At 35.0% G+C, this 57,671-nt stretch carries 58 protein-coding genes and 1 tRNA gene (2 of these 59 only partly in view); 33 read left to right on the top strand and 26 right to left on the bottom strand.

Annotation, left to right across the window (positions count from 1 at the left end; genetic code table 11):
- From accC to pdxA, 5 genes are all read right to left on the bottom strand, one after another.
- Positions 1 to 481: the beginning of an acetyl-CoA carboxylase biotin carboxylase subunit gene (accC, locus tag AC57AW_RS23645; protein WP_496353809.1), read on the bottom strand. It extends 875 nt beyond the left edge of the window; 481 of the gene's 1,356 nt are visible here — the first part of the coding sequence; its start codon is at positions 479 to 481; its stop codon lies beyond the left edge, outside the window.
- A gap of 93 nt (positions 482 to 574) precedes the next feature.
- The gene (gene accB, locus AC57AW_RS23640; protein WP_318846318.1) at positions 575 to 1,057 is read right to left on the bottom strand and encodes an acetyl-CoA carboxylase biotin carboxyl carrier protein; all 483 of its coding nucleotides are present in this window, start codon (positions 1,055 to 1,057) and stop codon (positions 575 to 577) included.
- 127 nt (positions 1,058 to 1,184) lie between these two features.
- Complete coding sequence (gene rpmF / locus AC57AW_RS23635) at positions 1,185 to 1,388, bottom strand: 50S ribosomal protein L32 (protein ID WP_002976251.1); 204 nt, start codon at positions 1,386 to 1,388, stop codon at positions 1,185 to 1,187.
- A 67-nt stretch (positions 1,389 to 1,455) separates the two neighbouring features.
- The gene (locus tag AC57AW_RS23630) at positions 1,456 to 1,989 is read right to left on the bottom strand and encodes a YceD family protein (RefSeq protein WP_318846319.1); all 534 of its coding nucleotides are present in this window, start codon (positions 1,987 to 1,989) and stop codon (positions 1,456 to 1,458) included.
- 84 nt (positions 1,990 to 2,073) lie between these two features.
- Entirely contained in the window at positions 2,074 to 3,165 is a 1,092-nt protein-coding gene (gene pdxA / locus AC57AW_RS23625) for a 4-hydroxythreonine-4-phosphate dehydrogenase PdxA (protein WP_318846320.1), read from the bottom strand.
- Between the two features lie 48 nt (positions 3,166 to 3,213).
- Here pdxA and AC57AW_RS23620 point away from each other — a divergent pair, with 48 nt between their 5' ends.
- Genes AC57AW_RS23620 through AC57AW_RS23610 form a run of 3 tightly spaced genes read left to right on the top strand, consistent with a single transcriptional unit; the run spans position 3,214 to position 5,946 of the window.
- On the top strand, positions 3,214 to 3,798 hold the full coding sequence (locus tag AC57AW_RS23620; RefSeq protein ID WP_496353808.1) for a riboflavin synthase: 585 nt from the start codon (positions 3,214 to 3,216) through the stop codon (positions 3,796 to 3,798).
- A gap of 1 nt (position 3,799) precedes the next feature.
- The gene (locus AC57AW_RS23615; RefSeq protein ID WP_496353807.1) at positions 3,800 to 5,254 is read left to right on the top strand and encodes a sensor histidine kinase; all 1,455 of its coding nucleotides are present in this window, start codon (positions 3,800 to 3,802) and stop codon (positions 5,252 to 5,254) included.
- A complete protein-coding gene (locus AC57AW_RS23610) occupies positions 5,254 to 5,946 on the top strand; it encodes a tRNA1(Val) (adenine(37)-N6)-methyltransferase (RefSeq protein WP_496353806.1) in 693 nt (230 codons plus the stop codon). The genes AC57AW_RS23615 and AC57AW_RS23610 overlap by 1 nt, the downstream gene beginning before the upstream one ends.
- Before the next feature lie 54 nt (positions 5,947 to 6,000).
- Here the strand turns inward: AC57AW_RS23610 and AC57AW_RS23605 are convergent, their stop codons facing one another.
- On the bottom strand, positions 6,001 to 6,711 hold the full coding sequence (locus AC57AW_RS23605; RefSeq protein ID WP_077418814.1) for a cell division ATP-binding protein FtsE: 711 nt from the start codon (positions 6,709 to 6,711) through the stop codon (positions 6,001 to 6,003).
- 152 nt (positions 6,712 to 6,863) lie between these two features.
- Positions 6,864 to 7,022 (bottom strand): 50S ribosomal protein L34, encoded by a 159-nt coding sequence (gene rpmH, locus AC57AW_RS23600; RefSeq protein WP_034701860.1) that lies wholly within the window; start codon positions 7,020 to 7,022, stop codon positions 6,864 to 6,866.
- A gap of 235 nt (positions 7,023 to 7,257) precedes the next feature.
- Between rpmH and AC57AW_RS23595 the strand changes: the two genes are divergently transcribed.
- The gene (locus AC57AW_RS23595) at positions 7,258 to 8,262 is read left to right on the top strand and encodes a DHH family phosphoesterase (protein WP_496353805.1); all 1,005 of its coding nucleotides are present in this window, start codon (positions 7,258 to 7,260) and stop codon (positions 8,260 to 8,262) included.
- Positions 8,263 to 8,298: 36 nt separating this feature from the next.
- Here AC57AW_RS23595 and AC57AW_RS23590 read toward each other — a convergent pair whose 3' ends face one another.
- The 8 genes from AC57AW_RS23590 to tilS all read right to left on the bottom strand — a co-directional run bounded on the left by AC57AW_RS23590 (position 8,299) and on the right by tilS (position 17,736).
- On the bottom strand, positions 8,299 to 9,108 hold the full coding sequence (locus AC57AW_RS23590) for a patatin-like phospholipase family protein (protein WP_496353804.1): 810 nt from the start codon (positions 9,106 to 9,108) through the stop codon (positions 8,299 to 8,301).
- 73 nt (positions 9,109 to 9,181) lie between these two features.
- On the bottom strand, positions 9,182 to 9,964 hold the full coding sequence (locus AC57AW_RS23585; protein ID WP_496353803.1) for an alpha/beta fold hydrolase: 783 nt from the start codon (positions 9,962 to 9,964) through the stop codon (positions 9,182 to 9,184).
- A 110-nt stretch (positions 9,965 to 10,074) separates the two neighbouring features.
- Positions 10,075 to 10,599: a biopolymer transporter ExbD gene (locus AC57AW_RS23580; protein ID WP_318846326.1), complete on the bottom strand. Its 525-nt coding sequence runs from the start codon at positions 10,597 to 10,599 to the stop codon at positions 10,075 to 10,077.
- A 138-nt stretch (positions 10,600 to 10,737) separates the two neighbouring features.
- On the bottom strand, positions 10,738 to 12,273 hold the full coding sequence (locus AC57AW_RS23575) for a T9SS type A sorting domain-containing protein (RefSeq protein WP_496353802.1): 1,536 nt from the start codon (positions 12,271 to 12,273) through the stop codon (positions 10,738 to 10,740).
- A gap of 135 nt (positions 12,274 to 12,408) precedes the next feature.
- A complete protein-coding gene (locus AC57AW_RS23570; RefSeq protein WP_496353801.1) occupies positions 12,409 to 14,478 on the bottom strand; it encodes a protein-disulfide reductase DsbD family protein in 2,070 nt (689 codons plus the stop codon).
- A 332-nt stretch (positions 14,479 to 14,810) separates the two neighbouring features.
- The gene (locus tag AC57AW_RS23565) at positions 14,811 to 15,770 is read right to left on the bottom strand and encodes a redoxin domain-containing protein (protein WP_496353800.1); all 960 of its coding nucleotides are present in this window, start codon (positions 15,768 to 15,770) and stop codon (positions 14,811 to 14,813) included.
- A gap of 80 nt (positions 15,771 to 15,850) precedes the next feature.
- Positions 15,851 to 16,411 (bottom strand): RNA polymerase sigma factor, encoded by a 561-nt coding sequence (locus tag AC57AW_RS23560; protein ID WP_496353799.1) that lies wholly within the window; start codon positions 16,409 to 16,411, stop codon positions 15,851 to 15,853.
- On the bottom strand, positions 16,384 to 17,736 hold the full coding sequence (tilS, locus tag AC57AW_RS23555; RefSeq protein WP_496353798.1) for a tRNA lysidine(34) synthetase TilS: 1,353 nt from the start codon (positions 17,734 to 17,736) through the stop codon (positions 16,384 to 16,386). The genes AC57AW_RS23560 and tilS overlap by 28 nt, the downstream gene beginning before the upstream one ends.
- An 87-nt stretch (positions 17,737 to 17,823) precedes the next feature.
- On the opposite strand from tilS, the gene AC57AW_RS23550 reads away from it, so the two are divergent.
- Positions 17,824 to 18,657 (top strand): OmpA family protein, encoded by an 834-nt coding sequence (locus AC57AW_RS23550; RefSeq protein WP_496353797.1) that lies wholly within the window; start codon positions 17,824 to 17,826, stop codon positions 18,655 to 18,657.
- A gap of 49 nt (positions 18,658 to 18,706) precedes the next feature.
- Here AC57AW_RS23550 and AC57AW_RS23545 read toward each other — a convergent pair whose 3' ends face one another.
- From AC57AW_RS23545 to AC57AW_RS23535, 3 genes are read right to left on the bottom strand one after another with little or no spacing between them, the layout of a single operon-like run.
- Positions 18,707 to 19,669, bottom strand: coding sequence for an HTTM domain-containing protein (locus tag AC57AW_RS23545; protein WP_496353796.1), 963 nt, complete (start codon positions 19,667 to 19,669; stop codon positions 18,707 to 18,709).
- Positions 19,670 to 19,673: 4 nt separating this feature from the next.
- On the bottom strand, positions 19,674 to 20,246 hold the full coding sequence (locus AC57AW_RS23540; RefSeq protein WP_496353795.1) for a hypothetical protein: 573 nt from the start codon (positions 20,244 to 20,246) through the stop codon (positions 19,674 to 19,676).
- A 52-nt stretch (positions 20,247 to 20,298) separates the two neighbouring features.
- Entirely contained in the window at positions 20,299 to 20,892 is a 594-nt protein-coding gene (locus tag AC57AW_RS23535) for a hypothetical protein (protein ID WP_496353794.1), read from the bottom strand.
- An 823-nt stretch (positions 20,893 to 21,715) separates the two neighbouring features.
- On the opposite strand from AC57AW_RS23535, the gene AC57AW_RS23530 reads away from it, so the two are divergent.
- The 6 genes from AC57AW_RS23530 to AC57AW_RS23505 all read left to right on the top strand — a co-directional run bounded on the left by AC57AW_RS23530 (position 21,716) and on the right by AC57AW_RS23505 (position 25,525).
- On the top strand, positions 21,716 to 21,871 hold the full coding sequence (locus AC57AW_RS23530) for a CCPGW family putative bacteriocin (RefSeq protein WP_410492623.1): 156 nt from the start codon (positions 21,716 to 21,718) through the stop codon (positions 21,869 to 21,871).
- A 129-nt stretch (positions 21,872 to 22,000) separates the two neighbouring features.
- Complete coding sequence (locus AC57AW_RS23525; protein ID WP_496353793.1) at positions 22,001 to 22,648, top strand: O-methyltransferase; 648 nt, start codon at positions 22,001 to 22,003, stop codon at positions 22,646 to 22,648.
- A gap of 85 nt (positions 22,649 to 22,733) precedes the next feature.
- Positions 22,734 to 23,450, top strand: coding sequence for a C40 family peptidase (locus tag AC57AW_RS23520; RefSeq protein ID WP_496353792.1), 717 nt, complete (start codon positions 22,734 to 22,736; stop codon positions 23,448 to 23,450).
- A 22-nt stretch (positions 23,451 to 23,472) separates the two neighbouring features.
- A complete protein-coding gene (locus tag AC57AW_RS23515; protein WP_496353791.1) occupies positions 23,473 to 23,940 on the top strand; it encodes a DUF1648 domain-containing protein in 468 nt (155 codons plus the stop codon).
- Complete coding sequence (locus tag AC57AW_RS23510; RefSeq protein ID WP_496353790.1) at positions 23,937 to 24,281, top strand: cupin domain-containing protein; 345 nt, start codon at positions 23,937 to 23,939, stop codon at positions 24,279 to 24,281. Before AC57AW_RS23515 ends, AC57AW_RS23510 begins: the two co-directional genes overlap by 4 nt.
- 5 nt (positions 24,282 to 24,286) lie before the next feature.
- A complete protein-coding gene (locus AC57AW_RS23505; RefSeq protein ID WP_496353789.1) occupies positions 24,287 to 25,525 on the top strand; it encodes a 3-deoxy-D-manno-octulosonic acid transferase in 1,239 nt (412 codons plus the stop codon).
- Here AC57AW_RS23505 and AC57AW_RS23500 read toward each other — a convergent pair.
- Genes AC57AW_RS23500 through AC57AW_RS23490 form a run of 3 tightly spaced genes read right to left on the bottom strand, consistent with a single transcriptional unit; the run spans position 25,517 to position 27,958 of the window.
- Entirely contained in the window at positions 25,517 to 26,143 is a 627-nt protein-coding gene (locus AC57AW_RS23500; RefSeq protein ID WP_496353788.1) for a deoxyuridine 5'-triphosphate nucleotidohydrolase, read from the bottom strand. The genes AC57AW_RS23505 and AC57AW_RS23500 overlap by 9 nt on opposite strands.
- On the bottom strand, positions 26,143 to 26,898 hold the full coding sequence (locus AC57AW_RS23495) for a glycosyltransferase family 2 protein (RefSeq protein WP_318846341.1): 756 nt from the start codon (positions 26,896 to 26,898) through the stop codon (positions 26,143 to 26,145). The genes AC57AW_RS23500 and AC57AW_RS23495 overlap by 1 nt, the downstream gene beginning before the upstream one ends.
- Positions 26,899 to 26,920: 22 nt before the next feature.
- Entirely contained in the window at positions 26,921 to 27,958 is a 1,038-nt protein-coding gene (locus tag AC57AW_RS23490; protein WP_496353787.1) for an acyltransferase family protein, read from the bottom strand.
- 137 nt (positions 27,959 to 28,095) lie between these two features.
- On the opposite strand from AC57AW_RS23490, the gene AC57AW_RS23485 reads away from it, so the two are divergent.
- From AC57AW_RS23485 to AC57AW_RS23420, 14 genes are all read left to right on the top strand, one after another.
- A complete protein-coding gene (locus AC57AW_RS23485) occupies positions 28,096 to 28,569 on the top strand; it encodes a lipocalin-like domain-containing protein (RefSeq protein WP_318846343.1) in 474 nt (157 codons plus the stop codon).
- A gap of 182 nt (positions 28,570 to 28,751) precedes the next feature.
- Entirely contained in the window at positions 28,752 to 31,565 is a 2,814-nt protein-coding gene (leuS, locus tag AC57AW_RS23480) for a leucine--tRNA ligase (protein ID WP_496353786.1), read from the top strand.
- A gap of 240 nt (positions 31,566 to 31,805) precedes the next feature.
- The gene (locus tag AC57AW_RS23475; protein ID WP_318846345.1) at positions 31,806 to 32,669 is read left to right on the top strand and encodes a MotA/TolQ/ExbB proton channel family protein; all 864 of its coding nucleotides are present in this window, start codon (positions 31,806 to 31,808) and stop codon (positions 32,667 to 32,669) included.
- 61 nt (positions 32,670 to 32,730) lie between these two features.
- Positions 32,731 to 33,333: an ExbD/TolR family protein gene (locus AC57AW_RS23470; protein ID WP_318846346.1), complete on the top strand. Its 603-nt coding sequence runs from the start codon at positions 32,731 to 32,733 to the stop codon at positions 33,331 to 33,333.
- Positions 33,334 to 33,346: 13 nt separating this feature from the next.
- Positions 33,347 to 33,916 (top strand): ExbD/TolR family protein, encoded by a 570-nt coding sequence (locus AC57AW_RS23465; protein WP_496353785.1) that lies wholly within the window; start codon positions 33,347 to 33,349, stop codon positions 33,914 to 33,916.
- A gap of 28 nt (positions 33,917 to 33,944) precedes the next feature.
- Positions 33,945 to 34,784 carry an energy transducer TonB gene (locus AC57AW_RS23460; RefSeq protein WP_318846348.1) on the top strand — a complete coding sequence of 280 codons (840 nt, stop codon included), beginning with the start codon at positions 33,945 to 33,947 and terminating at the stop codon, positions 34,782 to 34,784.
- Positions 34,785 to 34,862: 78 nt separating this feature from the next.
- Positions 34,863 to 35,057 carry a DUF308 domain-containing protein gene (locus AC57AW_RS23455; protein WP_047388477.1) on the top strand — a complete coding sequence of 65 codons (195 nt, stop codon included), beginning with the start codon at positions 34,863 to 34,865 and terminating at the stop codon, positions 35,055 to 35,057.
- A complete protein-coding gene (locus AC57AW_RS23450) occupies positions 35,047 to 35,919 on the top strand; it encodes a PstS family phosphate ABC transporter substrate-binding protein (protein ID WP_318846349.1) in 873 nt (290 codons plus the stop codon). Before AC57AW_RS23455 ends, AC57AW_RS23450 begins: the two co-directional genes overlap by 11 nt.
- 91 nt (positions 35,920 to 36,010) lie before the next feature.
- Complete coding sequence (locus AC57AW_RS23445; protein ID WP_318846350.1) at positions 36,011 to 37,663, top strand: tetratricopeptide repeat protein; 1,653 nt, start codon at positions 36,011 to 36,013, stop codon at positions 37,661 to 37,663.
- Positions 37,664 to 37,744: 81 nt separating this feature from the next.
- A complete protein-coding gene (gene bshB1 / locus AC57AW_RS23440) occupies positions 37,745 to 38,464 on the top strand; it encodes a bacillithiol biosynthesis deacetylase BshB1 (RefSeq protein ID WP_496353784.1) in 720 nt (239 codons plus the stop codon).
- Positions 38,465 to 38,499: 35 nt separating this feature from the next.
- Positions 38,500 to 38,575, top strand: a tRNA-His gene (locus AC57AW_RS23435).
- A gap of 149 nt (positions 38,576 to 38,724) precedes the next feature.
- The gene (locus AC57AW_RS23430) at positions 38,725 to 40,395 is read left to right on the top strand and encodes a right-handed parallel beta-helix repeat-containing protein (protein WP_496353783.1); all 1,671 of its coding nucleotides are present in this window, start codon (positions 38,725 to 38,727) and stop codon (positions 40,393 to 40,395) included.
- Positions 40,396 to 40,624: 229 nt separating this feature from the next.
- Positions 40,625 to 42,943: a hypothetical protein gene (locus AC57AW_RS23425; RefSeq protein ID WP_496353782.1), complete on the top strand. Its 2,319-nt coding sequence runs from the start codon at positions 40,625 to 40,627 to the stop codon at positions 42,941 to 42,943.
- A 42-nt stretch (positions 42,944 to 42,985) separates the two neighbouring features.
- Entirely contained in the window at positions 42,986 to 45,325 is a 2,340-nt protein-coding gene (locus tag AC57AW_RS23420) for an FG-GAP repeat domain-containing protein (RefSeq protein WP_496353781.1), read from the top strand.
- Between the two features lie 159 nt (positions 45,326 to 45,484).
- On the opposite strand, the gene AC57AW_RS23415 is transcribed toward AC57AW_RS23420, so the two are convergent.
- Complete coding sequence (locus AC57AW_RS23415; RefSeq protein ID WP_034701927.1) at positions 45,485 to 45,820, bottom strand: DUF3276 family protein; 336 nt, start codon at positions 45,818 to 45,820, stop codon at positions 45,485 to 45,487.
- 99 nt (positions 45,821 to 45,919) lie between these two features.
- A complete protein-coding gene (locus AC57AW_RS23410; protein WP_496353780.1) occupies positions 45,920 to 47,581 on the bottom strand; it encodes an ABC transporter ATP-binding protein in 1,662 nt (553 codons plus the stop codon).
- A gap of 90 nt (positions 47,582 to 47,671) precedes the next feature.
- On the opposite strand from AC57AW_RS23410, the gene AC57AW_RS23405 reads away from it, so the two are divergent.
- The 6 genes from AC57AW_RS23405 to AC57AW_RS23380 all read left to right on the top strand — a co-directional run bounded on the left by AC57AW_RS23405 (position 47,672) and on the right by AC57AW_RS23380 (position 53,199).
- Positions 47,672 to 48,577 carry a transcription antitermination protein NusB gene (locus tag AC57AW_RS23405; protein ID WP_318846355.1) on the top strand — a complete coding sequence of 302 codons (906 nt, stop codon included), beginning with the start codon at positions 47,672 to 47,674 and terminating at the stop codon, positions 48,575 to 48,577.
- Position 48,578: 1 nt separating this feature from the next.
- Positions 48,579 to 49,085: a DUF1573 domain-containing protein gene (locus tag AC57AW_RS23400; protein ID WP_496353779.1), complete on the top strand. Its 507-nt coding sequence runs from the start codon at positions 48,579 to 48,581 to the stop codon at positions 49,083 to 49,085.
- A 10-nt stretch (positions 49,086 to 49,095) separates the two neighbouring features.
- Positions 49,096 to 49,458: a preprotein translocase subunit YajC gene (gene yajC / locus AC57AW_RS23395; RefSeq protein WP_077418845.1), complete on the top strand. Its 363-nt coding sequence runs from the start codon at positions 49,096 to 49,098 to the stop codon at positions 49,456 to 49,458.
- A 154-nt stretch (positions 49,459 to 49,612) separates the two neighbouring features.
- Positions 49,613 to 50,347, top strand: coding sequence for an SDR family NAD(P)-dependent oxidoreductase (locus AC57AW_RS23390; RefSeq protein WP_496353778.1), 735 nt, complete (start codon positions 49,613 to 49,615; stop codon positions 50,345 to 50,347).
- Between the two features lie 325 nt (positions 50,348 to 50,672).
- Positions 50,673 to 51,518: a mechanosensitive ion channel family protein gene (locus tag AC57AW_RS23385; RefSeq protein WP_496353777.1), complete on the top strand. Its 846-nt coding sequence runs from the start codon at positions 50,673 to 50,675 to the stop codon at positions 51,516 to 51,518.
- Between the two features lie 145 nt (positions 51,519 to 51,663).
- Positions 51,664 to 53,199 carry a T9SS type A sorting domain-containing protein gene (locus AC57AW_RS23380; protein WP_496353776.1) on the top strand — a complete coding sequence of 512 codons (1,536 nt, stop codon included), beginning with the start codon at positions 51,664 to 51,666 and terminating at the stop codon, positions 53,197 to 53,199.
- 28 nt (positions 53,200 to 53,227) lie between these two features.
- Here AC57AW_RS23380 and ligD read toward each other — a convergent pair whose 3' ends face one another.
- From ligD to ku, 3 genes are all read right to left on the bottom strand, one after another.
- Entirely contained in the window at positions 53,228 to 55,096 is a 1,869-nt protein-coding gene (gene ligD / locus AC57AW_RS23375; protein ID WP_496353775.1) for a DNA ligase D, read from the bottom strand.
- 71 nt (positions 55,097 to 55,167) lie between these two features.
- Complete coding sequence (locus tag AC57AW_RS23370) at positions 55,168 to 55,773, bottom strand: DNA polymerase ligase N-terminal domain-containing protein (protein ID WP_318846362.1); 606 nt, start codon at positions 55,771 to 55,773, stop codon at positions 55,168 to 55,170.
- Positions 55,773 to 56,558, bottom strand: a complete 786-nt coding sequence (ku, locus tag AC57AW_RS23365) for a non-homologous end joining protein Ku (RefSeq protein WP_496353774.1) — start codon at positions 56,556 to 56,558, stop codon at positions 55,773 to 55,775. Before ku ends, AC57AW_RS23370 begins: the two co-directional genes overlap by 1 nt.
- Positions 56,559 to 56,704: 146 nt before the next feature.
- Here ku and AC57AW_RS23360 point away from each other — a divergent pair, with 146 nt between their 5' ends.
- Entirely contained in the window at positions 56,705 to 57,274 is a 570-nt protein-coding gene (locus AC57AW_RS23360; RefSeq protein WP_318846364.1) for a Crp/Fnr family transcriptional regulator, read from the top strand.
- Between the two features lie 172 nt (positions 57,275 to 57,446).
- Positions 57,447 to 57,671 carry the 5' end (the start) of an adenylosuccinate synthase gene (locus tag AC57AW_RS23355; protein ID WP_496353773.1) on the top strand. Its footprint extends 1,044 nt past the window's final position, so 225 of the gene's 1,269 nt are visible here — the first part of the coding sequence; its start codon is at positions 57,447 to 57,449; its stop codon lies off the right edge, out of view.

Below are 57,671 nucleotides of genomic sequence, written 5' to 3'. Positions count from 1 at the left end.
CAGTTGCCTTGATCATTACCGGGTATCCAGTTTCTTCAGCTGTTTTCACTGCGTGCTCGTAAGATTCAATTAAACCGTCAGAACCTGGTACACATGGTACACCTGCTGCTTTCATGGTAGCCTTAGCGTTAGCTTTATCTCCCATTTTTTCAATCTGCTCAGGAGAAGCGCCAATAAACTTGATACCGTTCTTTTGGCAGATTCTTGAGAAATTAGCATTTTCAGATAAGAATCCGTAACCTGGGTGAATGGCGTCTGCATTGGTAATTTCCGCAGCAGCAATAATGTTAGGAATTTTAAGATATGAGTCTTTGCTCATTGCAGGGCCAATACATACCGCTTCATCAGCAAATCTTACGTGAAGACTGTCTTTGTCTGCAGTAGAATATACTGCAACGGTTTTGATCCCCATTTCTTTACAAGTACGTAAAATACGCATTGCAATTTCGCCACGATTGGCTATTAATATTTTTTTGAACATCTCTCCGAAATTTTAAATTATAAATTTTGAATTTTAAATTATTTTAAATGAAAAGGATTCATCTAAAATTTATAATCTTTAATCTAAAATTCCTTAAGATGGATCTACTAAGAATAAAGGTTGGTCATACTCTACAGGAGTAGCATCGTCAACTAAAATTTTAACGATTTTTCCGCTGATTTCAGATTCAATCTGGTTGAATAACTTCATTGCTTCAATAACGCAAACTACTTTACCTACAGAAACATCATCACCTACATTTACAAATACATCTTTATCAGGAGATGGTTTTCTATAGAAAGTACCAATCATTGGAGACTTGATCGTTACATATTTGCTGTCATCAGATGCAGCTTCAGTTTTTTCTACAGCAAGAGCAGCAGGAGTTGCAACAGGTGCCGGAGCAGCTACAGCTTGTGGAGCTGTGTGGTATACTGCAGGCTGTGCATATACAGCATCGCTTCCAGCTAATGGAGTTTTAATAGTGATTTCGAAATCTTTAGTCTTGTATTTTACTTCTGAAACTTCAGCTTTAGATACAAACTTAATAAGATTTTGTATGTCTTTAATGTCCATAAATTTGATATTTGATTTTGGGTCAAAGATACCAAAAAAACGTAAAAAACAACAAAAAACCGCCAAATTTTATCAAAATTGGGCGGTTTTTGTATTAAAATGAGGCTTTTTCAATGAAAAGCGACTCTTAGTTTTCTTCAGTAGCAGCTACTTCTTTTTCCAATACTACTTTACCTCTGTAGTAAAGTTTTCCTTCATGCCAGTGAGCTCTGTGGTATAGGTGAAGCTCTCCTGTTGTTGCATCTTTAGCTAATTGAGGAACTACAGCTTTATAGTGAGTTCTTCTCTTATCTCTTCTTGTGGACGACTGTCTTCTCTTTGGATGTGCCATTTTCTAATAACTTTTTTAATTGATGAGCGATGAGATTTATCATCTCATCATATTTAAATTATTCTATTTAATTATTGTCTTTTAATTTTCTTAAAGCATCCCATCTAGGGTCACTTTTATGTTCTTCTTCTTCCTCTGTTTCCTCAATTTCTTTTGGACTGAACTGGTTAAGAATTTCAAGATCTTCATCATTTACATTGGGTGAAATCTTTTTCATAGGGATAGAAAGCATTACATTTTCATAAATCAAATGTGCTACATTGAAAGCATGCTCTGCAGTAGGAATAGTAATGACTTCTTCATTGCTGTCATCATATTCTTCCCCGAAATTCACCAAGATTTTGATTTCATTCTCAATAGGATAGTCAAAATCTTCGTTTGTGATATCACAAACCAGCTCAACTAATCCATTAATTTTAATTTCAAATTCTAAAAAAGTAGTGTGTTTATCAAGCGATACATTCACTTCTATTCTAGGATTTGTAAATTCCTGCTCAGTATCAAATAATTGAAAGAACGTTTTATCTATCTCAAAATTGAACTTATGTTTTCCGTTTTTAAGTCCGGAAAAGCTTACGTCATAGTTTCTTAACTTGTCCATAAAATGAGTGTGCAAAAATATGCATTTTTTTTATAATAACAAATAAAATCTGAAACAAATTAATTTAAAATTTGTTTTAAAGATTTATCCTTCAGTTTCCTCCGGTAGATCCTCATCTACTCCGTTGTCTACAACCATTTTTCTAGGCTGCATGCGGTCGTTCATTAGCTCGCTGTATTCGCTTCTGTTCTTGAAAATTTGAATCGCGGTGAAGATAGCTTCTGTAAAACTCTGCTCATCAGCAATATTTTTTCCTGCAATATCATAAGCAACACCGTGATCCGGAGAAGTTCTGATAAAAGGAAGTCCTGCCGTATAGTTCACACCTTCTTCATATGCCAATGTTTTGAAAGGGGCTAATCCCTGGTCATGATACATGGCTAAAACCGCATCGAAATTTTTGTATTTGCTTGGCTGGAAGAAGCTGTCTGCCGGGAAAGGCCCAAATGCCAATGTTCCGTTATCAGATAGTTCCCTGATTGCCGGGCTGATGATTTCAATTTCTTCATTTCCAATAACACCGCCATCTCCAGCATGAGGATTTAATCCCAATACAGCAATTTTAGGTTTTTGAATACAGAAATCTTCTATAAGCGTTTGGTTCAAAACTCTGATCTGTTTCTTTATTTTTTCCTTGGAAATATTTTCAGCTACCTGTGCAATTGGAATATGATGCGTGGATACGGCTACTTTAAGATCTTCAGTTACCAGGAACATTAATCCTTTTTTGCTGAATTTTTCTTCAAAATATCCTGTGTGTCCAGCATGTTTAAAGCCCATTTTCACCATTTCATCCTTGTTGATGGGAGCGGTTACTAAAACATCAATTTCTCCTTTCATTAAAGCTTCAGTAGCTGCTTCCAAAGAATCAATAGCCATTTTTGTAGACTCTTCCGTGGGAACACCTAGTTCTACATTCACGTTTTCCTTAGTCAGGTTGATCATATTGAGTTTTCCTGCCTGAGCCTGCGAAGCTTCATTAATATAGTTGAAATTAAGATTCAGCTTAAAAATGTTTTTCTGATAAGTGAATAATTTCCCCGAACCAAAAATTACAGGAGTGAAAAAGTCTGTAATGGTTTTGTCTTTCAGAGACTTCATAATGATCTCCGGACCGATGCCGTTGAAATCACCGATTGAAATTCCTACTCGTACTTTATGGTTTTTTGGGCTCATTTTGATTATCTTTGAAGATTATAATTTACAAATTTAGCAAAAAATAATATGTTCACAGGAATTATTGAAGCAGTTGGTGTTATTGAGAAGATTGAAGAAAAAGGAAGCAATATAGATTTTACCTTGACATGCCCCTTTACAAACGAGTTGAAAATAGACCAGAGCCTTGCTCACAACGGCTGCTGCCTTACGGTTGTTGAAATAAAAGATAATCAATATGTGGTAACAGCCATCAACGAAACGCTGGAAAAAACCAATCTCGGAAAATGGGGATTGGGAACCGTTGTCAATCTGGAACGCTGTATGAAGATGGATGGAAGACTGGATGGGCATATCGTTCAGGGACATGTTGATAAGACTGGTGAAGTTGTGGGGATTGAAAATAAAGACGGTAGTTATTTTATTACCATGAAATATGATAATGACGGAAGCTTTGTAACGGTGCCTCAGGGATCAATCACGGTAAACGGAATCAGTCTTACGGTTGCAAAAAGTGAAGATGCTCAATTTTCTGTAGCCATTATTCCTTATACATGGGAATTTACCAATATGAAAAATTTAAAAATTGGTGATAAAGTAAACCTGGAATTTGATATTATTGGTAAGTATATTGCTAGGTTAATTAAAAAGTAGAATGTCAATTAATAAGTATAAAGGATATAGCTTAAGGAACCGTGTGTTTTTCGGTTTCCTGCTGGTATGTTTTTTAAGTGTTGTAGCTACTTCACTTGTTCCCTACTTTGTTTTAAGGAATAATTCTTTGCAGCAAAGTAATATTGACATGCAGGAGAAGACTACTGCGGTAATGAGGTATCTTGATTATGCCGTAAGCCGTACGCTTGTAGAAACTAAAGATTTACCAACGGTTTTAGGAAATAAAATTTTCGAAATAGGGGATATCAACCAACACGATATTATTATTTATGATTTAAAAGGAGATTATCTGCTTTCCAATAAAGATGAAGCTTTAGTTGAGCAGAAGACTATTCCTATGGAAATCATTAACAGGATATTGGCAACGGATGCCAGGGTTGATTTGACAAGGTATGACGCAGCTAAAGATGCCAGGCTTACCTCTTCTTACCTTCTGTTGAAAAACAATGAACTGAAACCGATAGGAGTTGTCTATATTCCTTTATATCATAATGAATCTGCTTATCTGGAGGTTCTTCATCAATATGTAAAATACATTCTTTTAGTCGATATATTCCTGATTCTCTTCAGTATCTGGATCAGCTGGGTGACGTCTAACAGTCTTGCGAAAACAATCACGAAATTCTCTGATATGATTACCCGTATTACATTATTTGAAAATGAAATGCGTCCTATCAGATATTATAAAAACGATGAGCTTAATGCATTGGCAAGAGCTTATAACAGAATGATTCTGCAAATCCAGGATCAGAAAGAAAGACTTAGGTTTAAGGCATCTGAAGAAGCCTGGAGGGAGATGGCCAAGCAGGTTGCTCATGAGGTGAAAAACCCACTGACTCCGATGAAGCTGACTATTCAGAATTTTGAAAGAAAGTTTGATCCGGATGATCCGAATATCAGAGAGAGGGTAAAACAGATGAGTAAAACGATTGTGGATCAGATAGATCTGATTGCAACGGTAGCTTCAGCTTTCTCAGAATTTGCGAAACTTCCTGAAAAGAATAATGAAGTGATCAATCTGAATACCGAGGTTGAAGATATTCTCCGTGTCTTCAATGATGACAGCATCTTTATGCATGCCAATAAGACCAATATTATGATCAATATGGATAGGATTTATCTTTCCAGGATTATAACAAATCTTGTTACTAACGCAAAACAGGCAGAAAGCGATGAAAGAAAACTCATCATCAATGTAGATGTGGAGCAGCATCAGAGAAGGGTGATTATTTCTGTTCAGGATAACGGAATAGGAATTCCTGAAAATATGTACGAAAGAATTTTTGAACCGAATTTTACTTCTAAAAGCAGTGGAATGGGGCTTGGTCTGTCTATGGTGAGAAAAATGATTGAAGATTATAAAGGAGAGATCTCAGTGAAATCCGAAGTAGGAAAGGGGTCTACATTCATTATTACACTGCCTACCAATTTATAGTGAAACCTTTTACATTTAAGCAATTTAAAATTGAGCAGTCTAAAGACGTCTTCCGTGTAGGAACAGACGGTGTTCTGCTTGGTGCTTTGGCAGATGTTCATGGTGTTTCCAGTGTTCTGGAAGTAGGGACGGGAACAGGTCTGATCTCCTTAATGCTGGCGCAGAGAAATCTACAGGCTCATTTTTTAGGACTGGATATTAACGAAGAGGCAGCAGCGCTTACCAGGCTTAATTTTGAAACCGCACCTTTTCATGCAAGGCTGAAAAACAGGCATCAGGATTTTAAAACTTTTGAAACGGAAGAACGGTTTGATCTTATTGTTTCCAATCCTCCTTATTTTGAAGAATCCGGATCTGAAAAAGATAAGATTGCACGTCAGACTGTAGAATTAAACTTCAGTCAGTTAATTGCCAATGCGGCACGGTTATTATCTGAAAATGGTATTTTTTCTGTAATTATTCCCGTTGAAGCAGGAGAAATTTTCATTTCATTGGCTAAAGAAAATCATCTGTTTTTAAACAGAAAGGTCAATATCAAAGGGATTGAAAATTCAAATGTTAAAAGGCTGATTTTGGAGTTCTCATCACAGGAAAATGAGATCGTCGAATCTGATTTTATTATAGAAAAAAGTCCGAGACAATACTCGGACCAATATCTTGAACTCACCAAAGAGTTTCATGTTTTTAAATAGAAATCAGAAAGGGTTAAAAACCTTGTAAGTCTTAATTTCTGAATTTTTCAATTCTTACTCAAACAATTCTGCGGTATCCAATACAGATACTTTTCCATCTTCACATCTGATGGCTTCACCAGGGAAGTTTTGAATCATATGATAATCATGTGTTGCCATTACTACTGCAGCGCCATTTTCAAGGGCAACCTGCTTCAATAGCGTCATGATTTCGTTGGAAGTTTCAGGATCAAGGTTTCCGGTCGGCTCATCTGCTAAGATCAGATCCGGGTGGTTAAGAAGAGCTCTTGCGATAGCAATACGCTGCTGTTCTCCTCCGGAAAGTTCGTGTGGCATTTTGTGCTTTTTGCTTTTCATATTCACACTTCCTAAAACCTCATTGATGCGGTCTTCTATCTTTACTTTATCATTCCATCCCGTTGCTTCAAGAACGAATTTTAAGTTTTTTTCAACTGTTCTGTCAGAAAGTAACTGGAAATCCTGGAATACGATTCCTAATTTTCTTCTTAGGTTTGGGATGTCAGACGGTTTTAGCTTTGCCAGGTCAAATCCTACAACGGTTCCGTGTCCTGATGCTAATGGAATGTGTCCGTAAAGCGTTTTCAGAAGGGAACTTTTTCCGGAACCTGTTTTTCCGATAAGATAGCAGAATCTACCTTTTTTAATGTTAAGATTTACATCAGAAAGTACAGTGAAGTTTTTTTGCGCAATCTTTGCACTTTGTAAACTTATAATATTGTCTCCGGAGATATTTGTATGTGGCATAATTTAATTTTAAAGGCTGTTTCTAACAAAAATATTTCAACTTTTAAAAATAGAAAAAGATGTTGATGTAGCCTAAATTTTAGTAAATTTTAACAACAAAAAATGCCTGAAAAGTAACTTCTCAAGCATGTTTTGTATATGATAATAAAAGATTATCTCTTAGCGCGTGCAGCACTTACAGTTAAACTCTTTCTGCCTTTAGCTCTTCTAGCAGCCAAAACTCTTCTTCCATTTGGCGTAGACATTCTTTCTCTGAAACCGTGTTTGTTTCTCTTTTTTCTTTCTGATGGCTGGAATGTTCTTTTACTCATTACTATATGTTTAAATCGTAATTAATCTATTAATTTTCAGGTTGCAAAGATATATAAATTTTTATAAGTTACAAACTTTAATTATTTTTTTTTGAAATTAAATGCAATGTTTTTTATTGAACAATGATAAACCCCTTGATGAGTATACCATTTCTCTCTGCAAAAATAATATTTAAATGATTTATATAAAAGCTCTATCTTTGAAAACTTTAATTTTAACGAAAATAAACACCAGATGTTTACACCAGCAGAACTTTTAGATATCAATACATTACTTACTCAAGAGAGCAAAATAGTTATCCTTACCCACTATAATCCGGATGGAGATGCTATTGGTTCAAGTTTGGGGTTGAAACACTATCTGAAAGCAAAAGGAATTCATGCTGAGGTGATTGTACCTAATGATTTCCCGAAATTTCTGAAATGGATGCCGGAGTCTAAAAAAGTAATTATTGCTGAGTATAAAAGAAAGCTTGCCTCTGATATGATTGCAGGAGCAGATGTTATTTTCTGCCTGGATTTTAATTCTCCTTCACGAATCGGATTATTAGGAGATTGGCTGGTTAAAGCTCAAGGGAAGAAAATTCTTATTGACCACCACCAGCAGCCGGAAAAATTTGATTTTGTCTATTCTGATACCGTAATCCCGGCGACTTCACAAATGATCTATCATTTCATTGAAGCGATGGATGATGAAAAACTTGTGAACCAGGATATGGCAGAATGCCTTTATACTGGGATTATGACTGATACAGGGGGGTTCCGTTTTCGTTCTACCAGTGCTACTACACACAGAATTATTGCCCATTTGATCGAAAATGGTGCAGATCCTGCGATGATCACATCCAATACCTGGGATACCAATACGGTTTCTCGTCTGCATTTACTTGCTTTGGTTCTGGGAAGAATAGAAGTGGTGAATGATGGAACAGTAGCTGTTTTAAGCCTTACAAGAAACGAATTGAAAGAATTTGGTTTCCAGAAAGGAGATACTGAAGGTTTTGTAAACTATGGTTTAAGTATTGGCGGAGTAAAAATGTCTGCATTCTTTATGGAAGATTTGTATGAAGATTTTGTTAAAATTTCATTCAGAAGTAAAGATGATGTAGATGTAAACCAATTCTCAAGAAAATATTTCAGTGGTGGCGGACACATCAATGCAGCCGGAGGGAAATCTTTAGACTCTTTATCCGGAACTATAGCCAACTTTAAAGAGAAGGTAAAAGAGGAAGGATTATAGGAGAGGGAAGATCTGTAAACTCTCTGTTCTCAAATTCTAGATACTTTTACGAAATCCTTTCTCTTCAAGTTCCTGACAGGTATATTCATACACCTGCTGAAACATTTCATCCATATATCGTTTGTTGAAAAGACTGTATTTCGTCATCTTAGGCGGATCTAAAAAAATATTACAGTATTTCGCCTTAGAGTACACCGATTTTGCAATGGCTAAGTGAAGGATTCTGTCGAATTCTTTCATCAGACTCATTTTGTTTAATTGATCGTAGCTGATGGAGTTGACATGGGAGGCAATAAGGAAGTTGCATTTATCCACAATGGGTTCAATGGGGAGATTGTCCAGAACACCACCGTCAACATAAATTTTTTCCCCTATCCTTACCGGAGGAAGAATAAAAGGAACGCTGGAAGAAGCCAGTAACGGACCGAAAAGCTCTCCTTCAGAAAAGAAATCTACAATACCATGGGTCATTTCAGTGGTTGCTACATATATAGGGATTTTCAAAATACTGAAATTATCTTCCGGGAAATAATCTTTGAACAGTTTTAAAATAAAATTAGAACTGAAAATTCCGTTTTTTGATAATTTTAATGATGATCTGGAAAAAAAAGAAGTCTGTTTTACAATTTCCATCATTTCGTCCGGTGTTTTTCCAAAAGAATAAAAGGCACCAATGATAGAGCCTGCACTGGTTCCTGAGATAATTTGCGGCTTCAGGTTATATTCTTCCAGAGCTTTCAGTACGGCAATATGGGCAATCCCACGCATTCCTCCGCCTGAAAGTGTAAGTCCGATAACTGGTACCGGTACCGGTGGTTTCTTTTTTTTGAATGAGAATAAAGCCATTACGAATATTATCCTCTACTAATATACAGGATTTTTTTATTAAATATGACTTTAACCTATCGGGAAACGGATGTTATAAAACAAGTTTTTTTGGAAGGTTGTGAAGAAGTTCTGTATTGATGATTTCGGCACAGATACCAGGTTTTTCCCAATGTCCGTTGTGCCCGCAGTCCAGAATATATGATTTGATATTTGTCCTGTCCGGAAGGTGTTTGATCATCACATCTGTTTTTACAGCGTTGTCGTGTTTTCCAGCCAATACTAATATTTTAGCCTCCAGATTTTCCAGGATATGTTTTTTGTCAGTTCTTTCTACCATGCCTTTTACACAGGCAAGAGCTCCCAGATTGTTAGTAGATAGTGCGGTCTCAAGAGCAGTTTCTATTTTTCCTTCCAGAATATCCCTTTCATTTGGATTGAATAAATTGGGAACTCCGGCTCTTGCATAATGGGCGAATGCATCTTTTATAATTCTATAGCTTTTGATACGCTGTTGTTTCTTCTCTTCATCATCGGGAAAGTAAGTAGAGAAAAATAAAGTTAAGCTTTTTAAAGAGTTGGGATATTTTTCTGCAAAAGCAAGGGAAGTATATCCTCCCATAGAATGCCCCAGAAGGTGTACCTTTTCTAAATTTTGCTGATCTAAAACTTTTTTTACTTCCTCAGCCATCAGTTCCATGGTGTGAACTTCTGCGAGAATTTCAGATTGCCCGTGGCCGGGAAGGTCAATTTTGAGGAGTGAAAAATCTTTGGAAAGATAATGCTCCATATCGCTCCAGATGGATAGATTTTCCATAAATCCGTGAAGAAGTACCAAAGTTTCTTTTCCGTTTCCTTTTCTTTCAAAGTTCAGCATGATTCCAAAATTATAGAAGGTTAAAAATAATATAGCGGTTACGCACTGTAGCTCTATTTCTTCTTTCAAATGTAAACAAAAAAGAGCATTTTAAAAATGCTCTTCGTCTTTTATTGAGTTAATTCCTTGTAAATCTTTGTTTCCCAAGGCTTGATATCGGTCACACCATATCTTTCCTTTTTAGAAATAGCAAGGTTGTCCAGCATATCTACAAAATTCTTATAATTAGCCTCATCCGTTGGTTTTACAATTACTGTAAAATTGTTTGGTACCGGAGCATTTTTATAAGCTTCAGCAATGATTTTTGAAATTTTTATTCCACTGAAATCAGTTTCTTTAAGATTAGTGGAATTCAAATCTGTAGCATTGCTTTGATGATAAAATACACGGTCGTCCTTTCCGAGGATAAATGTAATCTGGTTTTTATCTCCAATTACAGGAATATCTATAGGATGAGGGTTTGGATCTTTTGCGGGTAGCCCTAAATCCATTACATTAGGTTTTGTAAAATTGGTGGTGAACATAAAGAAAGTGATCAATAAGAATCCCAGATCTACCATAGGAGTCATATCTACTCTGATCATTTTTTTCTTTTGCTTGCTGCCCTGTTTTTCTTGTGCAATTACTTCTGCCATGATTAAAAGTTTTTAAATGTTAGACTATGTTTGTTTGAAAAATTCATACAAAACATATGCCCTGATTATTAAAAACTTTATAGATTCATGAATCTATTGATTGTTTGTGAATAAATTTTATAATATTTTCAAGAAGTTTTATCGTTTGATTATTATTTTCTTTGAAAGAATAATTTCTTCTTTGTTTTTTATCTGTACAATATAAATTCCTTCGGTGAATGCTGATGTACTGATCTTAATTTTTTCTTCGTTATATTTTTGAGAGAAGAGTTTTCTTCCTGACATATCTGTAATGCTGATAACAGTTTCTTTTGGAAGATGATCTGCATAAAAGAAATCTTTTGCCGGATTAGGGTAGAGATTAGGTTTATTTATCGGTTGGTTTTCTGAGATTCCTAATTGTTCTGGACTTAGTTTTACGATCCAGGCATCAATATTTCCATGATTTCCGGTTACATCTCCACTTGTAGAAAGTGTACTTCCTGAAACAATATAACCATTATCACTGGTTGGTTCAATAGAGCTAAAGTATTCAAAATCTGGTCCACCCAAGGTCTTTTCCCATTTCAGGTTTCCATTACTGTTCAGTTTTACAATCCAGTAATCCAGATTTCCATGATTTCCGGTTACCTGTCCGTTGTTGGAATTGGTCCAGCCTCCAACGATATAATCCCATTCAGGAGTTTGCTGTATTGTGATAGCGTTATCGTGAGCACTTCCGCCAAGATATTTATCCCATTGGATGACTCCGCTATTATTTAATTTAACGACCCAATAATCAGGAAGGCCATTTTCAATATTAGAAGGATCATAAGAAGTACCCACCACAATATAACCGCCATCGAAAGTCTGTTGTGCGGAATATCCCATATTGTCACCAAAATTACCCAGAGTTTTTTGCCATTGCATATTTCCGGAGTAATCAAGTTTTACGATCCAATAATCGTAGTTTCCATAGCTTACGGTAATATCTCCGTCTGTAGAAACTGTATTTCCTGCAATAATATATCCGCCGTCAAAAGTTTGCTGAACAGAAAGTGCCTGATCACTGTCACTTCCTCCCAATGACTTCTGCCATTGTATATTTCCGGTATTATCCAATTTTACTACCCAGTAATCTTGTCCTCCCTGGTTTCCACTGGCGTCCCCATCATTAGAACTGGAGATTCCTACTACAATATATCCTCCTTCGGAAGTCTGCTGAATGGATTGAGCTTCATCAATACCGCTTCCTCCTAAAGATTTCTGCCATTGTATATTTCCGGAGCTATCAAGTTTTATCACCCAGAAATCAAAATTTCCATGGTTTACTGTAGTATCTCCATCACTGGATTTGGAAGATCCTGCGGCAATGTATCCCCCATCTGTAGTTTGGCGGATAGACTGGATTATATCATTATTACTCCCACCCAGTGCTTTTTGCCATTGTATATTTCCATTACCATCCATTTTTACCACCCATCCATCTCCTTCGCCATGGTTTCCACTAACATCACCGTCATTTGAGGAAGTGATTCCGGCCATGATATAGCCTCCATCAGAAGTTTGTTGAGTAGAATGGGCTGCTTCACTTTGGCTTCCTCCTAAAGCTTTCTGCCATTCTATGGATGGAGCAGTCTGAGCGGAGAATAATGAATAGGTAAGGAGCAAAAAAGTAAATGTAAAATATTTCATATGTATTTGAATTGGTGATAGTTATTCAAATGTAATTAATTTTACACTACTTTTGGTGTTTTATGATGTACATAATTTATTAAAAATAAAAAACTCACACTTTTTGTGTGAGTTTTTCAATGATATGTAAATGGTTTATTTACCCTTTTTATAGTAATTAACGCCGCATTCTAAGAATTTTTTGAAATCCTCTTTTGGCATATATCCTGAAACCGGAGTGTTGATTACTTTTCCATCCGGAGTTATCAAAACATAGTGAGGCTGCGAGTTATTGTTAAAGTTAACCTGTTGGAATAAGCTCCATCTGTCACCAATTGTTTTTACCTTTTTGATCTGTCCTTCACCAAGGTCAATTTTAGTTTTTTGATCCTCTGGAAGCTCCTCTTTGTCGTCCACATACAGAGATGCTAATACTACATCATTCTGAAGGATAGGTAAAATGTCCGGTTCGCTCCATACAAACTCCTCCATTTTTCTACAGTTTTCACAACCGTATCCGGTGAAGTCAATAAGGATGGGTTTATCCTCTTTTTTAGCAAGTTCTATTGCTTTGAAGAAGTCGTGTTCAGGATGCATTCCTAAAATTCCGTCTTTCTCATCATGGAAATAGCTTACGTTCAGTGGAGGTAAAATTCCGCTTAATAGCTGAAGTTTCGGACGGTCAGATGGTATCAATCCCTGGATTAAGTAGATTACAAAACCGATTCCCAATACCCCTAATATCTTTCTTGTAATGGAGATTTTAGGTTTTTTATCGTCATGAGGGAATTTGATGAATCCTAATAAATATAATGCTAATCCTAATGCAACGATGATCCAGATGGCGATGAAAAGCTCTCTTTTTAAGAAGAATGTTTTAGAAACAAGATCTGCTTTAGATAAGAATTTCAATGCTAAAGCAAGCTCTACGAAGCCTAACACTACTTTTACCGTATTCATCCATCCTCCGGATTTCGGAAGACTTTGTAATGCCTGCGGGAATAAAGCCAATAGTCCGAAAACAATTGCCCACGCAAGACCGAATCCTGCCAATGCAAATGTTAATAACATCGGAACGTTGGTAGAACCCGTTACTGCACTTCCTAATAAACTTCCCAAAATAGGACCCGTACAAGAGAAAGAAACAATAACCAATGTCAATGCCATGAAGAAAATACCGATAAGTCCTCCTGCTTCTTCCGCTTTAGAAGATTTATTGGCGATTGAGCTTGGTAAAGTGATATCATAGTACCCGAAGAAACTTCCGGCAAAGAAAATGAATATGATGAAGAACGCAATGTTCAGCCATACGCTGGTAGAAATTTCATTGAAGATATTTCCTGCAATTCCATCAATAATATGGAAAGGAATACTTAGTAAAATGAAAATAAGAAGGATGAAAAACCCATAAATAAGAGCATCTCTTTTTCCTTTTGCTTTGTTCTTGCTGCCTTTGGTAAAGAATGAAACCGTCAAAGGAATCATCGGGAAAACACAAGGCGTAAGTAAAGCGATTAAACCTCCAATAAACCCTAGGAATAAATAGGTCCAGTAATTTTCATCCACTTTAGTAGAGGCTGTACCACAATCCGTCAATGGTTTTTTGAAATCAATAGTTGCAATTTTCAGCTGTTTAGGATCCAGTTTTGAAGTTTCTGTGACTGTAGCTTCTGTTTTTGCAGGGTTTTCGGTAACCGTTTCAGTTGTTTTTACTGAATCTTTTACAGGGCCAGTTGTTTCCTCAGTTGCAGCTTCTTCCGTTGCTCCTTTTGGGGTGACTTTTTGGTTGAATTCTAATGTATTGGGAGCCAGACAAACTCTGTCGTCACAAGTCTGATACGTAATCTCAGAAGTAACATCCGCAGGTTTTGCAGGATCTTTTAATTTAAATTTCTGCTTAAATCCGGCTGAATTGGAGTAGAAAACAATCGTTCCTCCAAAAGCTTCAGAAAACTCTTCATGTTTTTTACCTGTTTCGGTAAACTTCCCAATCAGTTCAATGTTCTTTCCCGTAACTTTATACTCAGTAGGAATTCCGGTATCTTCCGGTAAATCTTTTGAGTAAATGTGCCATCCGCTTTCCATAGTAGCATTCAATACCGCTTCGTATTGATTGTTTCCCAGATCGTTGACCGTAAATTTAAATTTTACAGGATTTTTTATCTGTGCATTAATTCCTGTCGCTAAAAATAGTAGAATTAATAAAAACCAATTTCTAAATTTCATTGTTCCTTTCATTAAAAATTTTGAGACTCCACTTTGTCTTCTCATTCTTTGTATATCTTCTATCCTGCCTGAAAAGAATGATCGTAAGTACAGAATCATTACTGTCCGTCAGTATCCAGATTTTTTGCCTCGCTAAAATAGATAATTTTTCGTCCCTAAAAAACTTAGAAACTTTCTTTTTTTAAGCCTGCTGTTTAAAATATTCCTTCTTCTGCCTTGATTGCAATAGAAGTGTTGCTTATTTTATCATTCAAAATGATTATTGATTTTGTCAATTTTGCTGACTTGGAGTTATGATGTAATCCTTCACCAAGGCAAAACTTTGTGTGAAATCAATTCAGATTTTTTACAATGTCTTCTACAGATGCTCTCTTTTTATAGTCTGTATCAAAATGTCTCCATGTAATTTCTTTTCCCTCATTTAGAATGAAAGTTGCTGATACAGGAAGTCTTCCTGAATTGTCTGACCTGCTGTCAGCAAAATCCTCTTTTAATTTTGACTTGTAAAAATTAAGCGTTTCATTGTCAGGAGTATAAAGGACATCAAATGCCTCTGCAATTTTATATCCCTCATCATATAAAACAGTATAGTCTGTCTTTGTTTTGTTAATCGTCTTTTCTATAAATTCCGGTTTTTCAGGAGAAATGATAACAAGCCTTGCATTTTTCGATTTCAGTTCAGGAGTCAGATTCTGTAAGGTCTCAATATATTTGTTACAATAGGGGCACCATTGTCCACGAATAAAAACAATCACCAGTTTTTTGTTTTCTTTTGATGAAGAAAATGTATTTCCCAAGTGATCTTTCGCGTTGAAATTATCAATCTTATCTCCAATCATTTTTCCTTTTACCTGATCTAAAGTTTTGCCAGATTGAGGGTTCTCTTTTTTCAGAACAGAGGCTCCTACTCCTAAAAACTGTTCAGGATTATAATATCCGAAATCATATTGTACCAGCTTCCCTTTTGAATCCAGGAATAAAAAAGAAGGATAGTTTACAACTTTAAATTCTTTCGCCAGATCTAGCCCTTCTTTTTCCGCGTCTATAGCAAGGTTTACAAAATTTTTGTTGAATATCTCACCAACTTTGGGATCAGTAAAAGTTTTTTTTGCCATCAGTTTACAAGGTCCGCACCAAGTGGTAAACAGATCAATGAAAATCAGTTTATTCTCTTTTGCTGCGATTTTTTTCGCGGCTTCCAAATCAATTTTTTGAAAATTGATGCCTGTGCTTTGTGCATTAAATGAAATTCCAACTAATATAAGAAGGCTCAATACGATTTTTTTGAACATATATTTCTTTTCTTATTATGTTCCCTGAAAAAGAAAAAAATCACCCATACATTAAATGATTTTATATAATGGTTTGATTTTCAGGTAGAAAAAATGCTTTTATTTTTAATTTTTTTGATTTGTTCTACACATTTATACTTTTGATTCTGAGCATTATGCTTGCTTGAATAATGATATTTGTCTTGAATTTCCTCCATACTTTTATTTTCAATAAAAATGTCATGGATAAGATTTTGACAATGTGAAGAGATAGACTTAATATAACCAGCCAGTTTTTCCCAGTAATACTTTTCATTTTCAATGGCAGCACTTATTTCCTGCTGGTTTTCCATGAAATAGCTTTCAGGAGATTCTATATAAAAATTTCTGTTTTTTAATTTTTTTAACCACAAATTTTTAACAATTCCAATGATGTAATTTCCCAGACAGGTTTGAACTTTGAACTCATCAGCATTCAGTTTTTCATAAAGAATCAGCAGTGCATCCTGAAAAATATCTTCCGCATCTTCCAGATTACCTTTATTATTGAGTACGAATTTTTTGGTATAACCGAAATACTGTTGGTATAAAATTCCAAAAGCTATATTGCTGTCTTTCTTAAAATCATCAACAGCTAACGAATTAGTTGTTTTTCTGTCCACTTTACAGTTATCTTTTTTTGAGTAGTTCTGTCTGCCTGATATCTGCGATCCTGTCTAAAAGGGATAACTCCCAAAATATGATTTCTGGAGTCAGATAATAACCATATTTTTTCTTTGACTAAAGCCGATAATTTTTCGTCCCTAAAAAACTTAGAAACTTTCTTTTTCCCTGAAAAACCGGTTGGATACAACTCGTCACCCTCTTTTTGTTTTCTCAAACGTAGTGGGAAATGAAGTTTTTCAGCATCAAAATCCCATTCAAACCCCTTATTGATTCCATCAATGTTTTCAATGTAATCTACGAGATTGATGTTGATTTGGTTTTCGGAAAAATCAAAATGATCAATCAGGACAATTTCTTCTTTGATTTCCTTTTCATCGTTCTTATCAATAAAAATCAGTTCATCACGGTTGACAATCAACTGATATTCTTTTGAAAAAAATGAACTGTTGTTTTCTGCTTTAAAAATTTTAGGGATTTCTTCCTCCTGGTTGAATCCGTATTTTTTTAAAATTTCAAATTTTACGAAATCGCTTTCCTGATCCAGCTTTTCCTTTGATAAGATTTTATTGTTTTGGTTAAATACCGTAAGTCGATTTTCTATCTCCTGAATCTGTTTCTGGACAAAATCTTTAGTTTGGTTCAGATACAAAGAACTTTTTCTGAAGTTTTCCAGAAAATGATCATTAGTTTCCATCAGTACCGGAACAATCTCATTTCTAATCTTATTCCTCAGATAATCACTTTTTTTATTAGACAGATCTTCCCGGAATTCAATACTGTTTTCTGCAGCAAACTGATAAATTTCTTTTTTGGAAAAATTTAAAAGCGGTCTGAGAATATAATTGTCATTTGATGGAATTCCGCTCAATCCGTTGATGCCGGCAGCTTTAGAAAGATTGATGATAAATGTCTCCAGCTGGTCATTTAGGTGATGGGCTGTAACCAGAAATTCCAGTTTTTCCTTTTCCTGAATTTCTTTAAAAAAAGCATAGCGAAGTTCCCTTGCCCAAAGCTGAATAGAGTTCTCAGGCTTCTGATCCTTTTCCGAAACTTCATACAAATGAAATTTTATATGATTTTTCTCACAAAAATCCTGCACCGTTTTTTGATCCAGATCAGAATCTTGACCACGGAGTTTATAATTGATATGGGCAACCTGAAACTGGAATTTTGAACCGTCAGTTTCGTGTCCTAAATCTCTGAATAATGAGGCAAGAACCATAGAGTCTGCACCTCCGCTTACTGCCAGAAGATACGTGTGATTTTCCGGCTCGTGAACGATATTTTTTAATTGGCTGATAAAGCTTGATTTTTCCAACATAGATGTTGAGAATTTCTTTTATGCAAAGATAACCGATATAATTCAATTGAATTTTCCTAACTTTGAGTAGTCTAAAAATGATTATTTATGAAGATTTTAAAAATTGTAGCAGTTTCTGCAATGGCGCTGGGAATGACATCTTGTGTCAGCAAGAAGCAGTATGATGCCTTGAGCACAAACTATAAGCAGTGTATTGAAAATATCGGAGAAAGACAGAGAGAAATTCAGGATTTGAAGTCTCAGAACTCTGCATTGGCCGGTGAAAACAACTTGCTGAAAAGCCAGCATGATGCTTTAAAATCATCACTTGATGCATGTCTTTCCAATACCGGGAAAAGCTCTGCTAATATTGATAAACTGGTAGGTGAAATCAATGCTTCCAATTCTTATATCAAGCAATTGATCTCTAGCAATGCTAAGAATGACAGCTTGAACCTTGCATTGTCTAACAAACTGAAAAGATCTTTAGATAACGTATCAGATCAGGATGTACAGGTGAAGGTGTTGAAAGGTGTTGTAATGATCTCTCTTTCAGATAATATGTTGTACAAAACAGGAGATTACAATATTTTGCCTGCCGCTCAGGAAGTGCTAGGTAAAGTAGCTAAAGTAATCAATGATTATGATAAATATTCAGTATTGATTGAAGGTAATACAGATAACGCTCCGTTGAGTTCTCCGAATCTTCCGAGAGACAACTGGGATCTTTCTGCATTAAGAGGTACTTCTGTTGCTAAAGTTCTTCAGACTCAGTTTGGAGTAGATCCTGCAAGAATTACAGCAGGAGGACGTTCAGAATACAACCCGAAAGCTACTAACATGAGTGTTTCAGGTAGAGGTGAAAACAGAAGAACGGAAATCATCATTATGCCTAAGCTTGATGAGTTTATGAAACTGATGGATATTACTCCTAAGAAATAATCACTCAACCATACATAATAATAAATCCCGAAGACATTCGGGATTTATTTTATGAGCCAATCTGCTTCGGAATATAATGAGTTGATATTTTTTTCTTTGAAGAGAGAACCGTTTTCTTAGCGGATTGTTCAAAATAAAAATTGGTGATATTCCATACAATCATAATAGCTGAAAAATAATATAGATTAAGAACAAGGGCAATTCCTATATGTATAGAAACTGTTAGAAAAAGCCATGTCTTCTGTGTAGGTTTGTACCAGATGAAAAATGGGTAACACATCTCGATGATGATTGTACTCCATCCAATAAAGCTTAAAATATAGGAATGTTCTATCAGCCAGCTGAAATCAATATTCAGGTCTCTGTTGGAATAGGGTAGATGAATCGCTTTCCAGATTGATTCACCGTTCCACCAGTTAAAACCTAATGCTTTATCCAGTCCGGAAAAAAAATAAGCAATAGAAATATGAAGCTGAAATAATCTTTTGACCGGAGTGATATTTATTTCCCGTGGTTTTCTGTTGAAAATGAAATTTCTGAGTGAAAAATGTTGGTCAGACGGAAAAAGTATCAGATAGAATAAGGACATACTCGTGAAAAAGTCAGCCCCATAGGCAAAGAAAGAACTTCCCTTGAGCAATGCAATCTGTAATATAAGTAAAAAAAGCGCTGAAATTCTGGAATAAAACCCAATGATAATCAAAATACACAATGTAATAAATGATATTTTAATCATCACAATTGTTGTACTTTCTTCAATGCCAATACCTTGTAAGAAGGTGACGATTTTTGAAAAAGTTATCAGCCAGTCAGGTGTGAAAACACTCATGATATCTTGTGGAATGATACTGCTGCTTGAAAATAATTTGTCAAAATCAGGGATCACTGCGATAAATTGTAAGAGAATAATTGTTCCTATTGCAACCCGGAAGAAGCTTAAGAATTCCGTTTGATTATCCTGTTTGAAAAAGAAGTTTTCAATTTTGGTATAAAGTACATTCAGTTTTTTCATCACTTTAATGTTTGAATTCATCAATAAGAATAAGATTTTCATTCGTTTTTCCCTGTTTGAAATCCGCAATAGAAGGGTAGTCGTATAAATAAAGTTTTGTGGTAACACTTGATGCTTTTGGATTTTCTTTCATCACATGTGCTGCAATCTGGTTGATAATAATGTCCAGATATTGATAATATTTGCGGTCATAGGTATTTTTGTCGGAAATTTTATCTAGAAACATATTAAAGACAGTCGTATATCTCACTCTGCTTTCCTTACTTTTGAAATAAGGCATCGTCTTTTGTTCCAGGATATTTCCCTTCTTATCTTTCAGTTCAAAGCTCATCACAAAATCACTGGCAACATTCGGTGCATAAAAGCCGTATCCCGTATCAAAACCGGTATAAGATGTAAACATATTGATAGGTTTGGATTGGGCAAAATTCTCTGATATCACATATGCCAAAGGCTTGTCATAGTTTTTGTTTTCATAATAAAAACCGTAGTAGCCATCAAATGTTCCTTTCATACCAATTGTGAATACTACCAATAGAATAATGAAAATTCCGGATAACTGAAGCTTTTTTTTCATGACAAAAAATTTTAGAAAAGGCTGTCTTCAGAACAAAAACAGCCTTTTGTTGTTATTTGTAATTGACCAAAACATTATTAAGCTTAACATTGATTCTTGGATCAATTGTGGTATTCACTTTGTAAGATTTTATGATCACATTGGTAAGGTTTTTTCTTCCCATAGTTGGCGGACAGATCGTATATTCCTCAGCTCCTCTTATGGTAAGTTTGCCTAAAGAAGCGATATCTTTCTGAGTCAGCAAGGCCGCATTTGTAGCAACCTGATTGTTTTGAATGGCGTAATAATCTGTTCCAAGTTCTTTGGCTCCGTATTTTTTCAGGATGCCATCCACTTTAGCCCTTAGGTCACCGTATTTTTTCCAATCGATATTAGCTTTCATTAAGCATCCGCGGATAATATACTGTCTGTTGATTTTGTAAATAATAAAATTGGTTCCCAAACTATTCTGATGAAGTTTTTGCAGGCTTAATAAACTCTTCATGTCTTCATCAGAAATTTTTCTGACATCTTTAAGGATGTAATTGTTGTCTACAATGTAATTGCCTTTTTCTTTATAAAAAGACATTTCCTGAGGCTTTAGCTGGGAAAATATCATAACAAGTCCCACTATTGCTCCAATTAAAAATAAAGTCTTTGTTTTCATGTGGTTGTTTTAAAATATCCCTACTCTGTTTTAGGATTTTCGGGATCCTCCTTTCTGTGAGTGTTTCATGGTTGAGAAACTTAGATCAAATGTAGAATTATGTAAGTGTTTAAGAATAAGTGTTTATCCTGTTTTTTTATAAGGACTTTACCCTGTTAAGATTGAAATGTAAAGAATGTGAAGATGAGAAACCTGAAATAATAGGCTGTCTAAGGATATTTCAGACAATTTTGTTAATGCTTGGGAAAAAAAATCGGATGAACTCAGAAAAGTTCTTTTGAATTGAAGTTTGGGAAAACGTAGTTCCGGAATGGAATTAGGTTTTTGATCAGAAAATCAGATAGAATAATTGAAGTGACTTGAACAGAACTAGGATGGCTTTAAAAAGAAAATAAATCCCGAAGGTGGCCGGGATTTATTTTTTAATCAAATTAATTCTTCCTTTTTGAGGAGCGAAATAATTCGTAGCAAAAATGAAGTGGATATTTCTTTCTTAGTTTTTGCTGCAGAAGAATCAGTTCTGCCTTTCAGCATAACTTTTTTGCGATTCTCATGGTTAGTTTGTGTCTCTCCTGCAATCATCTTGTTTCTCTTAGTGTTTTTACCCCTTATTCTCATTGCAAACTTATAACGAATACCACAGAAATACTATCCGTGTTTTCACGGTATTTTATATGGGGTTTTCACGGGTATATAGATTTTTATGCATATAATTATTTGATTAATAAAAGAATATGTATATTTAAGTCTCCGTTAAAGGAAATAATTAAAGAGGTGTCCGAAAATCTTAAAGAGTAGGAAATTAATACTAAACAAAATAATTATGAAAAATTCAAAAAAACTTTCAAGAGGAGAAATGAAAACTGTACAAGGTGCTATTAGAGGGTGTAATCCACAGATATTTTGTACTAGTCCACAAACAAAGTGTTGCCCAGGATGGGTTTGTGCTGGTATAAGACAATATTGTATAGCTGTATAATGACTTTTTACAAAAATTTAGATCTGGCTAAGAAAAAGAGAGGGATTAATTTCTCTCTTTTTTTGTATCTTCTTTTTGAATCTAAAAACTAGCTTTAAAATCCTTAAATTTGTTTTAAATTAAAATGGTATGAGTTTTTTTGAAGAAAAGAATCCTGAAATGGACAGATATTTGGAAGCACACGCTTCTTCGGAATCCGAAATTCTGAAAAAACTGAGAAGGGAGACTTACCAGAAGACCACACAACCTCATATGATTTCCGGATACCAGCAGGGAAGGTTATTGACTATTATTTCCCAGATGATGCAGCCGAAAAATATTCTGGAAATAGGAACCTTCACAGGATATGCTACTTTGTGTCTTGCGTCAGGATTAGCGAAAGACGGGAAAATTACAACGCTTGATGTGAATGAAGATCTTGCCTATCTGCCGAAAAAATATTTTGAGTCCAGTGAATATGCCAATCAAATTGATTTTAAACTTCAGGATGCCAAAGAATTTTTAAAAGAAACAGATGAGTTTTTTGATCTGATTTTTGTGGATGCTGACAAAGAAAATTATGCGGAATATTTTAGATTGATAAAACCTCACACCAAGTCCGGAACCGTAATTTTATTTGATAATGTTTTGTGGTACGGAAAAGTGCTTGAAGAAAATCCAAAGCTGCAATCTACCCAGTCTATCCAGGAATTGAATGATTTGGCGGCAAAAGACGAAGATTTTGAAAATCTTATTTTACCTTTGCGTGATGGAGTCAACTTTCTTCGCAGAAAGTAATTAAAATATCCAAAGATTAAAACGTTTAAAGAGAATATAATTCGTGTTTTTTCTTTAAATTATTCAATCTTTAAATTGAGAGTTAATGAATAAAGGAATTTGTAATGTTACAGTAGCGCCGGTTCGTGCAGAGAATTCTGACAGGGCTGAAATTGTTACGGAAATATTGTTCGGGGAAAGTGTAGATATTTTGGAAGTAGATAAAAACTGGACCAAAATAAAAATGCATTATGATGGCTATGAAGGTTGGATGGATACCAAACAGTTGAGACCGGTAACAGATGAAGAACTGGCCAGTAGAAAAGTGACTGTTGTTACTGAAGATTTTTCTTCCGTGTTAATGAATGATGGTAAGACTCTTTTGTCTATGGGATCAGAAGTGGAATTTCCGGTGGTAGCTTCAAGAAGAAGTCATGATGTACGTGAAAGTATTGCTATGGCAGCAAAAGAATTCCTTAATGTACCTTATCTGTGGGGTGGCAAAAGCTTTTTTGCGGTAGACTGCTCCGGATTTACTCAACTGGTATATAAAATTCATAATATTAAAATTCCCAGAGATGCTTCGCAACAAGCTGAGGTAGGAGAACCGCTTACCTTTATAGAAGAGACACAGCCTGGAGACCTTGCTTTTTTTGAAAATGCAGAAGGAAAAATTATTCACGTAGGAATTATGCTGGATAATCAAAAGATCATCCATGCTTCAGGAAAAGTGAGAATTGATACACTGGACTCCACGGGGATTTTTAATAAAGAAATGAATAAACACACTCATAAACTGAGAGTGCTGAAAAGTGTAATTTAATTCTAATTAAATCTCATCTGAAATGGAAAATATTCTCTTTACAATTTTTGATATTTTTAATTTTGGATGGGTAGTTTTTCTGTGGTGGTTGACCATCAAGAATTATAATACCTTACCGGAGAGAATCCCTGTTCATTTTGATTTAGAAGGTAAAGCTGATGGATTTGGTGGGAAAATATATGCATTTCTGATGCCTGTATTAGCTCTTGGACTATATGCTCTGTTCGTCTATGGATTAAGATATCCTGAAGATACTAATTTCCCTGTAGAAATTACAGATCAGAATATGAATGCTCAGTTTTTAATAATGAAAATTGGCTTGAGAATTCTTTTTGTTGTACTGGCAGTCATTTTTACAAATATTCAGGACTATATGTTCAGAAATGCTGTAGATGATCAGGCAAAACCCAGAATTTCATTTGCCACCATATTTTTATCTGTTGTGTTATTTACTCCTGCACTACTTTTTATTGCCTATCTATTCAAATGATACATTCTAAAGAAAATTCAGAACATTATACCTGGGGAAACCATTGTGACAGCTGGATCCTGAAAAATACACAAAGCTTATCTGTGAAGCAGGAAAAGATGCCCGCAGGAACTTCAGAAAAACGACACTATCACAAAGTGGCAGAACAGTTTTTTTATATTCTGAAAGGAGAAGCTGTATTTTATATCAATGAAGAGAAATTCCTGGTTAAAAAGGGAGAATCTATTTCTATTACACCGGAATCAAAACATTTTATCTCCAATGAATCCACCGAAGAAATTGAATTTTTAGTCATGTCCAATCCTTCTGCGGATCATGATAGAATTGAAATAAAAGAATAATAAACATGGCTTTTCTATACAATATATTTATCAGTCTCATTACCTTCGGAATGAAGGTTTTTGCACTGATTAACGATAAAACTAAAAAAGGCGTTGAAGGAAGAAAGCAGTCTTTAGAGAAAGTAAAATCAGCATTTTCAAAAACAGACAAAGTGATTTGGATGCATGCTGCCAGTTTGGGAGAATATGAGCAGGGACTTCCTGTTCTGGAAAAGCTTAAAGAGAATTTTCCCCAGCATAAAGTTCTGGTGACATTTTTCTCTCCCTCAGGATATGAAAATGTCGTTAAGAAGAAACATATCGCAGACGTTATTTGTTATCTGCCGTTCGATAATAAAGGTACTGTAAAGGAATTTATATCACAGTTTAATACTGAACTGTTTTTTACGGTTAAATATGACTATTGGTATAATTTACTTGCTGAGCTGAAAAATCAGGGGACAAAGATCTATGTTATTTCCGCTCTGTTTTATGAAAGACAATCTTTCTTTACTTCCTATGGAAAATGGTTTGTAAAACAACTGCAGAAAGATGTAGATTGGTTTTTTCATCAGACCCAATTTTCACTGGCTCTGGCCAAAAGTGTAGGATTGATAAAGTCTTCGGTAACGGGAGACACAAGATTTGACAGAGTAAAACAACTTCGTGAGCGTAGTAATCATGTAGACTTTATTGCAGACTTTAAAGGAGAACACAAAGCCATTGTTTTTGGGAGTTCATGGCAAGCTGAGGAGAAAATAGCAGAAATGGTTTCACGAAAAAATAATAGGGTGAAACTCATCATAGCACCACATGATCTGAAAAGAGTAGAGCATTTGAAAAATATATTCCCAGATGCATTATTGTACAGCCAGATACAAAACGCTCAACTATCAGCTGGCAGTGCTCAAATTCTAATTATAGACAGCATTGGCTTATTATCAAAACTCTATTCATATGCAGATGCAGCTGTTGTAGGAGGGGGATTTCATGATGCCGGACTTCATAATATTCTGGAAGCGGCCACTTTTGGTGTTCCTGTGATCTTTGGAAACCACTACAAAAAGAACCCCGAGGCCGATGATCTGATTGCTGCGAATGGCGGGAAATCTTTCCCAGACGAATATACAGCCGCAGAATTTGTTTTATTTCTCATAAATGAAGACAACCAGGAAGAGCTTACAGAAATGTCTCAAAATGCAGGAAAATTTGTAGATGAAAAACCAGATTCAACTCAAATGATTCTGCAGAAAATTTTATCTTAAATATCCCTGACTTTTTATTTCCTTCATGATTTGATCAATATTTTCAGGTATTTTTTCGCATTCAAACCAATTGAAGTCAATACCATTGTTGATGCATAGTTTTTGAAGGTAATGGTTCTCTAATATTTTCTCTTGAGTGTCACGCAGATATTCATCAATTTCCATCCAGTAATCCTCATCCAGTTTTTTCACAAGAGTCAAAGATTTGAATACTTTGTTGATGATGTAAATATAAAGCTTATAGACATTATCAAACCTTTGTCTGCTGAGGTCACTGTTATTCTCCAGAATTTTATTGATGAGAAGAAGATTCAGTGAAACTTCCCCGAATTTATCAGTAGTAATTTTGATGTGTTCAGTAATTTCTGCACTTATCTTTCGGATAATAGTCAGGAAATAAGGAGCATTTCCGGTATATTTTGATGCTAAAAGAACCTTTTCAGTTACAATTTCCTCCATTGTATTTCTCTTATCATCGGTAGTTTCCGGATCAATAAGTTCGAAATACAACTTTTTAGATAATAATTTATCCTTTCTCAGAAGTCTGAAAATAAGTTTATCTTTTTCGGTACCGGTAAAAGCGCTCAGAGCGGCTTTGAACTCTTTTGAATACTCCATTAATTGAAAATTTTCGAATACTTCATGAATCCGTTTAGCGCCCAGTTCGCTGTATAGTATAATGATTTTACAGTTGAAAATCCCATGAAATCTTTATAAACAAGATATTGATCTTTAATGATATTTTGTTTCTTTCTGGAAACACTATTTTCGCGCATTCTGTATTTTGCCATTGTCTTTTTTACAGGAATCCCCTCAGGAATTACTTTTAAAAGATTAAGCCACATCACATGATCTTCGCGCTTGCTTTTTATAGGGAACAAAAACTTTCCAACCCTTTTGGTATCATACATCGTAGAAACCGGTGCCAGACGACATGTCTTCAGCAGATTGGAGAACGTAACGACTTTGTCAGCCAAAAAATCTTTCAGAATAGGCTGGAGTTGTTCATCACATCTGGAGTAGTTGCAGTAAACCAGTTCTGCATTATGTTCCTGCATATAATCCGTCATTGTTTCCAAATATTCAGGATACCAGTAGTCGTCAGAATCCAGAAAAGCAATATATCTTCCCTGCGCTCTTTCCAGACTGTTATTTCTGGCATTTCCAGCTCCTCCGTTTTTTTCAAGTACCTGCAGTTTTATTCTGGGATCATTGTATTTTCTGATAATCTCAACAGTATTATCTTTGGAAAGGTCATCAGTAATCAGCCATTCCCAGTTTTCGTAGGTTTGGTTAAGAACAGACTGTATGGTTTCCTCGATAAATTCCGCTGAATTGTAGCAAGGCGTTATAATGGAGACAAGATCTTTCATTTATGTTTTCTAAACTGCAAAATTATAAAAATCTTTTTTCATAAAGATGCCAGGAGCTTACCCCTACAGCAATAACCACCAACATACATACCAAAGCCATTACAAATGGATTGTAATCTTCGAATAATCCTAAAGTCTGGAAAGTCCTGATAATAGGGAAGTGGAAAATGTAGATTCCGTATGTGAAGTCACCATATTTTCCGAAATTATTTAAGAGTTTGAATGAATAGGCAATATACATTACAATAACACCAATCATCATTGGGGAAAAAAGCTGAATATTTAAATATAAATCAATCCACACCGTGGCGAGAGCAATGATGAAGAGTATATTTTTATGTTTGATGAATTTGTCAAAATTAAAGTAAATCAGCATTCCGGGGATAAAATAGGATAGTGTTCCGGGAAGCTGTTTGGCCAATGAAATTTTATGTAAAGATTCAAAATAATTGAGATAAGTAAGTGATAAAAAATATAAAATAACCAAACTTATATTTCTGTATTTATTATTCTTTCCGAAAAGCAAAAATAACAAAGGGACAGAGAAATAATAGCACATTTCTATTTTCAGCGTCCATAGGGCACCATTCACGGCTTGATTTCCAAAAACTCCGGGAAGCCAGGGTGCTTTAAAATTTAAAAATAATGAATTCCAAAAAAGGTATTTGTAAACTTGTGTATTGCTGAAATATTCGGTGAAAGAATAGGTGCTTACCAAACTTAATAAAATTGCACATAAAAAAATAACCAATAAGTAAGCGGGAACAATTCTTTTGATTCTCTTTTTTAAATAACTTTTCAGGCTTGAAGACCTGTCGTAGCTCCTTGCAATAAGAAATCCGCTCACTGCAAAAAAGCCGAAAACCGCAATTTCTATAGGGCTGTGCTCAAAAATTTTAAGATCAGGAGAAGCGCTGAGGGTGCCAAGATGTCCAAGAAAGACGATAAAGGCAAGGAGAACACGTATAAAATCAAAATTGTTTTTCGTAATATCCTGCATTTGTATTTTCTTTCTTGCAAAAATAACTTTTTTAATAAAATGAATGGCCCATGTATTCATTATTTGTTAAATAAAGGGAAAATGGGGTCTGAGAGTTTTAAAATGTATATAAATAAAGGTCGATGAAATAATTTTTCATAAAAAATAGTAATATAAATCAAAAAAATTATAATTTTAGCGCTTGAAAAAAATGATCTATGAAGAAATTAGCATTACTATTTGCAGGTTTGTCGTTATTTGCAGCTACAGGATGTAGTGATAATAATGATACTGTTCTGGAAGCTCCTCTAGTTGGGACTTGGCAACCATTAAAAGAAGTAGTTACTACTGTTGAGATTGGTGAAGACCCGGTTTCTAACACGATTACTTATACTGACTGCCAGAAGCAGACCAGATGGTGGTTCAGCGCTGACTCCAAAGGAGGGAAAACGAACTGGGGAGATACCGCTACGCCTGGTCAGTGTGCTATTCTTTCTGATATAAAATTCAACTATACCTATAATAAGGAAGGAAAAGACGTTCAAATGAAAATTCAGGGGATTGTAGAGCCGCAAAATGCAAAGGTTATTACTTTGGATGATACAACGCTCAATCTTGCTGTAAGAGAGGAGACTCAGGATCCTAAGATATTCCAGACAAGAACATATACCTTCAAAAGAGTTATTCAATAATAGTATATACTTCAGGATATAAAACAGATCTCATCTCCGGATGGGATTTTTTTGTTGGGGTAAAATTACAATTCATCATAAATTAAATTTCCATTTACTTTAAAATCATTATTTTTGTGACTCTTGTTAAAAAGAAAAAATAATTCGATATTTTAAAGTCTAACATCTAACATATATACAAAGTGTTTTACGATCATCAGCAGATAGAAAAAAAGTGGCAGAAATACTGGGAGGAAAATCAAACCTATAAAACCTCTAATAATACAGATAAACCCAAATTTTATGTACTCGACATGTTTCCGTACCCATCCGGAGCAGGTCTTCACGTAGGTCACCCGCTGGGATATATAGCATCGGATATCTATGCAAGATACAAAAGACATCAGGGGTTTAATGTTCTTCACCCGGTAGGATATGACAGCTTTGGACTTCCTGCTGAGCAGTATGCGATCCAGACAGGACAGCATCCTGCTGTTACTACAGAACAAAATATCAACAGATACGAAGAGCAGTTAAGAAAAATCGGATTTTCATTCGATTGGAGCAGAGAAGTAAGAACTTCAGATGCCTCTTATTATAAATGGACACAATGGATCTTTATCCAGCTGTACCACTCTTGGTATAATAAAAATACTGATAAGGCAGAATCTATTGATGCCTTGATTCAACACTTTGAAGAAAAAGGAACAGAAGGATTACATGCCAATCAGAACGATGAATTAAATTTTACCGCAGAAGAATGGAAAACTGCCTCTGATATTGATAAAGAAGATATCCTGTTAAACTATCGTCTTGCTTACAGAGCAGAAACTACTGTAAACTGGTGTCCTGCATTAGGAACAGTATTGGCAAATGACGAAGTGAAAGACGGAAAATCTGAAAGAGGAGGATTTCCTGTTTTCCAAAAGAAAATGATGCAGTGGAGTATGAGGATTTCTGCTTACTCTGAAAGATTATTACAAGGATTAAATACTTTAGACTGGCCACAGCCTTTGAAAGATTCCCAGGAATACTGGATCGGAAAATCTCAGGGAGCACAGGTTCAGTTTCAGGTAGAAAGCCACGATGAAATCGTTGAGGTATTTACAACAAGACCTGATACTATTTTTGGAGCAACTTTTATGGTATTGGCTCCGGAAAATCCTTTAGTAGAAACTATCACTACCGATGCTCAAAAAGTAGAAGTAGATACTTATATTGAAGAAACTTCCAAGAAAACGGAAAGAGACAGAATGTCTGACGTGAAAAACGTGAGCGGAGCTTTCACAGGAAGTTATGCAATCAATCCGTTCAGCAACGAAAAAATGCCGATCTATATTTCAGACTATGTATTGATGGGATATGGAACAGGAGCGGTTATGGCTGTTCCGGCACATGATGAGCGTGATCACAGATTTGCTAAGAAATTCAAACTTGAAATTAAAAAAGTTGTAGAAACTGAAGAAGATATTCAGGAGAAATCTTTTGATTCTAAAGATTCTGTATGTGTAAATTCTGATTTCTTAAACGGATTGAATTATAATGATGCAAAGTCAAAAATAATTTCAGAGATCGAAACTAAAGAAATCGGTCATGGAACAACGAACTATAGACAACGTGATGCTATTTTCTCAAGACAGCGTTATTGGGGAGAGCCTGTTCCTATATATTATAAGGATGGGATGCCTTACACGTTGCCAACTTCCGCTTTACCATTGGAACTTCCTGAAGTTGAAAAATATTTACCAACAGAAGACGGAGATCCGCCATTAGGAAATGCGAAAGAATTTGCATGGGATGAAGCTAACCAAAAAGTAGTTGCTACAGATTTGGTTGATGATAAAACTATTTTCCCGTTAGAATTATCTACAATGCCTGGTTGGGCAGGGAGCTCATGGTATTTCCTTAGATATATGGATCCTCAGAATGACGGAGAGTTCTGTGCCAAAGATCTTTCAGATTATTGGGGACAGGTTGATTTATATATTGGTGGTAGCGAACACGCAACAGGTCACTTATTATATTCCCGTTTCTGGAATATGTTCCTAAAAGACAGAGGATATATCAATCATGATGAGCCATTCCAGAAATTGATCAACCAAGGGATGATCTTAGGAATGAGTGCGTATGTATATAGAATTGATGGAACGAACCAATATGTTTCTAAAAATCTTGCAGGTAATTATCAGACTCAGCAGATTCACGTTGATGTATCCTTATTAAAAGGAACTTCTGACGAATTGGATACTGAAGCTTTCAAAGCTTGGAGACCTGATTATGCTCATGCGGAATTTATCCTGGAAGATGGAAAATACATCACAGGCCGTGAAGTAGAAAAAATGTCCAAGTCAAAATACAATGTGGTAAACCCTGATGATATCTGTGAAGAGTATGGAGCTGACGGTTTAAGACTGTATGAAATGTTCTTGGGTCCATTAGAACAATCCAAGCCTTGGAATACCCAGGGATTAAGCGGTGTCTATGGTTTCCTTAAAAAATTCTGGAATCTATATTTCAACGGAGAGACATTTGAAGTTTCAGAAGAAGAAGCTACAAAAGAAGAGTACAAAGTTTTACATACCTTAATAAAGAAGGTAGTTTATGATATTGAAAACTTCTCTTTCAATACTTCTGTATCATCATTTATGATTGCTGTAAATGAGCTTCAGAAAATAAAATGTAACAAGCGCAATATTTTAGAGCCGCTGGCCGTTATCATTTCTCCGTATGCTCCTCATATATGTGAAGAACTGTGGAATTTGCTGGGACACGATACATCTATTGAATTTGAAAGGTTCCCGACATTAAATGAAGATTATCTGGTTGAAGATGAAATTCATTATCCGGTAAGCGTAAATGGTAAAATGAAGTTCAAAATTTCACTTTCAGCTCAATTATCTGCCAAAGAAGTGGAAGATTTGGTGATTTCGAGTGATAAAATGCAACAGATTCTGGAGGGTAAAACCCCTGAAAAAATCATTGTAGTTCCTCACCGTATTGTGAATATCGTAATTTAAATAAAATTTAACATTGGGAAATTAAAAAAAATGGGTGTCTTATTTTTTTGATTTTTTAACTCAAATGTTAAATTTGGGGAAAATAAATAAAATATTTAAAAATAATTATTATATCGAAATCGTATTAAATTTTCTTTATCAAAAAAAAGCAAAATGTTTAATTAAGACTCTTGCATTTTAATTAATTTTGCCTTTAATTTACACCCTGTAAAATTTTAAAACAATATAATTTAGTTAAATATGGAAATGAATGTTTCAAAAAATGATGAGCAAGTAGTTGCTAGAAAGGCAGGAGGTTTAAATCCAGCTGTTATTATTCCTATTCTATTTATTATAGGAGTATGTATTTATTTATTCGTTCTTGGTAGCCCAGGAAACTTTAAAGATGCAGATAAACTAGGAGGTGGGTCTGTAGCTTTTTCAAGTGTTGAAGGAAAAGACATTCACCCAGAATCGTTTTTAGGTATTATCTACAAAGGAGGGGTTATCGTACCAATCTTGATTACTTTCATGATTACTGTAATCGTTTTCTCTTTTGAAAGATATTTCGTTCTTGGTAAAGCTGCTGGAAAAGGAAACTTAGACAACTTCGTAGTACAAGTAAGAAGCTTACTTAACCAAAACAAAATTGACGAAGCTATCGAAGAGTGTGACAGACAACAAGGTTCTGTAGGTAACGTAGTAAAAGAAGGTCTTACTACTTACAAAGCACTTTCTCACGATACTACATTAAATAAAGAGCAGAAAATGGTAGCGCTTAACAAAGCTATCGAAGAAGCTACTACTCTTGAGATGCCAATGCTTGAGAAAAACATGATGATCCTTTCTACTTTAGGTACAGTAGCAACGTTAATCGCACTTCTAGGTACGGTAATCGGGATGATCAAAGCATTCTTTGCACTAGGTTCAGGTGGTGGTACTCCAGATGCTGCTGCACTTTCTACAGGTATCTCTGAAGCCTTGATCAACACGGCATTAGGTATTGGTACTTCAGCAATCGCTATTATCCTTTATAACTTCTTTACATCTAAAATTGATGGATTAACTTATAAGATCGATGAGATTTCTATGAGCATCCAACAATCTTTTGCTGAATTCAACTAAGAATTAGCAAGGAATTTGCATTAGCAATTAAAAGAAGTTTAATTAAAAATATTTTATAATAATGGCGAGAGTCAAACCAAAAAGACATGGAGTAGTTACGGACATGACCGCAATGTGTGACGTTGCGTTCCTACTTCTTACGTTCTTTATCTTGACCACTCAGTTTAAAAAACCTGACGTGGAGCAGATCAAACCGCCATCTTCAATTTCGGAAAAATTACTTCCTGATGCTAGTTTAATGACTATCAATGCTACTCCGGATGGAAAATTCTATTTCCAACCAGTAGACAATGCATCAGAAAGAGTTGCTCTTTTGGATAAAATGGGACAAAAGTATGGTATTACTTTTGACAACAACCAAAAAGTAGCTTTCCAGAAAGTTCAGGCAATTGGAGTTCCAATGAACCAACTTAAAGGTTATTTGGATATGCCTGCAGATGAGCAGAAAAATTATAAGAGTCCTACAGGAATTCCTATGGACAGTACAAATAAGCAGTTAATTGACTGGGTAAAAGAAAGTTTGAGCGTTAATCCTGACTACAAGTTAGCTATTAAAGGTGACGTTACAACTCAGTACCCAAAAGTTAAAAGTCTATTTGAGGGTTTAAGAGATATTGATTTTCTTAAATTTTGGTTGATTACATCACAAGAAGGTAAACCATAATATATCATTAGAAATGGCAGAAGTACAAGTACAAGAAAAAGGCGGAAAGGGAGGCAAAGTTCGTTCCAAGAAGCAAAATACCAGAGTCGATATGACTCCTATGGTGGACTTGGGTTTTCTATTGATTACCTTCTTTATGTTCACAACTACATTCAGTAAACCGAATGTTATGGATTTGGGTCTTCCGGCTAAACCGAAAGATGAAAAACAAAAACCACCTCCAACAGAAATTAAACTTTCTAACTCAATTTCTATTTTATTAGGAAAAAATAACAGAGTTTTTTGGCACCAGCAGGATGCAACTTCCTTGAATGACCAGACTCTTATGGAAACTACTCTTGATAGAGAAGGAATTAGAAAAGTAATTCAGCAGGCAAAATCTAGAGCTGCAGATCAAACGAAATTTACCGTGATCATTAAGCCAACTGACGATGCTATATATAAGAACTTTGTTGATATTCTTGACGAAATGGCAATTACCAAAAGTGAGCAGTACGGTGTTACCGATGTGAAGCCTTGGGAAAAAGCTATTTATGACAAGAAAGTAGGAGGTGCTGCTGCACCAGCTGCTGCTACAAAGTAATTTAACCATAAAATTGTATATCTAATCTATGGCAGATGAAAATGTATACGGTCAGAATCTTACTTTAGACGAGATCGTATTTGAAAATAGAAACAAGGAATATGGTGCCTATGATATTAGACATCAGTATCCAAGACTTTTAACAAAGTCTTTTATCATCGGAACAGCATTATTCCTTTTGGCAGCTTTGTCTCCGTTCATCTATCTTACAATTAAAAATCTTACAGCTCCGCCTAAGCAAGAAGTAAAGGCAGATCTTGTAGATATTATAGAAGAAGATCCGATTATCGAGCAGCCTAAGGACGAAGAACCACCACCACCTCCTCCTCCAAAAGAAGAAGAGAAAATTGAGGTGATTCAGAACGTAGTTCCTGAGCCTGTAAAAGCTCCGAAAATTGAAACTCCACCACCACCGATTTCTAAGCAGTTGGAAACTACAACTGGTTTGAATAATCAGGAGGGGGTAAAGGCTCCAGCTTATACGCCGCCGCCACCACCACCATCTACAGGTACTAAAGCTACTACTGTAGAAGTAAAAACGAATAACCCTAACGAGATCTATAAAGATGTTGACCAGTCTGCAGAATATCCTGGAGGTATGGGAGCATTAAGAAAGTTCTTGGGAGATAATTTCGATACTTCTTTAATGGAAGGAGGTGAAGGAACGCTTAAAGCTAAGCTGAAGTTCGTTGTAGAAAAAGACGGAACTGTTTCTGCAGTTACTATTGAAGAGAAATCTCCAAATGGCGACTTTAACAGTGAAGCTGTACGTGTAGTTAAGAAACTTAAAAAATGGACTCCTGCGAAGAGAAACGGGGAGAGCGTTAGATCTTACTATAGTGTACCATTTACTATGAACTTTGAATAAGACTTATTTATTCGAAATATAAATAAAAAGAGAAGCATATGCTTCTCTTTTTATTTTTTTTGGTATTTTTGTTACATGATGTTCAATTGGTTATCCCTGGTTACGGGATTGTTTTATATCGTTTTAGGAATTGTAGTGATTGTCTATAAATTCTTCTTTACTATTTTAGAACCTGCTATTGCCTACGCGTTAGGAGTAGTATTGATTATTTATGGTATTTTCAGAATTTACAGGGCGATCTCAAGAATTAAAAAATCGAGAAATGAAGAATAGTTTTAAGCTTGCAGTAATTTTTGTTTTAAGCATAATGCTTGCAGGCTGCAAAAAGGAGAAAAATGCTCCTTCCTATCATAAAGGTGATCTTACAATTTTTACTGACGAGTCCTTTCAAAGTGTTACAGAAGCATTAGCTGATGGCTATATGATCAATTATCCTGAAGCTCACATCAAAGTAGAAACCAAGAAAGAAGATTTAGGACTTCTTGATCTTCTGAAAGGGAATGCTAAGGCGGTAGTGATGTCCAGAAACCTTACTCCAGAAGAAATAAAAACATACGAGGAAAGAACAGATTTAAAGTTTCTACCTTCTAAATTTGCTGCAGACGCAGTAGTTTTTGTAGTTCCTAAAGATTCCCCGAAAGAAAGTATTTCAATGGAGGAAATCAATAGTGGACTAATGTCTGATAAAAAGGAATTTATCTTTGACGGAACCAATTCAAGTAATCTGAATTTTGTCGCTGAAAAATTTAAAAAACAGCCAAAAGATCTTCAATTTTCCATCATTCCCGGAAATCAGAAGATCATTGAGGAATTAGGAAAGTATCCGGGTAAAATAGGGGTTGTAGGGCTTAATACTTTTAGCCGTCCCTATGATAAAGCTTCAGAGAAACTCAGAGAAATGGTTAAAGTTCTTCCGGTTGTAGACAAAGGGAAACTTTATAATGCAGATTTTGAGGGGCTTCGTACAATGGAATATCCGTTTACAAGAGTACTTTATTTCCTGATAAATGAAGGAAATTTTAATATAGCAAATGGGTTTATAAGATTTTCATGTACTCATTTAGGTCAAAAAATTGTACAGAAAGAAGGTCTGCAACCTTATAATATGTATAAGAGAGAAGTTCAGATGCGTTAAAAAATATTAAATTCACAATTTAGTCTTATTAAAAATATTGATTTGGTCTGAAAATTGTGTAGAATATAACTCAATTATTAGAAAATATAAAATGAAAGATATAATGAATATGAATGTAAAGAAGATTGCTTTTGGAGCAGCCGTGGTATTTTTTGCTGGTTTTGCCTCTGCACAAACATTGCAGGATGGTATCAACAGTATAGACAGTGATAAATTTGCTCAGGCAAAAACGAATTTCACTGATATGATTGCTAAAGAACCTACAGCTGAAAACTACTTCTATTTGGGAAATACTTTCTTAAGACAGGGAGAGCCCGATTATGCTAAAGCAACTGAAAGCTTCAACAAAGGATTAGCTGCTGATGCAAAAAGCTATCTTAACAAAATCGGTTTAGCTGCTGTTAAATTAAGTAAAGGTGATAAAAGTGCTGTTGCTGAAATTCAGAAAGTGGTTACTGATTCAAGAGAAAAAGATGCTGAAGTTCTTTTCAGAGCTGCAGAAGCTTTAACTTTATTCGAAAAGAACAGTTCACCTGATCTTGCTATCCAGTTTTTAACTAAAGCGATTGAGAAAGCTGAGAAAAAAGGTGTTCCTGCACATTATTATTATACATTAGGAGATGCTTACAGACTAAAAAGAATGCCGGGAGAGGCTATGTCTGCTTATGATAAAGCATTACCTACTGCTAAAAATAAAGCTTCCGTTTATACAAGAATGGCAACTTTATGGATGGCTGCACAACAATGGCAACAAGCTAAACAAAATATTGATAAGGCTATCGGTGTAGATGCTACTTATGCTCCTGCATATAAAGCATTGGCTGGTTATGATATCAGATATCAGCAGAATGCAAAGGCTACACAAGACCTTATCAACTATACAAAATATGCTGATGAAGATCCATATACTCAATTAGAAATTGCAAAACTATACTTCACAAATGAAGATTATGCAAACTCTAAAATGGTATTAGATAAGATTTTTGATAAAATTGATGATCCTATTAAGTTCAAACTAAGAGCTTATAATGCATACGGAGATAAAAACTATGCGGATGCTAAGCAAAATATGGATACTTTCGTTTCTCAAGCTGAGAAAACAAGAGTACAACCTGCTGACCAAGGTTTACAAGGACTTATTGCTGCAGGTTTAGCAAAAGATGAGAAAGATGCTGCTAAAAAATCAGCTTTAATGGCGGAATCTCAGCAGAAAGTTGCTCTTGCAAAAGCGGCAAAAGATGAAACAATGAAGTGGGATCTTGAATTAGCTAACATCGCTGGTGGTGGAGGTGTTTCTCAGTCTGAAGTTGACAAAGGACCTACTAACCCAACAATCGAAGCGTTGAAAAAGCAGATTGCTGCTAATAATCAGGATTCTGATGCATTATTCAAATTAGCAACAGCTTATCAGGATATCAAAAACTGGAACGGAGCAATCCTTACATGGCAGAAAATGTCAGCTCTACTTCCTGATTGGGCTCCTGCTTATTACAGCCAGGGATATTCTTACCAACAGGCAGGAAACAATGATGCTGCAAAAATGGCTTACGAAAAATTCATCAGTACAGTAAAACCTGCAGACCAGGAAGCTAACAAGCAGACTCTTGCTTATGCGTACTTTGCTGTAGCTTATATGAATAAAGATACTGATCTTGCAAAAGCTAAAGATTATGTAGCTAAATCTTTACAGTTAGATCCTACTTACCAGGATGCTGTAAAATTAAATGCAGAGATCAATAAATAATTTAAAATGTAAATTATAGATATTAAAACTTCCCATTCGTAATGTTTGGGAAGTTTTTATTTTAAACTTATCTTTGATTATATGAAAACTGATATACTTGCTTTTGGAGCACATCCTGATGATGTAGAACTGGGATGTGGCGGAACTATTGCTAAAATGGTTTCAGAGGGTAAAAAATGTGTAGTGGTAGACCTTACAAGAGGTGAACTCGGTACACGAGGTACAGATGAAACAAGGAAGGCAGAAGCAGCGGATGCTGCTAAAATTTTGGGTCTGTCAGCAAGAGAGAACCTTGGAATGAAAGATGGCTTTCTGGTAAACTCTGAAGAGTACCAAATGAGGATCGTAAAAATGATTCGCAAATACCGTCCGGAAATCGTGTTGGCCAATGCAATTGATGATAGACATCCGGACCATGCAAAAGGAGCGAAATTAGTATCGGATGCGTGCTTTTTGTCTGGATTGAGAAAAATAGAAACTATAGAAGGAGGAGAGAGCCAGGAAGTGTGGAGACCTAAGCATGTTTTTCATTATATTCAATGGAAAGATATCAAACCGGAGTTTGTTATTGATATTTCAGAATTTCTGGATACGAAAATTGCATCTTGTATGGCTTATAAAACTCAATTTTATGATCCAGCTTCTAAAGAACCAGAGACTCCGATTACAACAAAAGACTTTTATGAGAGCTTAACTTACCGTGCTCAGGATTTAGGGCGGTTATCGGGAGTTGCTTACGCTGAGGGCTTTACGTCTGAGAAGTTAATTTCTTTGAAAAATTTTGATGGAATTGTTTGGTAGTTGAGGAAAATGCTCTATATTTGCACTCACAAAACGGTGATTGTAGCTCAGTTGGTTAGAGCGTCGGATTGTGGTTCCGAAGGTCGGGGGTTCGAGACCCCTCATTCACCCTAAATCAGCACATTTTCATAAGAAAATGTGCTTTTTTTATTTTATATTAAAAACACAAATCAGAGCAGTATGCCACTTTTTAGTGTGTTAATTTTTTTATAATGTCTTTAAAAAGTATATTTGCACGGTAATTATCAACATTATCGGGAATGAAAAATATCTACTTTTTACTTTTTATACTTAATTCTATTTTAATTTCATCAACGGTACGGTACGTAAATATAAATTCCAGTACCGGCAGCTCGCCTTACACTTCATGGGCTACAGCAGGTAATGACTTGCAGGCTGTAATCAATAGCAGTCAGATTGGAGATGAAATCTGGGTAGCCACCGGAACTTATTTTCCTACCAGAGATCCTTTTGGAAATACTTCTCCTTCAGATAGCCAGGATAAAACGTTTTATTTAAAAGATGGTATTTCAGTCTACGGCAGTTTCAATGGAACAGAAACATCTTTATCAGATCGAAACTTAAACAGTAATATAACGCTCTTAAGCGGCGACTTGGGAGTTTTAGGAACTGTAAATGACAATTGTTATCATGTTGTGCTGTTTTCCGGAAGCAGTACCAGTGCAATTGGTGTAAAGTTAGATGGATTTTCTATTGCCAATGGTTTTGCAATGGGTACTGTCAATAATAATGTAAATGGAAATGTTGCTTCAAGACTAGCAGGCCCGGCAATATATTTTATTAATGGGAATAATACTATTTCCAATAACAAGATTTATATGAATTCTGGTTTTTCTGGCGGCGGGATCTATACTTCAACCAGCAATAACATCATTTCTGATAATGAGATTTATAATAATAAAGCACATTATGATGGTGGAGGAGTGAGTGTATTTAAGGGAACAAATACCATTACCAATAACTATATTCATGATAACACTGCTACTGGCGATGGTGGTGGTATATATGCGGTATTGGGTGTGAATAATATAATTAGTAAAAATGTGATAGGTAAAAATAAAGGAGGAATCAGCCAGATTGATACTTATTATTACGGAGGAGGTGGAATTTACACGGAGAAAGGTTCAAATCTAATTGTGAACAATGTACTTTATGAAAATACTTCAAACTATATGGGTGGAGGAATTTTCCTTTATTATGGACAAAATAAAGTCATTAATAATACTATTTACAAAAACACAGGAACGAGGGGTGGTGGATTTTTTACCTATTTAGGAAATAATTTCGTGAAAAATAATATATTTTGGGGCAATATTAATGTGACGGATAATCAGCCTGGCGCAGATTACAAAAATCATAATGACTGGCCTGCTGAGAATTATTTCTACAATAACCTATTTCAATTACCACAAGGTTTTTATACCTCAGCAAACCAAAATTCTTTGTATGGCTATCCTAATAATATATTCCAGACTAATCCTAATTTTAAAGATGAAACCAACATCTTTGGAGCAGATGGCATTTTAAGAACTTCGGATGATGGATTGTCCTTGTTATCCAATAGTGTTGCAATCAATTATGGTCAGCTGACAGATGCACCAACAGATGATATTGCAGGAATGGTTCGAATGGGCAATCCTGATAGTGGAGCTTATGAATTGATGGGAAGTCTAGGGGTTTCTGAGTTAAAAATTAATCAGTTTAGAATTTATCCTAATCCGGCTAAAGATGTTCTGAATATAGAAACCAATGATAAAATACTAAAGACAGAAGTATTTAGTACGTCTGGACAACTCATAAAAACCACAAAAGAATCAAAGGTAGATATTTCGGCATTTCCATCAGGAATCTATATTTTAAATGTAGTGACGGAAAAGAAAATAATTACGGAGAAATTTATTAAGAAATAATTTACTTGTAAATCTTAGCCTATTTTTAGCCTTTCAAATCTTGAAAGGCTTTATTTTTTTTCAAAAGTTTTTCTCCCAGTACTTATGATTTTTTCTTCAACAGACACAATGGGTCTCTTTAAATTCTTGAAAATAAATTCATGGTTTGGTGATTGAAACTTTTATATTTGTTTTGCCAAAATCATGAGATGAAATTCTCTTTAAATTGACTCAAATCAAAACTATTAACATGAAAAAGTTCTTTACAATCCTTACCCTGCTATTTGTAATAAAATCCTACGCTCAATCTTATTATAAAAATCTGTTTGATGAGAAGCATTATGACATATCATTAGGGAATTCAGATAGCCCTGATCAGGGTGAGTTTTCTTGGGGAGTGCCAGCACATATGGAAGCATTAGTACTAATGTATGAAAAAACACACGATGTAAAATATGCTAAAAACTTAATAAGATGCATAGGGAATGTGATTGATAGGAGAGATGATCTTAGAGAACAGACACCAAGTTTAAATTTAAGCAATATTTCTGATTATAGAGATAGTATTGGTCCTGTATGGTCAACAAATCGTTATAATTTGATTGCAAATAATGGAAAACCTTATGGCCATTTAGCTCACAGTGCTAATATAACCTACCCCATGGCTAAGTTCGCAGCTATGGTTAAAAATGATACTACTATTCAAAATATATTGTATCAATCAGGTGGACGTTATAATGGTATGACTTTTAAAAATATTGCTGATGATCTTAAACAAAAGGTAAAAGAAACGCTTAAGTATCATAAAGATCAATGGCATGAGGAGCCATATCCTAATTCTAATGATAATATAGGGTATTATAAAGAAAGAGATTCTATTAATGTTAATAGCAACCCTCCATTAAAGTATAAGGGTGAAATTTTACCTTTTAATATGCAAAGTGCAGTTGGAAGAGTCTTTGTACAAATGTATAGAGCAACAGAGGATACCATCTATCTTACTAAAATACGTCAACTATCTAATTTTATAAAGTTAAATACTCAGCTTGATCCGAATCATGGCTCAAATATCTGGCCTTATTGGAACCATACTGTTTTACGTGATGATATATCCCATGCAGGCTTGACTGTAAGTTTTCCATATGAATGCTTTAAATATAATATAAAGAACAATGCCAACGATCCTCTTTATACATCTTTAGATATGGAGAGATATGTTAAAAGTTTTACAAAAGATATTTATCAGGGGCCTCTATCTATACATGATGCAGTGAATTATAACGGGTTGAAATGGAATATTAAATATCATACTATAAATGAGCTTCCTCCAGATAATAATACCAATTATGATGCATATGTTTCCTACATGTGGTTATATCTGTCCTCGGAATATGATAAAAAAATATATCAGACAATTGCAGATTTACAAGCTGCAAAAAATTATTATGATCATATCAATGTAGAAGGTTCGTCTTTGACATTGGCACTTTTAGCATATTATGAAAATTTTATTGTCCCTGTGAATACCTATCATTTATGGGGCGAAGATTCTGATTGGAGAGGGGTAGCAAAGGGTAATTTTGATGAGGATGATGAGGATGAGTTTGTAAAAATCAGGAATTATGACGGTTTTATAGGTACTTTGGAACCTTATGGTAAGAGTTTCCAACCTGTGACAAATAGTATAGCCTATGGTGGCTCTTATAATTGGAAAGGGCTGACTGCAGGTGATTTTTTTGGAAATAATAAAAGCGAAATTATTGCATTGAGTGATCATACAGATTTTAATAAAAATGGCTTTTATATTTTTAAAATTGAAAATAACCAAATCGTTGAGCATTCAAAATTTACAGGTTTTGGGGCAGAGTCAGATTGGGTAGGATTAGCCACTGGAAATTTTATCAGTGGAGGCAAAGACGAATTTATTGCTGTCCGGAATTATAACAAAGAAGTAAGACTATATAAATTTAATAGTACTGATCCTGAATTGGTCTATTTTAATCAGCTCAATCTCCCTGTAAATTCCAAAATTAAAGCGGTGGCCGCTGGTAATCTTGATGATGATCCAAAAGATGAAATTGTATTGTTGATTGATGCTGAAGATTATATGCAAAATGGTGTGTATGCTTATGATATTGATGATAATGGGGTAATGACACTGATTGATAAGTCTATTGGCTTTGGTGCAGCTTCAGATTGGAAAGGATTGGCTGTTGGAAATCTGGATGGTGATGGAGCTGATGAAATTATCGCTCATAGAAACTTTGATGGAGATTATAAAGTTTTTAAACTGAAGGAATCAAATGGCGTTAAATTTTTAGATAACATTGGTATTGAAAGCTTTCCTGTATTGCAAACCAAAGATAATGTAATGTGTTTTGGAAACTTTGATTCAAGCTCGCAAAATGATGAACTGGTTACCCTTAGAAAAGATGGAGGCATTGTAATGTTTTCTGCGGCAAAAGTTGTCAATACTCCTCCTAACGCTAATAAACAATCAGATCCATGTAAGAATGAGCTGCCAGAACTGTTGTTCAGCTTCCTGAATCCGGCTCATTTTAATAACTGAAGTTGTTCCGAAATACGTTTGAAATAATCACAAAAATAAAATATGAAAAAACTCTTTACAATTCTTATTGCGCTTTTTGCAATAAAATCTTATTCTCAATCAGGTTCCCAATCTTATTATAAACGTCTTTTTGATACCAGAGGTCTTGACCAATGGGATGGCAATTCAACAAGCCCGGATCAACTTGAGTTTGCCTGGGCGGTACCCGCTCATATGGAAGCATTGGTTTTGATGTATGAAAAGACAAAAGAACCTAAATATGCCAAAACCTTAATAAGATGTATAGGGAATGTGATTGATAGGAGAGATGATCTTAGGGAGCAGACACCAAGTTTAAATTTAAGCAATATTTCTGATTATAGAGATAGTATAGGTCCTGTTTGGTCGAATAATCACTATAATATACCAAAAATGGATTCGGGAGCAACCTATCCTCATCTGGTGCATAGTGCTAATATATTATATCCTATGGCTAAGTTTGCAGCAATAGTTAAAGATGATGATAGTATTAAAAATATAAAATATACTTCACCAGGTCGTTATTTTGATAAAACATTTAATGCTATTGCGGATGATCTTATACAGAAGATAAAAGAAACACTTATCTATCATAATGATCAATGGCACACTGAGCCTAATTCTAATCCTAATAATATTATAGGTTATTATAAAGAGCGAAATGATAATCCACCGGTAAATTATGCAGGAGTAATTCTACCATTTAATATGCAAAGTTCTGTTGGAAGAGTGCTAGTGCAGATGTATAGGGCAACACATGAGAATAATTATCTTATTCAGATTAATCAAATAGCAAATTTTATAAAATCAAATACACAACTTAATTCCGGTTTAGGATCTAATGTCTGGACATATTGGAAACATGATGACCTGCGTGAAGATATTTCTCATGCTGATTTAACGGCTGCTTTTCCTTATGAATGTAATAAGTATGGTATTTCAATCAATGGAAACCTTATTTATACCACTGCAGATATAAATGCCTATACTAAAACGTTGACAAAAGATATTTACATCTCTCCTTTACATATAAAAAACGGGGTTAATTATAGTGGTGAGAATTGGAATATCAAGCATAATACTAATACCTCTGATCCTACTGTGGCTATTAGATATGGTACTTATACAGCTTATTTATGGCTGTATTTATCTCAATACGATGATAAAACGCTATATCAAATAGTTTCAGATTTGCAGGCTGCCAAAAATTATTACAGTAATATAACGGTATTTGATTCTTCTATCACATGGGCTCTTTTATCAAATTTTGAAAACTTAGTTGTACCTGTAAATACAGATCATGAATATGGAGAAGATTCTGATTGGAGAGGAGTTGCGAGTGGTGATTTTAATGGGGATAGCAAAGAAGAATTTGTTGTCATAAGAAATTTTGATGGTTTGATAGAGACTTTGGAACCGCACGATAGAGGTTTTCAAACGGTCACCAGCAATAAAGTATACGGTGGTTCTAATAACTGGAAAGGATTGGCAGCAGGTGATTTTTTCGGAGATAATAAGAGCGAAATCATAGCTTTGAATGATCATGCAGATGCAAATGAAAATGGTATTTATGTTTTGAAAATAGAAAACGGAAACATTGTTGAGCATACGAAGTATACAGGATGGGGGGCTCAATCAGAATGGGTGGGTGTTGTTGCCGGAAATTTTATCAGCGGTGGAAAAGATGATGTTATTACCGTAAGAAATTTTAATAAAGAGGTTAGAGTGAATAAATTTGTTGGCACAGATATGCAATCAGTGTATGTAAATACGCTTAATCTGCCTACAAGTTCTAAAATCAAAGCAGTAGCATCAGGTGATCTTGATAAAGATGGTAAGGATGAGATCGTGCTTCTTGTTGATGCAGATGATAGTAATTCTATATATAATGGTATTCATGTTTATCGTGTAAACGATAGTGGTGTTCTCACAAAAATTACCCAATTTACAAATTGGGGCTCAGCTTCAGACTGGAAAGGTCTGGCTGTTGGAGATATAGATGCTGATGGTGCTGCTGAAATTATCGCTCACAGAAACTTTGACGGAGATTATAAATTATTTAAATTAAATGGGACTACCTTATCAGGCATTACCTCTGAAAAGTTTCCGGTTCCGCAAACCGAAAATAATATAATGTGTTTTGGGAATTTTGATCCAAGCACTAAGAATGAAGAATTGGTTACTCTTAGAAAAGACGGAGGTATTGTAATGTTTTCTGCTGCGAATGTTACAAACAAGGTAATTAACATGAATAACAGAAATGCTGATCCTTGTAAAAATGAGCTGCCAGAAGTGTTATTCAGTTTCCTGAAATCAGAAACCTTCAATAAGCAGGAGTCAAAAGAAATAGTATCAGTAAAATAAGAAAATCACTCACAGCAAATTTTAAATATAGATATTCATCATAATATTAAACGGGCTTTAGCCCGTTTTTTTATGTAACAATAAGTGTTTGTTGAGTTTTGATTATAAGGCACAAAAAAAGCATCTTTTTCAGATGCTTGTGTTTTTAGATATTCTTTTTTAAACTTCGTCGTCAGAATCAATAGTGAATGATTTGCTTTTGAAGTCTTTATCATGCTTTTCTGAAATTACATCCTCACCCTTTTCATTAATGATGAAATCTGTGGACTCATTAAACATCTCCTGAAAACTCTTAAAATCTTCCTTGTAAAGGTAAATTTTATGCTTCTCGAATGTAGCTTCCCCATTCTCTCCGAAATTTTTCTTACTCTCAGTGATTGTAAGATAATAATCTCCTGCTTTCGTCTCGCGCACATCAAAGAAATAAGTTCTTCTCCCTGCTTTTAACACCTTCGTGAAAATCTCATTTTCATGGCGTTCCTTGTATTCACTCATTGTTAGATATTTTTTAATCTTGTTAAGAACAAATATAAAAGAATTCTTTTAATCACAAAATTTTTTTTATGATTTATTTAACAATTGAGAACGAAATGGCTAAGCGGTTACAGAATTGGCAATTTCCGTAAGGTTGATAATTTGATCGGCTTTTTGAGCGCTAGACTCTCTGTGTGTGATGATTATGGAAGTAGCGTTACTTATTTTTTTATCGATATTTTCCAGAATATTCTGCTCCGTTTCGGTGTCTAAAGCAGACAGTGAATCATCAAAAATGATGATATTCGGGTCTTTAATTAAGGCTCTTGCAATGCATATTCTTTGCTTTTGCCCTCCCGAAAGCATGACTCCGCGTTCACCTACAAGTGTTTTATATTGCTCTTTAAACTCTTCAATATTTTTGTGAACATCTGCAATATTTGCATATTCTACCACTTTCTCATGAGAAGGATAATCAATGGCAAAACCAATATTATTTTCAATAGAATCGGAGAATAAATAACTCTCCTGAGGAATATATCCAATGAAGTTTCTGTAGTTGCTCAGATTATGATCTTTCAGATTTTTACCGTCAATCAAAATCTCACCTTCGCTGGGATCTATCAACCTGCATAAGAGCAGAGCTATCGTTGATTTTCCACTTCCGGTTTTACCCATAATGGCCAAAGATTCCCCGGCTTTAACTTTAAAGCTTAAATTATCCAGCGCTTTAATTCCTGTATTAGGATATACATAAGAGACATTCCTGAATTCTATATCCCCTTTGATAGGGTAGTTCTCAAAACTAGTATTAACGATTTCGGATTTCTTATCCATGAATTCATTAATTCTTTGCATAGATGCTTCAGCTCTCTGGTTCACGGAAGTTACCCATCCTACCATAGAGAACGGGAAGATCAGTGTGTTGATATACATGAAGAAATCTGCAATTTTACCAATACTTAATTCTCCTGCAATATATTTAACCCCTCCAATCCAGATAACAGCCACGTTCAATAGACCGATTACAAAGAGAATAATAGTAAAGAAATAAGCTTCTGTTTTTGCCAGATCCAATGCTTTGTTCTGATAATCAGTTACCTTGATTCCATAATTTTTTTCAATGTATTTCTCTCTGGCAAAGAACTTTACAACACGGATTCCAGAGAAGCTGTCCTGAACAAAAGTAGAAATCGCAGACTGGCTTTTCTGCATGATCTTCGACTTCTTATTAATGATTGAACTTACCTTATATATAGCATAAGATAAAATCGGAAGGGGCAGTAAAGTCCATAATGTCATATAAGCATCCGTCTTTATCATATAAATTGCGGTGATCAGCACAAGCACAATCAGGTTGGCTACATACATGACACCGGGACCAAGATACATTCTTACCGCCACAACATCTTCACTTAATCTGTTCATTAAATCTCCAATGGTGGTCTGCTTATAATCTGTTAAAGATAAATCCTGATAATGTCTGTAGATTTTATTTTTAAGCTCATATTCTATCCTTCTGGAAGCCACAATAATGGTCTGCCTCATCATGAAGGTGAAAACTCCGGTCAGCAGGGAACATCCAACAATAATTCCAACATAGATCAAAACCTGATTGTTGAAGCCAAGGTTGCCATTTTTTGTAAGCTCATCCACAGACTTTCCTACAAACTGAACCTTATATATATTAAAGAAATTACTGGCAATGATAAATAGTACCCCCCAAAACAAAAGTATTTTGTGTTTCCAAAAATAAGGGTTTAAGGTTTTTAGCGCTTTCATATAGTTTGACAAAATTACAAAAATGTCGTCACACTACGAATTCGTCAATTTTAAATTTTGTATCTTTGCACCCATAAAAAAGCTCTTTGAATGTTAGGAAGACGACAAATCCGTGAAAAAGTAGTACAGTCAGTGTATTCATACTACCAAAATCCTGTAAAATTTGATGTTTTAGAGAAAAACATGTTTGCTGGTATAGAGAAAATCTATTATCTATACATCTATCAGCTCAATTTTTTGGTGGCTCTGAAAGAATTGGCAGAACATCAGATCGAAATTGGTAAGAATAAATATCTTAAAACTGATGCTGATATCAATCCTAACCAAAAATTCATCAACAACCAAGTATTGCTTAAACTGGAAGAAAATCCTGAAAGATTATTTTTTACAGGCCAGCATAAGCAACTGAAATGGGATATGCATGATGACCTATTGGTAAAAACTTTCCAAAGAATTACTGCTGGAAAACGTTACCAGGATTTCATGAAAGAAGATGGATACTCTTTTGAAGAAGATCAGAAATTTATCGGGAAATTATTTTTAAGATATATTGCTGAAAATGAAGATTTTCATGATTATTTGGGAGATAAAGAACTTTCATGGTATGATGATATCCACATTGCCAACTCCATGGTACAAAAAACGATCGGTTTCCTGAGAGAAGATGAAGAAAGCAGAACTTTAATTAAAATGATTAAAGATGAAGAAGATAAAACTTTTGCTGCAAAACTGTTGAGAGATACACTGAACAACTGGGAAAGCAATGAACAGAAACTGAGCGAAAGACTTGAAAACTGGGATCTGGAAAGAGTTTCTTTAATGGATAAAGTAATTTTATCTACATCACTTGCAGAACTTGACAATTTTGCTTTCACGCCTTCAAGAGTTATTATTAATGAATATATTGAAATTGCAAAAGTATTTGCTACAGACCGTTCCAATATCTTCATCAATGGTATTTTAGATAAATATTGTAAAGATCAAAATAGAATATAAAATGAAAAAGACGTTATCAATTATCGCCTTGTCTATTATAGGCTTTGGGTTAGTTTCATGTAAAAAAGAAAATAAAGAAGCTCAAAGTACTGAAACTGCAACTACTGATTCTGCAGCTGTTGTGGCTCCGGTAACTACTGATTCTGCAGCAGCACCTGTAACTGGTGAAGTAGCAGCACCGGTTTCTAACGAACCATCTACTTCTGTTGCTCTATCTGAAAACAGCTTCGATTTTGGAAAAATCAAAAAAGGAGATAAAGTAGAGCACGTATATGAAGTAACTAATACTGGTAAAAACCCATTAATTATTTCTGAAGTTAAGCCTGGATGCGGATGTACAGCTCCTGACTTCACAAAAGAACCGATTATGCCAGGTAAAAAAGGAAAAGTTACATTGCACTTTGATTCTTCAAGCTTTGACGGAAACGTTCAGAAGTATGCAGATGTTTTTGCAAACGTAGAAAAAGCTCCAATCAGATTAACATTCACAGCAAACATTCAACCATAATAATTACAATATGTTGACACTATTTTTACAGGCAGCAGGTGGATCTTCACCTATGATGCTAATCATGATGGGGGTAATGTTTGTAGGATTTTATTTCCTGATGATAAGACCTCAAATGAGAAAACAAAAGCAAGAGAAAAACTTTCAGGAAAACCTTAAAGTAGGAACAAGAGTAGTTCTTACATCAGGTCTTCACGGAAGAATTGCTCAGGTTCAGGATGATGGTTTTGTTATCGAAACATTATCAGGAAAACTGAAATTCGAAAAAGCAGCAGTTTCCAGAGAGATGACAGAATCTCGTTTTGGAGATAAAGCAAAATCTGCTGATAAAGCGGATGACAAAAAAGAAACAGCAACTGAAGAAAAGAAATAATTCAGTCTGAAAATATTTAGCTGCGGCGGGTGAACAAAGTTCACCCGCCGCAGTCTTTTTATATAACTTATCAACAAGAGCAAAATTTAATGAAGATGGTTAAGCGGTCTTGTGTTCATTTGCGATTAGCATTTAATAAAATTATCTTTGCCCTATGAATCAAAACACTAATAAGACGGTTCTTATTCTGGGAGCAAATTCAGATGTAGCAAAGCAATGTATAAAACAATATGTTGAAAAAGGATTTATGGTGATTGCAGCTTCCCGAAATACAACATCTTTGGAAGATTTTATTAATTCAAATCACTTCGACCATTCTAAAGTTTCTGTTTTGTATTTTGATGCTGCAGATTTTGATTCACATCAGAAATTCTATTCTGAACTTCCCGTAAAACCTCATATTGTAGTATATGCAGCGGGGTTTTTAGTTGACAACCAAAAAGCATTGACCGATTTTAAAGGTGCAAAACAAATGATGGAAGTCAATTATATGGGCGGAGTATCTATTCTGAGCATTATTGCAATGGATAAAGACAATAAAAACCTTGAAAGAATAATTGGTCTTTCTTCACTGTCTGGAGTGAGAGGAAGAAAAAGTAATTTTGTCTACGGAAGTACCAAGGCTGCATTTACTCAGTTTCTTGCTGGATTGAGACAGGAATTAGCTTCTCGAAAAATCATTGTGAATGCTTTGGTTATTGGCTATATCAGAACGAAAATCAATGAAGGATTAGAATTGAATGAATCCTTGATCATGGAGCCGGATTATGTAGCAACATATATTGTCAATGCAGGAAACTCCTTTACTATTGTTCCCAATTTTAAATGGAAAATGATCTACCATATCCTTAGACTTTTACCAGAAAGCCTGGCTGCAAAACTACCTTAAATACATTTCACCAGCATACGGCTGTTTTAATACTAATTTTAGCTTTACAGAAAGTTAATTTGATGATTACAGTACTTCGGTATCGTTTTTGTAATTCTATGACCCGAAAATTATTTCTTCCTGCAAGATTCAATTTCTGAATGATTATTGAGTAAAGCTGAAACAATCTGTTCTGCTGCCAATCTATTTTAATCTATAATATCATTTACTTTCACTTTTGAAGTGGAAGGCAAATTTCTTTTTAGACAGATGCTATTCAATTTCATTTTGAAATCCTGCAGAACTTAATATCTCATTGGTATAAATAGTAAACACATAGTATAAAATGGACGATTTAGAATTGAACAAGATTCAACAACATTGGGACACGTTAATTTCTTCAGCAATTTCATGGGCACCAAGAGTTTTTACTGCAGTTATTTCTGCATTATTGATTTACCTGATTGGGTCATGGATGATAAGAATGATCAAGAAACTGGTAGAAAAAGGTTTCAAAAAACGTAATATGGAAGCTTCTCTGCAGCATTTTCTGTTAAATATAATCAACTGGGGACTTAATATTCTGTTGTTTATTGTTGTTGTAACTCAGCTGGGAGTACAGACCTCTGCATTTGTTGCTATGATTGGTGCAGCAGGTTTGGCGATAGGTTTAGCTTTACAAGGCTCACTGACGAATTTTGCAGGAGGAATATTAATATTATTATTAAAACCTTTTAAAATTGGCGACTTTATTTCTACCAATTCCGGAGTTTCAGGTACAGTTCAGGCAATAGATATTTTCCATACAAAACTGGTTACCCCACAAAACCAATTGATCGTTATTCCTAACGGGGTGGTTTCGAACAACAGTATTACCAATTTTACTCATCTGGGAACAAGAAGAACATCATTGGACATAGGAGTTGCATATGATGCAGATTTAAGACAGACTAAAGATCTTTTAATGAATATCATTAAAAATAATCAATATGCTCTTGCAACACCGGCACCACAGGTAGTGGTGACTGAGCTTGGAGAAAGTGCTGTCAACTTATCAATAAGAGTAAGTACTTCTACAGAGAATTTCTGGGCGATGAACGAAGAACTTATTATAGGCTGTAAAGAAGCTCTCGACAAAGCAGGAATCGGAATTCCTTTTCCACAACGAGATATTCATGTTTTTAATAAGTAATTCACAGATATAAAAAATTCCTGTATTGATTAATGCAGGAGTTTTTTATTGTTTATTTAATGTACAGTTGATTCTACTATAAAATATTTAGAATTAAGCTTTTCGACTAAAATATTACATTATATTTGCCGAAAAAATAATAACTATGATCAATAAACTACTCCTTTTTATAGTGATTTGCTTTGCAATGGCATCGGTAACAGCACAAAGTCAATTTTTAGATACATCTTTTGGGACTAATGGAGTATACACATATACACCTAACAATGCTTACGGATTTATTTATGAAACGGGAGCTTTAACTGTACAGCAGAAAATTGTGGTAAGTGGAACTTATTATAATATACCTAATAATAATCAATCTACCACTAATGTTATTCAGAGACTGAATGCTGATGGCAGCATAGATAACAGTTTTAATACAGTGTTTATTCCTCCGCTTTCTTCCAGCCCAATTTCACGTTTGATCAAAATGTATATTCAACCCGATCAGAAAATTGTTCTTGGGGATATTTTAGGTACTAAGTTAATTCGGTTAAATGAAAATGGGACTTATGATCCAGGTTTTGGTAGTAATGGAGTGGTTGTTAGTTCTATTTTCAATTCATTTTTTGATAATCTTGGATTGTCTGGTCCCTTTAATTTTCATAATGTCATTTTAGCAAGTAATAACAAAATTTTGCTGTGTACAACTGTCGTAGATGATCAATCGTCAAAATTGGTGGTTCTTCGTCTTAACGAAAATGGTTCTATTGATACCACGTTTGGAAATAATGGGATTGTGCTACAAGAGGCAAATTTGGGGCGTCTGGTAGTTCAAAATGATTCAAAATTAATATTAATTGGGCAAAAAGCAGATGGAACTTTTGTAAAATCAAGATATTCGGAAAATGGTATTTTGGATAATACGTACAATAATAATTCAATATCTTATACTCCGATTCAAAATTATTCAACCTATTTCTGTACCGCTACAGGTAAAGATAATAATACTTACCTATATGGAGTTTCGTCTTCTGCAACCTCGCCAGTATCTACTATTACTTTAATGAAATTGAATCAAAATGGAGATTTAGACAGCAGCTTTGGAATTAACGGTGTTGTTAATGAATCCTATTATAATACTAATAATTATTATGTTGATAATAATATTCTTTACCCTACTTTATTACTAGATAGTAGCAACCATTTATTTTTGGTGTGTATGGCCAGTCCAACAGGAAATGCTGCAGACCTTAACCAATTTGTAAAAAAATTTAATCCTGACGGTTCTGTAGATTCTGGTTTTGGAAATAATGGAATAGTTGAAGTTGACTTAAATAGTAAAGAGTTTATGAGATCTGCAATCATGACTTCTGATCAGAAAATACTGATTTTTGGAAATCATCAGACACCGAATAAAGGTATTATTACAAAAGTTTTAAATAACGGAAATATTTTGGCTGTAAAAGATGGAAAAATTCAGAGTGAAAATTTAATCATATATCCTAATCCTGTAAAGAATATTCTGAATATTAATACTAGACAATTGAAGGATTTTAGTGCTGAAATAATAGATGTGAGTGGACGAAATATATTGAAAACAATTATTAAAGATAATAAAATAGATGTTAGTAACCTTGAACAGGGTGTATATTACCTAAAACTTGGAACTCTAACAAATAAGTTTGTAAAAGAATAAATATAAGACGAGATTTTTCTCGTCTTTTTTATTCATTATTATTTTGTAGCAATTCCAAAGCCTTCATCATATCAATTCCCTTACCCAGAACCGGTTTAAACAAATCTCCTTTCTCTTTGATCCTGTCCAGAGCATTATTAATATTAAAATCCGTAGGTCTTAGTCCCGGCTTTAGCTCATCCCAATCCAAAGGCATGGAAACTGAAGCTCCCAGTTTAGGTCTCAGACTGTATGCACTTGCCAGGGTTTGTCCCGTCCTGTTTTGAAGATAATCGAGATAGATTTTTTTGTTATCCCTTTTCTGAAGACTTCGTTCTAAAGTAGTAATCTTAGGAAGTCTTTCATTGACCTGTTTCATAAGGATATGGGCAAAATCTTTTACCTGATCAAAATCATAATGAGCTCCCATCGGAATATAAATATGAATTCCTGTACTTCCGGAAGTTTTACAATATCCTTTAATTTTAATTGTTTTTAAAACCTCATTCACCTGAAGTGCTGTTTCAATCACCTCATCAAATGTATTTTTGGAAGATGGATCCAGGTCTAAAACCAAATAATCAGGATGCTCAAGATCCGGTAAAGAACTATTCCATGGGTTGAGGTCTATACAGCCTAAATTATTCAGGTAAGCTAAAGTTGCTTTGTCATTGCAATAAATATAGTCGATGTATTTATCATTGGATTCAGAATATACCTGTGTGGTTTTAATCCAGTCCGGAATATGATCTCCAGCATCTTTCTGATAAAAACTCTGTTCTTCAATTCCATTCGGAAAACGATTGAGAGAAAGCGGACGGTTTTTTACATGAGGCAGAATATAAGCCGCCACCGATTGATAATAATCAATAACATCTCCTTTAGCAATGCCGTCTTTTGGGAAATAGATTTTATCTTGGTTCGTCAGTTTTACGATATGTTTGTCCAAAGTAATCTCTTTTTCTTTCTCAGAAACCTCATTTTTTTTTGATGATACTTTCATTTCTTTAGATTTTTCGGTGAAGGATGAGTCTTTGATCTCTTTAAGATTTTTATCTTCTCGTATCCCTATAAAAACTGGATGTCTGAAGATTCCGTCTCGTGTAATTTCAGAATATTTGATTTCGCAGATCAGTTCAGGCTTTGTCCAGGTTACCGGCATATTGGTTTTGGGAATCGTTTCGAATGGAAATGATTTTACGATCAGCTTCTGAAGTTTTTGGTAAAGCTCTTTTAAAGATGTATTATTGAAACCTGTTCCCGTATGTCCACAGTAAGTAAGCTTTCCATTCAAATATTTTCCTAAAATTAAGGCACCGAAACTTTTTCGCGAACCTCTGGGTTCTGTGAAACCGCAAATAATAACTTCTTCTGTATTGGAAAATTTGATTTTAAGCCAGTCATTAGTTCTGTGATTTTCAATATATGTGCTTTCTGTTCGTTTTGCAATCATTCCTTCCAATCGCATTTTTTTCATCTGTGTAAAAAACTCAATACCCTTTTCAGGAATATGATCACAATATTTTATCCGGTCAGTTTCTGTGAGAGCCTCTTTTAAAAGTTCCTTTCGCTGAATAAGGGGAAGTTCTTCTGTAGAATGGCCATTCAGCCACAGAAGGTCAAAAACATGATAGACAAGAGCGGCATCGGGATTGTCTCCAATTTGCTGTAAAAACTGGAAATTAGGCTTTCCCTGTTCGTCATATGCTACCACTTCACCATCCAGAATCATATGATGTTTCTGTTTTTCGAATTCCAGTGCTATTTTTTCAAATTTGGATAAAAATGATATCCCGTTTCGGGAATAGAAAAGAGGAATGTCATGACTTAAGTCGGCGATGGCTCTGTAGCCGTCCCATTTTATTTCAAAAATCCAGTCTTTATCATTGAAGGCTTCTTCGGAAAGCTTAGCCAGCATGGGTTTTATAAAAGACTTTAATTTTTTTTCGTTCGTTAAGGAATTGAAATTTCTGAAAGTTTTTTCGGAAGTTATGATTTCTTTTTTTCTTTTATTTTCAGGCTTTTTTTTTCCTCTAAAAATTTTGTAACCAACGATTTTGATGAAGTATTTTCTTCAGCATTATAAGGGCTTTCAGCAAATTCATCCTTATGTTTGATAAGCAGCCATGCATTATCCTCTGTATTTTTCATTTTAACCAAAGCAAATTCGCCTTTCAGTTTCTTACCATGTAAAATGAATTTTAAAGAACCGGCATGCAATTCTTTCAGCAGCTCTTTTTCATCTGAAAGTTTAGAACTCTCATCCAAAGGTTCATAAGTTCCGCTGTCCCATACTTCGACTTGCCCGGCACCATAATTCCCTTCGGGGATATTCCCTTCGAAATCTTTGTAATCGTAAGGATGATCCTCCACCATCATGGCCAGCCGTTTATCTTTGGGATCCAATGAAGGACCTTTCGGTACAGCCCAGCTTTTTAATACGCCTTCCATTTCAAGTCGGAAATCATAATGAAGTCTGCTGGCAGCATGCCTTTGGATTACAAAAATCAGCTGGTCTTTGCTTTTCTTCGTTTTTCCTTTTGGTTCGCTGGTTTCATCGAACTTCCTTTTATTATTATAATCTTTGAGAGCCATTATGATGCGGATTTTGATTTGGAACTGTTCAGGCTGGCCTTCAGTTGGGCCATGAGGTCAATCACTTTACCTTCTTTTGCAGGTTGGGCTTTTTTGGCTTTTATATTTTTGCCTTTTGCTTTCTGTTTGATGATCTTCATCAGTTCGTCAGAATAGGTGTCTTTGTACATCGCAGCATCAAATTCCTGGGAAAGTTGTTCGATGAGGTTAACCGCCATTTTAAGTTCTGCCGGTTTCGGAGCTTTTTGAGCGGGAATTTTTAAATCTTTATAATCTCTTATTTCCTGGTCAAACCTTAAACGGTTGAGAACAAGAATGTCATCTTTGTACGGACGGATCATTCCAATAGCTTCAGTTTCGCGGAGTACGAATGTTCCGATTCCCACCATAGCTGTTTTTTCCAGAGCTTTCAGTAAAAGTCTGTAGGCATTTTCTCCATTTTTCTGAGGTTCCAGATAGTAAGGGTTTTCAAAATACACACTGTCTACTTCCACTTCCTTTACAAACTGGTCAATAGAAAGTATTTTTGACTTTTCGGGGCTTGCTGCTTCGTAATCTTCCTCATCGAGAACGATATATTTGTCGTCCATGAGGTAACCTTTGACGATGTTTTCCCATTTTACTTCTTTTCCCGTATTTTCATTTACTCTTTTGAAACGGATATTGGAAAAATCAGATTTGTCGAGCATATCGAGATCCAATTTTGTGGTTTCTGTTGCCGAATAAATTTTAACAGGAATGTTGACTAAACCGAAGCCAATGGCGCCATTCCAAATTGCTTTCATTGTCTTACGTTTTTAAAAATCAAGCAATTAACATGCCGTTGGAAGCCCGTGTGGTACCTGTAGATGGCTTTTTGTCAAATGACAATTGTTTTTAGCCGTGACTTTTATACCTTTATATTTCCGCAATCCGTGGTTATAACAAAAATATGGAAGAGCTTTTTAATTATATCAAGAAATTCGGGACACTGAATCCTCAGGATGAACTTTTGATTGCTGAAGGAATTCAGGAAATCACTGTAAAGAAAGGAGATCCTTTTATAGAAGCAGGAAAGGTGAGCCAAAGAATTGCTTTTGTGAAAGAAGGGGTCTTCCGGTCTTTGTATTATAATAAACAAGGGGATGATTTTACCCGGTATTTTATTTACGAAGGAAGGTTTATCGGAGATTTTCAGGGTTTTACCGATCAGCTGCCTGCTCATGAAGATATTGAAGCTATTACTGATGCTGTATTGCTGGTGATAGATCTTAAGCATTTTAAAGTTCTGGAAGAGAAAATAACGGTCTGGCCGGTTTTATTTGCAAGAATCCATGCCTTTGTTGTGGAGAATAAACTGAAGGTAGCGAGCATCATGCTGAACCAGGATGCAAAATCACGTTATATTCACTTTTTAAATCATTATCCAGGTCTGGCCAATAGAGTTCCGCAATCTATGCTGGCATCTTATCTTGGTGTGACACCTTCGTCACTGAGTAGAATCAGGAGAAATATAGTCTAGAATTATTAATGATAGATGATAATTGTTTAATGATGAATACTGTGAGTTGGAGAGCTGTGAACAGCTTCTGACCTCTAACATCTAATTTTTCATCAAATCTCTTTTTGCCAAATGACAATGGTCTTTCTCATTGACTGTCATAGCTTTGCCTTATAAAATTTAAAGTACGAATATGGATATTGTATTAGGATTACAATGGGGAGATGAAGGCAAAGGAAAGTTTATTGATCTTATTAGTGAAAATTATGACATTACAGCGCGTTTTAATGGCGGATCTAATGCTGGGCACAGTATTGAAAGAGACGGACGCAGAATAACACTTAAAATGATTCCTTCGGGAATCTTTATGAGAGGAGTGCAGAATGTAATCGGGACCGGGACGGTTCTGGATCCTGTG

Source organism: Chryseobacterium sp. BGA-UO-ETr-SB22, from assembly GCF_059567885.1.
This window is presented reverse-complemented; position numbering and strand designations above follow the sequence as displayed.

Bases quoted from the DNA above. Each gene is read 5' to 3' on its own strand.
- AC57AW_RS23525 (WP_496353793.1), top strand. From the start codon at position 22,001: ATGAGTTTTTTTGAAGAAAAGAATCCTGAAATGGACAGATATTTGGAA.
- AC57AW_RS23535 (WP_496353794.1), bottom strand. From the start codon at position 20,892: ATGAAAACAAAGACTTTATTTTTAATTGGAGCAATAGTGGGACTTGTT.
- AC57AW_RS23450 (WP_318846349.1), top strand. From the start codon at position 35,047: ATGAAGAATAGTTTTAAGCTTGCAGTAATTTTTGTTTTAAGCATAATG.
- AC57AW_RS23605 (WP_077418814.1), bottom strand. From the start codon at position 6,711: ATGCCACATACAAATATCTCCGGAGACAATATTATAAGTTTACAAAGT.
- AC57AW_RS23455 (WP_047388477.1), top strand. From the start codon at position 34,863: ATGTTCAATTGGTTATCCCTGGTTACGGGATTGTTTTATATCGTTTTA.
- AC57AW_RS23615 (WP_496353807.1), top strand. From the start codon at position 3,800: ATGTCAATTAATAAGTATAAAGGATATAGCTTAAGGAACCGTGTGTTT.
- AC57AW_RS23575 (WP_496353802.1), bottom strand. From the start codon at position 12,273: ATGAAATATTTTACATTTACTTTTTTGCTCCTTACCTATTCATTATTC.
- AC57AW_RS23420 (WP_496353781.1), top strand. From the start codon at position 42,986: ATGAAAAAACTCTTTACAATTCTTATTGCGCTTTTTGCAATAAAATCT.
- rpmH (WP_034701860.1), bottom strand. From the start codon at position 7,022: ATGAGTAAAAGAACATTCCAGCCATCAGAAAGAAAAAAGAGAAACAAA.
- AC57AW_RS23595 (WP_496353805.1), top strand. From the start codon at position 7,258: ATGTTTACACCAGCAGAACTTTTAGATATCAATACATTACTTACTCAA.
- AC57AW_RS23380 (WP_496353776.1), top strand. From the start codon at position 51,664: ATGATCAATAAACTACTCCTTTTTATAGTGATTTGCTTTGCAATGGCA.
- ku (WP_496353774.1), bottom strand. From the start codon at position 56,558: ATGAAAGCAATTTGGAATGGCGCCATTGGCTTCGGTTTAGTCAACATT.
- AC57AW_RS23360 (WP_318846364.1), top strand. From the start codon at position 56,705: ATGGAAGAGCTTTTTAATTATATCAAGAAATTCGGGACACTGAATCCT.
- AC57AW_RS23550 (WP_496353797.1), top strand. From the start codon at position 17,824: ATGAAGATTTTAAAAATTGTAGCAGTTTCTGCAATGGCGCTGGGAATG.
- AC57AW_RS23520 (WP_496353792.1), top strand. From the start codon at position 22,734: ATGAATAAAGGAATTTGTAATGTTACAGTAGCGCCGGTTCGTGCAGAG.
- yajC (WP_077418845.1), top strand. From the start codon at position 49,096: ATGTTGACACTATTTTTACAGGCAGCAGGTGGATCTTCACCTATGATG.
- AC57AW_RS23385 (WP_496353777.1), top strand. From the start codon at position 50,673: ATGGACGATTTAGAATTGAACAAGATTCAACAACATTGGGACACGTTA.
- AC57AW_RS23540 (WP_496353795.1), bottom strand. From the start codon at position 20,246: ATGAAAAAAAAGCTTCAGTTATCCGGAATTTTCATTATTCTATTGGTA.
- accB (WP_318846318.1), bottom strand. From the start codon at position 1,057: ATGGACATTAAAGACATACAAAATCTTATTAAGTTTGTATCTAAAGCT.
- AC57AW_RS23570 (WP_496353801.1), bottom strand. From the start codon at position 14,478: ATGAAATTTAGAAATTGGTTTTTATTAATTCTACTATTTTTAGCGACA.
- AC57AW_RS23445 (WP_318846350.1), top strand. From the start codon at position 36,011: ATGAAAGATATAATGAATATGAATGTAAAGAAGATTGCTTTTGGAGCA.
- AC57AW_RS23545 (WP_496353796.1), bottom strand. From the start codon at position 19,669: ATGAAAAAACTGAATGTACTTTATACCAAAATTGAAAACTTCTTTTTC.
- AC57AW_RS23590 (WP_496353804.1), bottom strand. From the start codon at position 9,108: ATGGCTTTATTCTCATTCAAAAAAAAGAAACCACCGGTACCGGTACCA.
- AC57AW_RS23425 (WP_496353782.1), top strand. From the start codon at position 40,625: ATGAAAAAGTTCTTTACAATCCTTACCCTGCTATTTGTAATAAAATCC.
- AC57AW_RS23495 (WP_318846341.1), bottom strand. From the start codon at position 26,898: ATGAAAGATCTTGTCTCCATTATAACGCCTTGCTACAATTCAGCGGAA.
- bshB1 (WP_496353784.1), top strand. From the start codon at position 37,745: ATGAAAACTGATATACTTGCTTTTGGAGCACATCCTGATGATGTAGAA.
- AC57AW_RS23475 (WP_318846345.1), top strand. From the start codon at position 31,806: ATGGAAATGAATGTTTCAAAAAATGATGAGCAAGTAGTTGCTAGAAAG.
- AC57AW_RS23580 (WP_318846326.1), bottom strand. From the start codon at position 10,599: ATGGCAGAAGTAATTGCACAAGAAAAACAGGGCAGCAAGCAAAAGAAA.
- AC57AW_RS23415 (WP_034701927.1), bottom strand. From the start codon at position 45,820: ATGAGTGAATACAAGGAACGCCATGAAAATGAGATTTTCACGAAGGTG.
- AC57AW_RS23410 (WP_496353780.1), bottom strand. From the start codon at position 47,581: ATGAAAGCGCTAAAAACCTTAAACCCTTATTTTTGGAAACACAAAATA.
- AC57AW_RS23460 (WP_318846348.1), top strand. From the start codon at position 33,945: ATGGCAGATGAAAATGTATACGGTCAGAATCTTACTTTAGACGAGATC.
- AC57AW_RS23515 (WP_496353791.1), top strand. From the start codon at position 23,473: ATGGAAAATATTCTCTTTACAATTTTTGATATTTTTAATTTTGGATGG.
- AC57AW_RS23370 (WP_318846362.1), bottom strand. From the start codon at position 55,773: ATGGCTCTCAAAGATTATAATAATAAAAGGAAGTTCGATGAAACCAGC.
- AC57AW_RS23565 (WP_496353800.1), bottom strand. From the start codon at position 15,770: ATGTTCAAAAAAATCGTATTGAGCCTTCTTATATTAGTTGGAATTTCA.
- AC57AW_RS23500 (WP_496353788.1), bottom strand. From the start codon at position 26,143: ATGGAGTATTCAAAAGAGTTCAAAGCCGCTCTGAGCGCTTTTACCGGT.
- ligD (WP_496353775.1), bottom strand. From the start codon at position 55,096: ATGCTGGCTAAGCTTTCCGAAGAAGCCTTCAATGATAAAGACTGGATT.
- AC57AW_RS23390 (WP_496353778.1), top strand. From the start codon at position 49,613: ATGAATCAAAACACTAATAAGACGGTTCTTATTCTGGGAGCAAATTCA.
- AC57AW_RS23485 (WP_318846343.1), top strand. From the start codon at position 28,096: ATGAAGAAATTAGCATTACTATTTGCAGGTTTGTCGTTATTTGCAGCT.
- AC57AW_RS23585 (WP_496353803.1), bottom strand. From the start codon at position 9,964: ATGCTGAACTTTGAAAGAAAAGGAAACGGAAAAGAAACTTTGGTACTT.
- AC57AW_RS23490 (WP_496353787.1), bottom strand. From the start codon at position 27,958: ATGAATACATGGGCCATTCATTTTATTAAAAAAGTTATTTTTGCAAGA.
- AC57AW_RS23510 (WP_496353790.1), top strand. From the start codon at position 23,937: ATGATACATTCTAAAGAAAATTCAGAACATTATACCTGGGGAAACCAT.
- AC57AW_RS23430 (WP_496353783.1), top strand. From the start codon at position 38,725: ATGAAAAATATCTACTTTTTACTTTTTATACTTAATTCTATTTTAATT.
- pdxA (WP_318846320.1), bottom strand. From the start codon at position 3,165: ATGAGCCCAAAAAACCATAAAGTACGAGTAGGAATTTCAATCGGTGAT.
- AC57AW_RS23400 (WP_496353779.1), top strand. From the start codon at position 48,579: ATGAAAAAGACGTTATCAATTATCGCCTTGTCTATTATAGGCTTTGGG.
- rpmF (WP_002976251.1), bottom strand. From the start codon at position 1,388: ATGGCACATCCAAAGAGAAGACAGTCGTCCACAAGAAGAGATAAGAGA.
- AC57AW_RS23530 (WP_410492623.1), top strand. From the start codon at position 21,716: ATGAAAAATTCAAAAAAACTTTCAAGAGGAGAAATGAAAACTGTACAA.
- AC57AW_RS23405 (WP_318846355.1), top strand. From the start codon at position 47,672: ATGTTAGGAAGACGACAAATCCGTGAAAAAGTAGTACAGTCAGTGTAT.
- AC57AW_RS23620 (WP_496353808.1), top strand. From the start codon at position 3,214: ATGTTCACAGGAATTATTGAAGCAGTTGGTGTTATTGAGAAGATTGAA.
- AC57AW_RS23630 (WP_318846319.1), bottom strand. From the start codon at position 1,989: ATGGACAAGTTAAGAAACTATGACGTAAGCTTTTCCGGACTTAAAAAC.
- tilS (WP_496353798.1), bottom strand. From the start codon at position 17,736: ATGTTGGAAAAATCAAGCTTTATCAGCCAATTAAAAAATATCGTTCAC.
- AC57AW_RS23465 (WP_496353785.1), top strand. From the start codon at position 33,347: ATGGCAGAAGTACAAGTACAAGAAAAAGGCGGAAAGGGAGGCAAAGTT.
- AC57AW_RS23470 (WP_318846346.1), top strand. From the start codon at position 32,731: ATGGCGAGAGTCAAACCAAAAAGACATGGAGTAGTTACGGACATGACC.
- AC57AW_RS23505 (WP_496353789.1), top strand. From the start codon at position 24,287: ATGGCTTTTCTATACAATATATTTATCAGTCTCATTACCTTCGGAATG.